At 60.7% G+C, this 57,671-nt stretch carries 47 protein-coding genes, 10 pseudogenes and 1 other annotated feature (2 of these 58 only partly in view); of the genes and pseudogenes, 40 read left to right on the forward strand and 17 right to left on the reverse strand.

The window, feature by feature from the left end; translation table 11 throughout:
• Positions 1-430: pseudogene (locus KB879_RS40090) on the forward strand (IS3 family transposase) (its annotated part extends 280 nt beyond the left edge of the window); the annotation flags it as partial.
• Positions 1-114: a sequence feature (AL1L pseudoknot), on the forward strand (it extends 2 nt beyond the left edge of the window). Its footprint overlaps the pseudogene before it by 116 nt.
• Positions 431-516: 86 nt before the next feature.
• Here the strand turns inward: KB879_RS40090 and KB879_RS38630 are convergent.
• The gene (locus KB879_RS38630) at positions 517-840 is read right to left on the reverse strand and encodes a LysR family transcriptional regulator (RefSeq protein ID WP_211983151.1); all 324 of its coding nucleotides are present in this window, start codon (positions 838-840) and stop codon (positions 517-519) included.
• A 431-nt stretch (positions 841-1,271) separates the two neighbouring features.
• On the opposite strand from KB879_RS38630, the gene KB879_RS38635 reads away from it, so the two are divergent.
• The 4 genes and pseudogenes from KB879_RS38635 to KB879_RS40725 all read left to right on the forward strand — a co-directional run bounded on the left by KB879_RS38635 (position 1,272) and on the right by KB879_RS40725 (position 3,498).
• Positions 1,272-2,824, forward strand: a protein-coding gene (locus tag KB879_RS38635; RefSeq protein WP_249221202.1) for an IS3 family transposase whose coding sequence is annotated in 2 segments (ribosomal slippage) — positions 1,272-1,734 and positions 1,734-2,824 — 1,554 coding nt in all. Because the reading frame shifts where the segments join, the coding sequence is not laid out codon by codon here.
• 97 nt (positions 2,825-2,921) lie between these two features.
• Positions 2,922-3,047 carry a transposase DNA-binding-containing protein gene (locus tag KB879_RS40715; protein ID WP_211983153.1) on the forward strand — a complete coding sequence of 42 codons (126 nt, stop codon included), beginning with the start codon at positions 2,922-2,924 and terminating at the stop codon, positions 3,045-3,047.
• Positions 3,040-3,210 (forward strand): annotated as a pseudogene (locus KB879_RS40720) (MFS transporter); the annotation flags it as partial. The gene KB879_RS40715 and the pseudogene KB879_RS40720, both read left to right, overlap by 8 nt.
• Complete coding sequence (locus KB879_RS40725; RefSeq protein ID WP_211984619.1) at positions 3,193-3,498, forward strand: hypothetical protein; 306 nt, start codon at positions 3,193-3,195, stop codon at positions 3,496-3,498. The pseudogene KB879_RS40720 and the gene KB879_RS40725, both read left to right, overlap by 18 nt.
• A 47-nt stretch (positions 3,499-3,545) precedes the next feature.
• Here KB879_RS40725 and KB879_RS40730 read toward each other — a convergent pair whose 3' ends face one another.
• Complete coding sequence (locus tag KB879_RS40730; RefSeq protein ID WP_371827445.1) at positions 3,546-3,944, reverse strand: hypothetical protein; 399 nt, start codon at positions 3,942-3,944, stop codon at positions 3,546-3,548.
• A gap of 82 nt (positions 3,945-4,026) precedes the next feature.
• Between KB879_RS40730 and KB879_RS38660 the strand changes: the two are divergent.
• Positions 4,027-4,153: pseudogene (locus KB879_RS38660) on the forward strand (amino acid permease C-terminal domain-containing protein); the annotation flags it as partial.
• A 191-nt stretch (positions 4,154-4,344) separates the two neighbouring features.
• Here KB879_RS38660 and KB879_RS38665 read toward each other — a convergent pair.
• The 4 genes from KB879_RS38665 to KB879_RS38680 form a co-directional block, all read right to left on the reverse strand.
• Entirely contained in the window at positions 4,345-5,319 is a 975-nt protein-coding gene (locus KB879_RS38665; RefSeq protein ID WP_211983157.1) for an IS5 family transposase, read from the reverse strand.
• A gap of 211 nt (positions 5,320-5,530) precedes the next feature.
• Positions 5,531-6,151, reverse strand: a complete 621-nt coding sequence (locus KB879_RS38670; RefSeq protein WP_211983159.1) for a hemerythrin domain-containing protein — start codon at positions 6,149-6,151, stop codon at positions 5,531-5,533.
• A gap of 193 nt (positions 6,152-6,344) precedes the next feature.
• Positions 6,345-7,427, reverse strand: a complete 1,083-nt coding sequence (locus KB879_RS38675; protein WP_211983161.1) for a maleylacetate reductase — start codon at positions 7,425-7,427, stop codon at positions 6,345-6,347.
• A 12-nt stretch (positions 7,428-7,439) separates the two neighbouring features.
• The gene (locus KB879_RS38680) at positions 7,440-8,444 is read right to left on the reverse strand and encodes a tripartite tricarboxylate transporter substrate binding protein (protein ID WP_153956483.1); all 1,005 of its coding nucleotides are present in this window, start codon (positions 8,442-8,444) and stop codon (positions 7,440-7,442) included.
• A gap of 160 nt (positions 8,445-8,604) precedes the next feature.
• Between KB879_RS38680 and KB879_RS38685 the strand changes: the two genes are divergently transcribed.
• From KB879_RS38685 to KB879_RS38695, 4 genes are all read left to right on the forward strand, one after another.
• A complete protein-coding gene (locus KB879_RS38685) occupies positions 8,605-9,543 on the forward strand; it encodes a LysR family transcriptional regulator (protein WP_153956482.1) in 939 nt (312 codons plus the stop codon).
• A 1,092-nt stretch (positions 9,544-10,635) separates the two neighbouring features.
• Positions 10,636-11,001 carry a hypothetical protein gene (locus KB879_RS40100; protein WP_249221432.1) on the forward strand — a complete coding sequence of 122 codons (366 nt, stop codon included), beginning with the start codon at positions 10,636-10,638 and terminating at the stop codon, positions 10,999-11,001.
• Positions 10,928-11,347: a LysR substrate-binding domain-containing protein gene (locus KB879_RS40105; protein ID WP_228772821.1), complete on the forward strand. Its 420-nt coding sequence runs from the start codon at positions 10,928-10,930 to the stop codon at positions 11,345-11,347. The genes KB879_RS40100 and KB879_RS40105 overlap by 74 nt, the downstream gene beginning before the upstream one ends.
• Positions 11,348-11,534: 187 nt before the next feature.
• A complete protein-coding gene (locus KB879_RS38695; protein ID WP_211983163.1) occupies positions 11,535-14,948 on the forward strand; it encodes an adenylate/guanylate cyclase domain-containing protein in 3,414 nt (1,137 codons plus the stop codon).
• A 117-nt stretch (positions 14,949-15,065) separates the two neighbouring features.
• Here the strand turns inward: KB879_RS38695 and KB879_RS40735 are convergent.
• Positions 15,066-15,509: pseudogene (locus KB879_RS40735) on the reverse strand (hypothetical protein); the annotation flags it as partial.
• Positions 15,489-16,055 (reverse strand): annotated as a pseudogene (gene bluB, locus KB879_RS38700) (5,6-dimethylbenzimidazole synthase); the annotation flags it as partial. The pseudogenes KB879_RS40735 and bluB, both read right to left, overlap by 21 nt.
• A 92-nt stretch (positions 16,056-16,147) precedes the next feature.
• On the opposite strand from bluB, the gene KB879_RS38705 reads away from it, so the two are divergent.
• The 22 genes and pseudogenes from KB879_RS38705 to KB879_RS38800 all read left to right on the forward strand — a co-directional run bounded on the left by KB879_RS38705 (position 16,148) and on the right by KB879_RS38800 (position 39,900).
• On the forward strand, positions 16,148-16,393 hold the full coding sequence (locus tag KB879_RS38705; RefSeq protein ID WP_249221433.1) for a hypothetical protein: 246 nt from the start codon (positions 16,148-16,150) through the stop codon (positions 16,391-16,393).
• Positions 16,394-17,192: 799 nt separating this feature from the next.
• The gene (locus tag KB879_RS38710; protein WP_153957109.1) at positions 17,193-17,900 is read left to right on the forward strand and encodes an NUDIX hydrolase; all 708 of its coding nucleotides are present in this window, start codon (positions 17,193-17,195) and stop codon (positions 17,898-17,900) included.
• Between the two features lie 26 nt (positions 17,901-17,926).
• Positions 17,927-18,041, forward strand: a pseudogene (locus KB879_RS40115) (IS5/IS1182 family transposase); the annotation flags it as partial.
• Positions 18,015-18,263 (forward strand): hypothetical protein, encoded by a 249-nt coding sequence (locus KB879_RS40740; RefSeq protein ID WP_371827446.1) that lies wholly within the window; start codon positions 18,015-18,017, stop codon positions 18,261-18,263. The pseudogene KB879_RS40115 and the gene KB879_RS40740, both read left to right, overlap by 27 nt.
• A gap of 24 nt (positions 18,264-18,287) precedes the next feature.
• Positions 18,288-18,545 (forward strand): hypothetical protein, encoded by a 258-nt coding sequence (locus tag KB879_RS38715; protein WP_228772839.1) that lies wholly within the window; start codon positions 18,288-18,290, stop codon positions 18,543-18,545.
• 220 nt (positions 18,546-18,765) lie between these two features.
• A complete protein-coding gene (locus tag KB879_RS38720) occupies positions 18,766-19,920 on the forward strand; it encodes an IS110 family transposase (protein ID WP_013958800.1) in 1,155 nt (384 codons plus the stop codon).
• A gap of 684 nt (positions 19,921-20,604) precedes the next feature.
• Positions 20,605-21,252: a hypothetical protein gene (locus tag KB879_RS38725; RefSeq protein ID WP_211983165.1), complete on the forward strand. Its 648-nt coding sequence runs from the start codon at positions 20,605-20,607 to the stop codon at positions 21,250-21,252.
• Complete coding sequence (locus KB879_RS38730; RefSeq protein ID WP_211983168.1) at positions 21,233-23,218, forward strand: helix-turn-helix domain-containing protein; 1,986 nt, start codon at positions 21,233-21,235, stop codon at positions 23,216-23,218. The genes KB879_RS38725 and KB879_RS38730 overlap by 20 nt, the downstream gene beginning before the upstream one ends.
• Before the next feature lie 25 nt (positions 23,219-23,243).
• Positions 23,244-24,227: an ATP-binding protein gene (locus KB879_RS38735; RefSeq protein ID WP_211983170.1), complete on the forward strand. Its 984-nt coding sequence runs from the start codon at positions 23,244-23,246 to the stop codon at positions 24,225-24,227.
• Between the two features lie 929 nt (positions 24,228-25,156).
• A complete protein-coding gene (locus KB879_RS38740) occupies positions 25,157-25,399 on the forward strand; it encodes a hypothetical protein (protein WP_211983172.1) in 243 nt (80 codons plus the stop codon).
• Between the two features lie 161 nt (positions 25,400-25,560).
• Positions 25,561-26,448, forward strand: coding sequence for a 4-hydroxy-tetrahydrodipicolinate synthase (dapA, locus tag KB879_RS38745; RefSeq protein ID WP_211983175.1), 888 nt, complete (start codon positions 25,561-25,563; stop codon positions 26,446-26,448).
• A gap of 54 nt (positions 26,449-26,502) precedes the next feature.
• A complete protein-coding gene (locus KB879_RS38750; RefSeq protein WP_211983177.1) occupies positions 26,503-27,672 on the forward strand; it encodes an iron-containing alcohol dehydrogenase in 1,170 nt (389 codons plus the stop codon).
• Positions 27,669-29,996 carry a 4-hydroxythreonine-4-phosphate dehydrogenase PdxA gene (gene pdxA, locus KB879_RS38755; RefSeq protein ID WP_211983179.1) on the forward strand — a complete coding sequence of 776 codons (2,328 nt, stop codon included), beginning with the start codon at positions 27,669-27,671 and terminating at the stop codon, positions 29,994-29,996. Before KB879_RS38750 ends, pdxA begins: the two co-directional genes overlap by 4 nt.
• A gap of 134 nt (positions 29,997-30,130) precedes the next feature.
• On the forward strand, positions 30,131-31,336 hold the full coding sequence (locus KB879_RS38760; protein WP_211983181.1) for an exo-alpha-sialidase: 1,206 nt from the start codon (positions 30,131-30,133) through the stop codon (positions 31,334-31,336).
• A gap of 135 nt (positions 31,337-31,471) precedes the next feature.
• A complete protein-coding gene (locus KB879_RS38765; protein ID WP_211983183.1) occupies positions 31,472-32,254 on the forward strand; it encodes a DeoR/GlpR family DNA-binding transcription regulator in 783 nt (260 codons plus the stop codon).
• A gap of 33 nt (positions 32,255-32,287) precedes the next feature.
• A complete protein-coding gene (locus KB879_RS38770) occupies positions 32,288-32,968 on the forward strand; it encodes an SDR family NAD(P)-dependent oxidoreductase (protein WP_211983184.1) in 681 nt (226 codons plus the stop codon).
• A 495-nt stretch (positions 32,969-33,463) separates the two neighbouring features.
• Positions 33,464-34,888 (forward strand): sodium:solute symporter family protein, encoded by a 1,425-nt coding sequence (locus KB879_RS38775; protein WP_211983187.1) that lies wholly within the window; start codon positions 33,464-33,466, stop codon positions 34,886-34,888.
• Between the two features lie 67 nt (positions 34,889-34,955).
• Positions 34,956-35,939, forward strand: a complete 984-nt coding sequence (locus KB879_RS38780) for a D-isomer specific 2-hydroxyacid dehydrogenase family protein (RefSeq protein ID WP_211983189.1) — start codon at positions 34,956-34,958, stop codon at positions 35,937-35,939.
• Between the two features lie 36 nt (positions 35,940-35,975).
• Positions 35,976-36,971, forward strand: a complete 996-nt coding sequence (locus tag KB879_RS38785; protein WP_211983191.1) for a tripartite tricarboxylate transporter substrate binding protein — start codon at positions 35,976-35,978, stop codon at positions 36,969-36,971.
• A gap of 81 nt (positions 36,972-37,052) precedes the next feature.
• Positions 37,053-38,029, forward strand: a pseudogene (locus KB879_RS38790) (Bug family tripartite tricarboxylate transporter substrate binding protein).
• 114 nt (positions 38,030-38,143) lie between these two features.
• The gene (locus tag KB879_RS38795) at positions 38,144-38,599 is read left to right on the forward strand and encodes a nuclear transport factor 2 family protein (protein WP_211983193.1); all 456 of its coding nucleotides are present in this window, start codon (positions 38,144-38,146) and stop codon (positions 38,597-38,599) included.
• Positions 38,600-38,922: 323 nt separating this feature from the next.
• Positions 38,923-39,900 carry an IS30 family transposase gene (locus KB879_RS38800; RefSeq protein ID WP_211983194.1) on the forward strand — a complete coding sequence of 326 codons (978 nt, stop codon included), beginning with the start codon at positions 38,923-38,925 and terminating at the stop codon, positions 39,898-39,900.
• 144 nt (positions 39,901-40,044) lie between these two features.
• On the opposite strand, the pseudogene KB879_RS38805 reads toward KB879_RS38800, so the two are convergent.
• Together KB879_RS38805 and KB879_RS38810 are read right to left on the reverse strand one after the other, a co-directional pair.
• Positions 40,045-40,197 (reverse strand): annotated as a pseudogene (locus KB879_RS38805) (DUF3830 family protein); the annotation flags it as partial.
• A 27-nt stretch (positions 40,198-40,224) separates the two neighbouring features.
• Entirely contained in the window at positions 40,225-41,466 is a 1,242-nt protein-coding gene (locus tag KB879_RS38810) for an IS4 family transposase (RefSeq protein ID WP_211984594.1), read from the reverse strand.
• A gap of 1,151 nt (positions 41,467-42,617) precedes the next feature.
• Between KB879_RS38810 and KB879_RS38815 the strand changes: the two genes are divergently transcribed.
• From KB879_RS38815 to KB879_RS38825, 3 genes are all read left to right on the forward strand, one after another.
• Positions 42,618-44,630, forward strand: a complete 2,013-nt coding sequence (locus tag KB879_RS38815) for a diguanylate cyclase domain-containing protein (RefSeq protein ID WP_211983195.1) — start codon at positions 42,618-42,620, stop codon at positions 44,628-44,630.
• Between the two features lie 211 nt (positions 44,631-44,841).
• On the forward strand, positions 44,842-45,951 hold the full coding sequence (locus KB879_RS38820) for an IS110 family transposase (protein ID WP_211983196.1): 1,110 nt from the start codon (positions 44,842-44,844) through the stop codon (positions 45,949-45,951).
• A gap of 492 nt (positions 45,952-46,443) precedes the next feature.
• Positions 46,444-47,529: an IS630 family transposase gene (locus tag KB879_RS38825; RefSeq protein WP_211983197.1), complete on the forward strand. Its 1,086-nt coding sequence runs from the start codon at positions 46,444-46,446 to the stop codon at positions 47,527-47,529.
• 299 nt (positions 47,530-47,828) lie between these two features.
• Here KB879_RS38825 and KB879_RS38830 read toward each other — a convergent pair whose 3' ends face one another.
• The 4 genes and pseudogenes from KB879_RS38830 to KB879_RS40130 form a co-directional block, all read right to left on the reverse strand.
• Positions 47,829-48,395 carry a DUF6036 family nucleotidyltransferase gene (locus KB879_RS38830; protein WP_211983198.1) on the reverse strand — a complete coding sequence of 189 codons (567 nt, stop codon included), beginning with the start codon at positions 48,393-48,395 and terminating at the stop codon, positions 47,829-47,831.
• Positions 48,392-49,057 (reverse strand): helix-turn-helix transcriptional regulator, encoded by a 666-nt coding sequence (locus tag KB879_RS38835; protein ID WP_211983199.1) that lies wholly within the window; start codon positions 49,055-49,057, stop codon positions 48,392-48,394. Before KB879_RS38835 ends, KB879_RS38830 begins: the two co-directional genes overlap by 4 nt.
• A gap of 728 nt (positions 49,058-49,785) precedes the next feature.
• Positions 49,786-49,995, reverse strand: coding sequence for a hypothetical protein (locus KB879_RS40745; RefSeq protein ID WP_211983201.1), 210 nt, complete (start codon positions 49,993-49,995; stop codon positions 49,786-49,788).
• 525 nt (positions 49,996-50,520) lie between these two features.
• Positions 50,521-50,631 (reverse strand): annotated as a pseudogene (locus tag KB879_RS40130) (ferritin-like domain-containing protein); the annotation flags it as partial.
• A gap of 62 nt (positions 50,632-50,693) precedes the next feature.
• Between KB879_RS40130 and KB879_RS38845 the strand changes: the two are divergent.
• From KB879_RS38845 to KB879_RS38855, 3 genes are all read left to right on the forward strand, one after another.
• Positions 50,694-51,080, forward strand: coding sequence for a transposase (locus KB879_RS38845; RefSeq protein ID WP_249221436.1), 387 nt, complete (start codon positions 50,694-50,696; stop codon positions 51,078-51,080).
• Complete coding sequence (gene tnpB, locus KB879_RS38850) at positions 51,077-51,412, forward strand: IS66 family insertion sequence element accessory protein TnpB (RefSeq protein ID WP_211983203.1); 336 nt, start codon at positions 51,077-51,079, stop codon at positions 51,410-51,412. The genes KB879_RS38845 and tnpB overlap by 4 nt, the downstream gene beginning before the upstream one ends.
• Before the next feature lie 67 nt (positions 51,413-51,479).
• On the forward strand, positions 51,480-53,012 hold the full coding sequence (locus tag KB879_RS38855) for an IS66 family transposase (RefSeq protein ID WP_211983205.1): 1,533 nt from the start codon (positions 51,480-51,482) through the stop codon (positions 53,010-53,012).
• Between the two features lie 41 nt (positions 53,013-53,053).
• Here the strand turns inward: KB879_RS38855 and KB879_RS38860 are convergent.
• From KB879_RS38860 to KB879_RS38870, 3 genes and pseudogenes are all read right to left on the reverse strand, one after another.
• Positions 53,054-53,806: pseudogene (locus tag KB879_RS38860) on the reverse strand (ferritin-like domain-containing protein); the annotation flags it as partial.
• 104 nt (positions 53,807-53,910) lie between these two features.
• Positions 53,911-54,840 (reverse strand): NAD(P)-dependent oxidoreductase, encoded by a 930-nt coding sequence (locus KB879_RS38865; protein WP_211983207.1) that lies wholly within the window; start codon positions 54,838-54,840, stop codon positions 53,911-53,913.
• A 186-nt stretch (positions 54,841-55,026) separates the two neighbouring features.
• A complete protein-coding gene (locus tag KB879_RS38870) occupies positions 55,027-56,466 on the reverse strand; it encodes a PLP-dependent aminotransferase family protein (protein WP_371827447.1) in 1,440 nt (479 codons plus the stop codon).
• Between the two features lie 60 nt (positions 56,467-56,526).
• Here KB879_RS38870 and KB879_RS38875 point away from each other — a divergent pair, with 60 nt between their 5' ends.
• Positions 56,527-56,943, forward strand: a complete 417-nt coding sequence (locus KB879_RS38875) for a cupin domain-containing protein (RefSeq protein ID WP_211983209.1) — start codon at positions 56,527-56,529, stop codon at positions 56,941-56,943.
• Between the two features lie 9 nt (positions 56,944-56,952).
• Positions 56,953-57,408, forward strand: coding sequence for a carboxymuconolactone decarboxylase family protein (locus tag KB879_RS38880; protein ID WP_211983211.1), 456 nt, complete (start codon positions 56,953-56,955; stop codon positions 57,406-57,408).
• Positions 57,409-57,671: the final 263 nt, after the last annotated feature.

A 57,671-nucleotide genomic window follows, 5' to 3' on the forward strand; every position in this document is an offset into this window, starting at 1 on the left:
CGTTTTTCGCGCAGGCGGACCTCGACCGCCGATTGGAGCGATGTGGGCCTTCATCGACAAGTACCACGACAGCTTCGGGGGCGAGCCGATCTGCAGGTGCTGCGGATCGCGCCGTCGGGCTATTGGCCTTACGCGGCTCAGCGGCGCAATCCCGCCCTGCGCAGTGCCAGGACCAGGCGTGCCGATGTTCTGATCACGCACGTCGAGCACGTCTGGGCAAGCCAACATGCGGGTCTATGGCGCCGACAAGGTCTGGAGGCAATTGAACCGTGAGGGCATTCCGGTGGCCCGCTGCACCGTCGAGCGGCTCAAGCGCCTCCGAAGGCTGCGCGGTGTCGTCCGCGGCAAGGTGGTGCGCACGACCAGCAGCAATACGCGGGCGCCGTGTCCGCTTGATCGCGCCAATCGACAGTTCAACGCCGCCGATCCAATCGGCATTCGCTGGAGACGTTCCGCGGCATTGTCCACCGGGGCAATATCGTGGAGACCAGTGAGGCGGGCGAGGAATTACTAGGCCTACTCAGCCGAATCACCGAACACCTCGCCAGGCAGTAGGTCTGCGGACTGTCCCGTCGGTGTTGAATTCCCGCGCCGCGAGTCTTCAAGAATTGCGCCCCACATGGCCAGCGTGCGCACTGCCTTACCGTAGATCTCGCGCCCGAGGGGCGTAGGCAGGCATTTCCCCTGGTATTTCTTGATCAGCGGTGCACACAGGTTGTCTTCCAGCAAGCGGAGTTGGTACCGGATCCTGGAGGGCTGTAGGTTTGCAGCTTTGGCTGCTGAAATTATGTCGCCGTGCTCGACGAAGAGTACCAATGCGTGGAGGCTGATGATTTTCATTTCAAAAGCTGGCAGATAGGCCTAACGTGAACCCAGAGACGTTGTTGCCAACGGCATACCGCAGGCGCGTCACGAATACAAAGCGCATGAGCCAGCGTGATGATGCCTTCCCGAGTTTTAGTTGTTCCTTCGTAGGGTACAAGAAGTCTCTGAAGCGATCTTGCCATTTGATGCCAAGAATGATTTGGCTGGCTGTTTCAATCGTTGAGCACGCCAACACGAATGCCGACTTCGGTCGCTTGGGGGCCGACCTCGCGTGCCCACAGGCAATTGCCCGTGAGAGCCTTGAGCCCATTCCCTTATACACAAGTAGGACCGTCTCGGCAGCGGGACATGGAGCCTGAGGCTGCGGAAACCCCCCGGCGTCAGGATAGATGTCACGTCACCTGATTCTTAGAGACGAAGACCGGGGGCGGTAAAATCAGGGGTAAATGAAAGCCTACTCAGCAGAAAGAAAGGAAGCGCTGGTTCGTCGCATGATGCCGCCAGAAAACGCGCTGGTTTCAGCGTTGGCCAGGGAAACGGGGATTACCGAGCAGACGTTGTACACGTGGCGCCGACAGGCGAAAGGAAAGGGGCTGGTCGTGCCGGGCGATGGGAAGAATCCCGAAGGATGGTCTTCGGAAGACAAGTTTGCGGTGGTGCTGGAAACCGCCCCGTTCAATGCCGCGGAGCTGGCCGAGTACTGCCGGCGAAAGGGTCTTTATCCCGAACAGATCGCCGCCTGGCGGGCCGCATGTCTGACAGCCAATGCGAACGCTGCGGAGCAGGCGCGCGAGCAGCGGCATCAGTCGAAAGACGACAGGAAACGCATCCAGCAGCTCGAGAAGGAATTACAGCGCAAGGAGAAAGCGCTGGCGGAAGCGGCTGCGCTGCTGATTCTGAGAAAAAAAGCCCAGGCGATTTGGGGAAACAAAGAGGACGATTGATCAACGTCCCGGATCGCCTGTTATGTGTATCGTTGATTCGCGAGGCGGCGCAGTCCGGCTGTCGGTTGGAGAAGGCTTGCAAAGAGCTGGGCGTGAGCCTGCGCACGTTCCAGCGCTGGGTGGCTGACGGCGACGCAGTGCCGGCCGATCGCCGCACGACGACCGTGCGGCCGGCGCCGGGCAACAAACTGAGCGACACCGAACGGCAACAGATTCTTGAGGTTGCCAACAGTGAGGAGTTTGCCAGCCTGCCGCCCAGCCAGATCGTGCCGGGTCTGGCGGACCGCGGCGTGTACCTCGCGTCGGAGTCGAGCTTTTACCGTGTGCTGCGCAGCGTTTCGCAGCAGCACCACCGGGGTCGTGCGCGCCAACCCTCGGCTCGGGTGGTGACCAGTCATTGTGCGACGGCGCCGAACCAGGTCTGGTCGTGGGACATCACGTGGCTGCCGTCGGCGGTCAAGGGACGGTATTACTACTGGTACATGATGCTGGACGTGTTCAGCCGCAAGATTGTCGGTCACGAAGTGCATGAGGCGGAATCGGCGGAACTGGCCGCGCTGCTGATGCGGCGTGCCAGTCTGGCCGAGAGCCTGGCGGGACGTCCGCTGGTGCTGCACTCGGATAACGGCAGCCCGATGAAAGGCGCGACGATGCTCGCCACCCTGGAAAACCTGGGGGTGGTGGCGTCGTTCAGCCGGCCGCGCGTGAGCAACGACAACCCGTACGCCGAGTCGCTGTTCCGCACTTGCAAGTACCGGCCTGACTACCCACGCAGGCCCTTTGGCAGTGTCGATGAGGCCCGTGCCTGGACGAAGAAGTTCGTGCGTTGGTACAACCACGAGCACAAGCACAGCGGCCTGAAATTCGTCACGCCGGCGCAGCGTCATAACGGTGTAGCCGCTGCTGTGCTCGCGCAGCGCAAGGGCGTGTACGCAGAGGCCAAGGCGCGCAATCCGCAGCGTTGGTCTCGATCGACGCGCAATTGGGAGCTGGAGAACGAAGTCTGGCTCAATCCGGAGCGGATGCAGCCGCAAGAACTAAAGCAGTCCGCATGAAGTGACGCGTCAACTATCTTGACAACCGCCGAAACTTCGAGGTAAGGGGTTGTTAACTTCGCCAGACTCGCGTTTACTCTCGGATTTTCGAGCGGCAATGAGCAACGAGTCGGGGGCATGGGTGGACGAGGAATTTGAGAGTCTGGATCTTGGTGATCCGCGGCGGGATCGGCGCGCCAAGGAATTGCTCAAGCGGTTTGCGGCCCTGCCTACAGCGGCTTGAGCCGTCTTACCGGCCCCAGGCTGGGGACAACTTTGCATTGCCGGAAGCGGACAAGGCGGACAACGCGCCCATCTGACACCTGTTCCGGGATGGACGGAGTCTCAGTACGATCATGTTCTGGGTTGCGTTCTTCATGTGCCTGTTCATGATCTACGTCCTGAGTTTCCTCTTTCCGCAGGGCAAGGTACCGCTTGTCCAGGCACCCGTGCGCACGATGCCGTGCCCGTCGGCCCGGCGCGTGTTCGGATGCCTTGAAGGATGGAGGAAGCTCGCCGTCGAGGAGCTCAGGAGTGCGGACCACGAGCGCTTCCTGCAGACGCTGTGCAAGATCGAACCTGTGGTGGGCGAGCTCCGCAGCCTCGCGCGGGAGTTTCTTGGGCTCATGCACCGGCGAAGTCCGCGGCAGTTCGATCGATGGTTGAGGCGTCTGTCGCGCTGCGGAGATGCGTAGGTTCGCGCAAAGCCTACGCGCCAACTTACCGGCTGTGCGGGCGGCCTTCAAGTTGCCATGGCAGCAATGGCCAGACCGAGGGTCACGTCAACCGGCTCAAGTTCCTCAAGCGCCAGATGCATGGCCGCGCGGGCATCGAGCTTCTGCGGCTGCGGGCATTGAAGCCAAGCTGAACCGGACTGCCTTGCCTTGCTGGACACGATAGTCCGGTCGCCATTGCAGGCGGGTGAGCTCGTGCGGCCAGGACGAGGCTGGCGGGCTCGCCCACGTTTGTCAACAAGAAGAATGGTGGTGGTGGGCGGTGTTCCGTTGGCATGATGTCCAAACTGGAAAACGGCAAGGGCGTCAATCTTGAGCATGCCCTGCGCGTGATGGACGGACTGGGTTTGACGATGCTCGTCGTGCCGAGGGCGCATGCGGCCTTGCTCGAACAGGCGGCGGCTCATGCGGCCAAATGTGGCTAGCGAACAGAAAGTCCGGGTTGAAGAGTAGGCTGCAACAACATGCGGATTCGGGGCGCAGGCGGCTGCTCTCCTGATGGCGCACCTGCAAGCGCTGACCTGGATCGACTTCCTCACTTGGGTGGGGATCGGGCTGTCGATCTACTTCCTGTACGCGCGCCGCTAATGCGGTGCTGCACAGTGGCGTCAGGTAGCAGAGGGGCCTTGCGTGTCCGCCGCCTCTTTCCGCAGGGCAAGGTACCGCCTTTAAGGCAACGCTGAACAAGCCTCTGAATTGACGCTTGGCCGGTTGATGAAAGGGTATTTCGCTGTGGAAGCGACTGTTATTCGCGTCTTCCTGCCCTTGCGGGCTATAAAAGCGGGCGATTTGCCCGCTTTTGGCCCATTACGGGCGCACCTGTGCCATCAGCCGCGTTCGGCACAGGTACACATTAGCCAGCGCCAGCGCGACGAAGGCGCGATTGGCGTTCTTCGCCAGGCCGCGATAGCGCACCTTCGTGAAGCCCCACAACCGCTTCACAATACCGAATACGTGCTCAACCCGTGCCCGGATTTTCGACTTGTTGCGATTCTTCCTGCGCGCCACTTTGTCGACCTGGTCGGCACGACGCGTGCGCTTGTTGGTAAAGTCGCGAGCCTTTGGCGCCTTGCTGTAAATCAGCTCCTTCTGGCTCGCATAGGCGCTGTCGCCATAGACCCGTTGCTCCCGACCATGCAGCAGTTGTGGCAGCGGATGCTTGTCATGCACGTTGGCCGCTGTGACGACGGCGCTATGGGCCAGGCCGCTCTGACTATCTACGCCAATGTGAAGTTTCATGCCAAAATGCCACTGCTTACCTTTGCACGTCTGATGCATTTCCGGGTCACGCGCCTTCTGTTCATTCTTCGTCGAACTCGGCGCGGCAATCAGCGTAGCATCCACGATCGTGCCGCTGTTGAGCTTCACGCCCATGGTCTGCAGCACCCTGCCAACTTCGGCGAACAGCTTCTCTCCCAGCTTATGCTCTTCGAGCAGGTGCCGGAAATTGAGCATCGTCGTGGCATCAGGCACCGACTCGCACCCCAGGTCGATGCGCGCAAAGCGGCGCAGGCTCGGAATGTCATACAGCGCCTCTTCGCAGGCCTCGTCGGCCAGATTGAACCAGTGCTGGATGAAATGGATCCGCAGCATGCGCTCAAGGCCGATCGGCGGACGGCCGTTGCCGCGTTTCGGGTAGTACGGCTCGACCACCGCGCACAGATCGACCCAAGGCACGATCGTATTCATCGTTTCGAGAAAATCTTCACGCCTCGTGCGTTTGCGACGTGCCTCGAATCCCGCGCCCTGATCGGCCGCCACTGCCAGCGTCATCTGCTTCATCGCCTGGTTCTGCCTTTCCCGTCGAATGTCCCGTCTATAACGCTTAGCGTCCGTCAGCGGTGGACTTATTCAGCTTTGCCTTAAAGCGTCTGTCGCGCTGCGACGCTGCGGAAAACACCAATGCCATGAGCCCGCACAGTTGCGGAATCCGGATGCGGCAAAGGTTTGAGTCGGGCCGTTGGCCCGGCAGGCCAGCGTAGCGGTCGATGGTTCAGTGCATGGACGCGTTCGCTTCGCTGTCGATCTGTTTGCGCAAGGTCGCAAAGCGCTTCTGCACATTGGCGCCAAATAGCGGATCAGCACTGGCCGGATCGGTGGCGGCGACCTCCGCCCAGTCCGCTTCGGTCAGGAACCGGGCGGCACGCGGCATGACCTGTTTCTCCTCAGTGGAGAGATGGTTGCGGTAGTACACCAGGTACGTGGCGGCGGCCGCTTCCAGTGCCGCTCGCGAGGTGACCACCTCGCTCTGGGCTTCACGCAGGCGGTCGAGCAATTCCGCGCCGACCGTGGCGATCACGCGATGTTCCTGCAGTAACCGGCTGATGATGATCCGCGTGCCCGGATCTCGTTCCACCAGCAGGGCGTAGGCGACATCCTCGCGGGGGTGGTGCACGCAATCGCCATAGTTGCGCAGGTATTGGATGATCGTGGCCATCAGGCCGTAGTCGGGCTGCTCGCCTTGATGGAAGTTGCTGATCTGCTTTTCCAGCAGGTCGAGCAGTGAGGCGAAATGGATATGGTCGCTATGCCAGGCGGCAAGCGGTGTCGGGCTCGGGGTGGAAAGCGCGGCGGAAGCTGAGGTCGGAAGCGAGGTGACGAGCGGGGTGGCCATGGCGCCCTCCTGGGAAGCTGGGCAAGCAGACCGTTGAGTCCGATACGATATCGGGACTCGCGGGGCCCTCAGTGACGCAATAGTTTCCCTGCATGATTTGAGTCTGACGCAGATCAATGCAGCGCTAAGCGCTGATGCGGAAGTGCGCAAATGGCGGCTAGGGGGGCTGGAGTAGGGCGCGCAAGGGCGCATTTCAGCCCGGCCGCTGGCCGTGGAATGCATCATCCAATAGCTGCCGGATTTCCCTCTGGGCCAGCGGCCGCGGGTTCGGATACTGCGCCAGCAGCGCCAGTTCGCAGGCGCGGTCGAGATCCTGCTCGCGCATGCCAATATCGCGCAGCGCCACGGCAGCACCCAAAGAAGCAGCCAGGTCGAACACCGCCTGCGGGCCGGTGGCGTCAGGGCGGCCCAACGCGGCGGCAATTGCCGCCATCGCCTGGGGTGCCGCGGGCGCGTTGTAGGCCAGCGCGTGCGGCAGTACGATCGTGTGCGTCTCGGCATGGGGCAGGTTGTAGCTGCCGCCAAGCGTGTGGCACAGCTTATGATGCAGGCCAACAGTGGCGCTGCCCAACACGGCGCCGCAGAGCCAGGCGCCATACAGCGCATCGCTCCTGGCCGCGCGCAGTTGGGCGCTGTCCCGCTCGCCATCGGCTGTCGCGATCACCGGAAGCGCACGTCCCAACGCCGCGATACCTTCCCGGCACATCCAGTCGCTGACGGGCGTCCGATCGCCCGCGTACAGCCCTTCGGCGGCGTGGGCAATGGCGTTGATGCCGCTGGTCACGCTCATCGCCACCGGCAGGCCGAGGGTCAGGTCGGGGTCGTAGACTACCGTCCGCGGCAGCACGCGTGCATCGCGCCCGGTACGCTTCAGGCCGCCTTCGGTCAGGCCGTAGATCGGCGTCATCTCCGAGCCGGCGTAGGTCGTCGGGACGGCAAGGATGGGCAAGTCCGATTCGAGGGCAATGGCCTTGCCAAGCCCGATGGTCGAGCCGCCGCCGATCGCCACCACGGCATCGGCGCCGAGTTCCGCCGCGCAGGACCGCGCCAGCCGCGCCTGCTCTACCGGCACGTGCATGACAGCGCCATCGAAGATGCCGGCGCAGCGCGCGCCCAGCACCTCGGCGGCGCGCTCGGCCAGGTCGCGTTGTTGGGGGGTGCAGAGCACCAGCAGCTTGCGTGCGTGCAGGGTGTCGGCTTCGGCGCCGAGCGTCGCGAGCGCGCCGGCACGGAACACAATACGCTGCGGGTGGGTCTGGTAGATAAAGGGTTGCATGATGCCAGGCACCTATTCAATGACGATATGACGCGACTTGATAAGCCGGCCCCAGCGGACGGATTCTTCCCGTATCAGCTTGTTGGCCTGGGCGCTGTCGCCGGCGATGACATCGAAGCCGCCGTCGCTGAGTACCTTGCCGATGGCCGGATCGCGCAGCGTGGCGTTGACCTCGGCGGCGAGCCTGCCGAGGACGTTGAGCGGCGTGCGCGCCGGCGCGATCATCGCCACCCACGAATAGGCCTCGAAGCCCTTGTAGGACTCCGCCACTGCCGGCACGCCCGGCAGGCGCGCGTCGCGCTGGGCGGCTGTCACGGCCAGTGCGCGCAGCTTGCCGGCCTGCACGTAGGGCATCACCAGCGGCAGGCTGGCGATCATCGAATCGACATGGCCGCCCAGCAGGTCGTTGATGGCCGGGCCGCCGCCCTTGTACGGGGTATGCGTGCCGCTGGTCCCCGCGGCTTCATGGAACAGTTCGGCCACCAGCTGGTTGGAACTGCCGGCGCCGACCGACGCGTACGACACGGCATCTGGCTTCTTCGCCGCCGCGACATAGTCCTGCAGCGTCTTGTACGGCGAGCTGGCAGGAACGACCAGCACCATCGGCGAGCGGACCATGTACGAGACGCCGGTCAGGTCCTTCTGCGAGGCGTACGGCAGTTTCGGGTAGATATGCGACTCGGTGGCGAAGCCATCGAATACCATGCCGATGGTGTAGCCGTCCGCAGCGCTGCGCGCGATCTGTGCGGTGCCGATGGTGCCGCCCGCGCCGGCGCGGTTGTCGATCATCACCGGCTGCGCCAGGCGCTTGCGCAGGCCCTCCTGGATCTGCCGCGCCACCTTGTCCACGGTGCCGCCGGCGGCATAGGGCACGATCAGCGTGACCGGCTTGGCCGGCCAGGTTTCGGCGCGGGCACTGGCGGGGGACATCGACGCGGCCGTCACCGGGACCAGCGCCGCTGCCGCTAGCCGTGGCAGCGCGAAGCGCCGGATCGTCTTTGCTGCGGTAGTCTCCATTGGGGTCTGCTCCTCTCTGTGATCGGGATGCCCGGCATCCTCCACTTTTGCTTTATTTGCTAAAAGCCGACGTGCCGGGATCGGTCACTGGATGTTAGACTGGGCCGCATCGTGCGGGAAGCCGGTTCGCCTGCGCAACGCCTTTGCGGAGATTGCAAAAATGGAGTTCAGCCGATTCGCGGAAAACCTGTCTATCTTTGTCGAAGTCGCCCAGTCAGGCAGCTTCTCGGCGGTAGCCCGCCAGCGCGGCCTGGTCGCCTCTTCGGTGGCGCGGCAAATCGATACGCTGGAGCGCGAACTGGGGGTGCCGCTGTTCACGCGCTCGACCCGGGCGCTGGTCCGCACCGATGCCGGCGAACTGCTGTTCGCGCGCGCCACGCGCATCCTGCATGAGCTGAGCGATACGCGCGATGCCGTGACGGCGCTGGAGCAGGGCGTCAGCGGACTGATCCGGGTCGCGTGCCTGCCCGCGTTCGGCCGGCGCCACGTGGTGCCGCACCTCGGCGCGCTGTACGCCCAGTATCCGCGGCTGACGGTGGAGCTGGCGCTGACCGAGCGCATCGTCGATCCCGTGGTCGAACGGTTCGATGTCGTGATCCGCGTCGGCCAGCAGGCCGACAGCTCGCTGGTTGCCCGCTGCATCTCCAGCCAGCGTTACATCATCTGCGCGACGCCTGGCTATCTGGCCCTGCATGGCCGTCCGGCGCATGCCGACGAGATCGGCAGGCACCGCCTGATCGACCGTGGCCACAGCACCAGCATGCGCGGCTGGCGTGAGCTGCTGACGCCGGCGCACGCCGCCGAGGCAACGTTTGCGCTCGAGTGTGACGACTGCGATGCGCGGCGGCTGTCCGTGCTGCAGGGCCTCGGCATTGCGCTGATGCCCGACTGGTCGGTCGGGCCGGATATCGGCGCGGGCAGGCTGGTGGAGCTGGCGCTTGACGGCCTGCTGCCACAGGTGCCCGGCGGCATCTACCTGCTGCGCGCCACCCAGCATGCCAGCGCGAAAGTGAAGGCTTTCTGCACCCACCTGACCGCCAGCATGGGCAGCCCGCCGACCTGGCAACAGGCGATGGCAGGGGAAGCCGTGCTGGCGTAAGACGGCCGGGGGGCCGGCTTTCGCGATCTCCGCAAAAGACTGTTCGGAAGACCACGTCAATGAGGCACACGAGTGATGACGTCCCGGTGTGCCGCAGGGCATAGTAGCGGGCTATGGTAGAGCGAAGCGATTGTGCCACCGGCCCGCCCCCGATATCTCCGACCTGTTGGCAATGACGGTGGCATTCAAGTGCGCGAACGCCGGCTGCCCCCGTCGTACGTCTGCCGAGAACATCGACGGCATTAACGTTGGACGCGATTGCAGGCTCAGGCGTTGTTGAGGATCAGATATCGTGCGACCGGTGCTTACCATATGCGCGACCGCTCGCACGGCCCAAAGGCTCTGATTTCTATGCGAATTTCGTCGGAAAGTACGCTATTTGACAGTTGCTGAAAGGCAACGTCAAGGCCATGGATGCTCAGCATTCGTGAGACTACGTCGAACTGGCCAAAATCGCAGTTGCTTCGCAGAGCGTGCGCAACGCCCCACAGGAACGTTGTTTCGTATTGAAACGCTAAAGTCGCATGAATGATGAGCGTGAAAAGGCTACGTTCGCATGAACGATGAGCGCGGCTCGCACGAATGACGATCTTCAACAACACCACAGGTACGTTGTTTCGCAGTGAAATAAAAACGCAATTAACCACCAGAAAACGACCCACAACAAGTAAAGACGGCTTTCAAAGGGAGGGGCCATCGACGTGAGGTGTCACCTCTGTATAATTTCACTTTCGTGAAAGTTATTCCACATCTATGCCGAGGCCGCTTCCTGATCCAACTCCGCCATAACGCGTGACAATCCCGAAGCATTGACCAGCTTGGTGACCGGATACGAGCAACGCGGGCAGGGGAAGGGCATGCCCATTGATCAGGCTGGAAATCATTGCGGGTTTCCGTCGGCATGTTGTCCAAGCTGGAGAATGGCAAGGGCGTCAATCTGGAGCACGCGCTGCGCGTTGGACTGGGTTTGACGATACTCGTCGTGCCCAAGACACATGCATCGTTGCTCGAACAGGCGGCGCCCAGGCGGCCAAAGCGGGCACCAAGTCGGCAGCCTGTGCCATTAGTTATGCTTTGGGGCGCCTGCGCACATTGTTCGACGATCCGCTTTTCGTGCGCACCCCCGAGGGCATGCTGCCTACGCCCACCGCACAACAACTCGCGCAGCCGGTAGGGCGCGCCATCTCGTCGATCCGCGAGGCCCTGCGCCACACGGAACATTTCGACCCCGGCACCAGCGAACGGGTATTTCGCCTTTCCATGACCGACATCGGAGAACAGGTCTTCCTGCCCCCGTTATGCGAAAAGCTGCAGCGGGTCGCGCCGCAAACGCAACTGGAGGTCAGGCAGTTGCTGGTAGCTCAGGTGGAAGAAGCCTTGCGGCTTGGCCAGCTCTTTCGCCATCGGCAATCTGCCCGCTCTCAGGCCGGTAACACGATATGCGCTGCTGTTTCATGAGGACTACGTGTGCATGACACGCAAGCGCCCCGGGCTGCCGGCGCGCAGCCTGTCCGCGGAGCGTTTTCTCGAGCTCTCCCATATCGCGGTGGCGCCAAGTGAAAGTAGTCACCGCAATATCTACGACTCACTGCTGGCCGCCGGCCTGCAGCGGCGTATCGCGCTTCAGGTGCCGCATTTCACCGTGACGCCCCAGATCCTGCAGCGCACCGACTGGATGGTCACGCTACCGCGACGCGTGGCGCAAGCGTTCAACCAGCACGGGCAGTTCGCGGTTTATCCATTGCCGGTCAAGATTCCCGAAGTCGAAGTCACGGTGCACTGGCATGAAAGCTTCGACAAATGACGAGGGTAACCAGTGGCTGCGCGAACAGATCATCGAGACCTTGAGAGAGTAGGCAGGGCAGAGGAGCGCCCCAAGTGCGCCGCGCAATGCTCAGCCCGATCCAGGCGATCATGCAGAGACGAGTCGGTCTTGCGATGAAAGGCAATGGGGCGTTTAATTTACCCGGAGGAAGTCCGGGGAGGCTCCCATGGCGCGCTGCACAATTTGCGGGTTTGAGAATGCCATTGGCGCCAATTTTTGTGAGCAATGCGGCAACCGGCTGGCGCGCCTCTGCGCGCGCTGTGGCCACGAACTGAGCCCGGCGGCGCGCTTCTGCAACGCTTGCGGCGAGCCCGTCAGCGAAATACCGCAAGCCTCGTCCGCCGCCCCCGTTCATTACACTCCACCGCACCTGGCCGAGCGCATCCGGGCCGAGCAGGCGGCGCTGGAAGCCCGGGGAGAGACCGCCGGCGAACGCAAGACCATCACCGTGCTGTTTGCCGACATGGCGGGCTCGACCGCGCTGATCCACGACCGGGACCCGGAAGAGGCAAACCACCTGATTACCCCCGTCATCGAGCTGATGATGGAGGCCGTGCATTACTACGAGGGCTACGTGGCCAAGTCGTTGGGCGACGGCATCCTCGCGCTGTTCGGCGCGCCCATCGCCCATGAGGACCATACCCAGCGCGCGCTGTACGCGGCGCTGCGCATGCAGGAGGCAATGCACCGGCACAGCGACAAGCTGCGGCTGGAGCAGGGCATCTCGCTGCAGATCCGGGTGGGCGTCCACACGGGCGAGGTAGTCGTGCGCTCGATCCGCAAGGACGACCTGCACACCGACTATGACCCGGTGGGGCACACGATCCACATTGCTGCGCGGATGGAGACGATGGCCGCGCCCTCGTCCATTCTCGTGAGCGAATCCGCCCACAAGCTCGCGCAGGGGTACTTCGAGTTCAAGGCGCTGGGAGAGGCCCAGGTCAAAGGCATCCCCGAGCCGCTCGCGGTCTATGAAGTGCTTGGTCTGGGGGCATTGCGCACGCGCTTGCAAGTGGCAGCGCACCGCGGCCTGGCCCGCTTCGTTGGCCGCGCAGCCGAACTGGAGGCGCTGCACCTGGCGCTGGACCAGTCCACCGCCGGACACGGGCAGATCGTCGCGGTGGTGGGGGAGGCCGGGGTCGGCAAGTCGCGGCTGTTCCACGAGTTCAAGGCGCGCTCGCAGAGCGACTGCCTGGTGCTGGAGACCTTCTCGGTGTCGCACGGCAAAGCCTTTGCTTATTTGCCGCTCATCGAACTCCTGAGGAATTATTTCCAGCTCACCGCTCAGGACGACAAGCGGCGCTGCCACGAGAAGGTCGCGGGCAAGATCGTCACGCTGGAGCGCAGTCTTGAAGACGTCATGCCTTACCTGCTGTATCTGCTGGGCATCAGCGAGCTCGGCTCGGCGCTGGCGGACATGGGTGCCAGCCTCCGGCGCGAGCGCACGTTCGAGGCCATCACGCGTCTTCTGGTGCGAGAGAGCCTTAATCAGCCCGTCGAGTTGCTGTTCGAGGACCTTCAGTGGCTGGACAGCGAGACCGAAGCCTTCCTCGCTTACTTCATCGAGCGAATGGCGCAGGCCCGGATGCTGCTGCTTGTGAACTACCGCCCCGAGTATCAGTGCGCGTGGGGGCACAAGGACAATGGCACTGCATTGCGGCTCGCCCCCCTCGGTCCAGCCGAGGCGCAAGGCTTGCTCGGCGACTTGCTGGGCAATGACCCCAGCCTCGCGCCGCTCAGGCAGCTTATCCTCGAAAAAACCGAGGGCAATCCCTTTTTCTTGGAGGAGGTCGTCCAGACTCTGGCCGAGGAAAAGGCGCTGCTCGGTGAACCCGGCCATTACCGTATTGAAAAGACCCCGGCCGCGCTGCATATTCCGACCACGGTACAGGGCGTGCTCGCGGCGCGCATGGACCGGCTGCCACTCGCGCAGAAGGAACTGCTGCAGACCCTGGCCGTGATCGGCAAGGAATTCCCCTTGAGCCTGATCCGGCAGGTCACCGGGCAGTCCGAGGAGCGCCTCTATCCACTGCTGGCCGGCCTGCAGGCGGGAGAGTTTATCTACGGGCGGCCGGCATTCCCGGAAGTCGAGTATGCGTTCAAGCACGCCCTCACCCAGGAAGTCGCAGGCCACTCTCTGCTCTCGGAACAGCGCGGCGCGTTACATGAGCGCACAGGCCGGGCCATCGAGATCCTCTTCCGGCATCACTTGAGAGACCACTGCAGCGAACTGGCACATCACTACAGTCTCAGCGGCAATATCCCCAAGGCGGTGGAGTACCTGCATTGCGCCGGGCGTCAGGCCGTTGAGCGTTCGGCGCATCTTGACGCCATCCGTCACCTGAGTACGGCGCTGGAGTTGCTCAAGCGCCTGCCCGACGCGCCCGAACGCGCGCGCCAGGATCTTGCCTTGCGCGTCACCCTTGGCCCAGCCTTGATTGCTGCGAGAGGTTATGCCTCGTCGGAGGTGGAGGCCAACTATGCCCGAGCCCTGACCTTGTGCGAACACGGTGGTGAAACCCCGCAGCTGTTCCAGGTGAAGTTGGGATTGCGCACTTTCTTTTCACTTCGTGCGCAGCATCACACGGCGTATGAATTAGGGGAGGCGCTGCTCGAGTTGGCTGAGAACGCGCAAGACCCGGTGCTGCTCGAGCACGCTCATATCGCGCTGGGAGGATCGTCGCTCTTTCTGGGCAAGTTCCACCAGGCCCGGGCGCACCTGGAGCGGGGGCTTGCCCACTATGACCCTGAACGGCGTCAGGCCCATGACGCACTCTATGAGATGGACCATGGGGTCCGTGGCCTCTGCCTTCTGGGATGGGTCTTATGGCTGCAGGGCTTTCCGGCTCAGGCCAGCAAGGCTGCCCAAGAGGCGCTGGCGCTGGCCCGCAGGCTTTCTCATCCTTTCAGCCTCGCTCTCGGCCTGGCCTTTGCCGCCGAATTGCATCAGCTGCGGCATGAGACACAACTGGCCCGGGAGTGCGCCGACGCCACCATCACGCTCTCGACCGAGCAAGGATTTCCGTTCTGGCTCGCATGGGGAACCATCTTGCGGGGCTGGGCGCTGGCCGAGCAGGGGAGCAGTGAGGAGGGCATTGCCCAGATACGCGAGGGCCTGGCCGCCTACCAGGCCACGGGCGCCGAGCTGGGGCGGCCTTATTTTCTGGCCCTGCTGGCCCAAACCTACCAGAACGCCGGCCAGGCGCAGGCGGGACTGGACGTGCTGGCTGACGCGCTGGCCACGGTCGGCAACACGGGGGAACGTTTCTTTGAAGCGGAGTTGCATCGGCTCCAGGCGGAACTGCTTCTCCATCGCCCGGACGGGGCTGCTGACCCCGAAGCGGCGGCAGCGTGCTTTCATCGGTCCATCGCCATCGGCCGCCAGCAAGGCGCGAAGTCGCTCGAGCTGCGCGCGGCGCTGGGTCTGGCTCGGCTATGGCAAGACCAGGACAATGCGGAAGTTGCGCGGCAGATGCTGGCCGGCCTGCATGAGTCCTTCACGGAAGGGTTCGACACCGCTGAGTGGCAGCAGGCCAGGGCACTGCTGGATGCTGCGCGACCATCCGGCCAGCGCGACTGAGAAGCGCTGGCTCACCTCGTCAAGGGAGGTATGTGCCCTTGTCGAAATTGCCCGCCGCAGGTTGCCGAATCCTGTGGGGCGATCTGCCAGGCCCAGCGTGCGCAAGCAGTGCCAAAGCAGGGCCTGGTTGCTGGTGATGACGGGTTTGCCAGCACGCTCGATCTCTTCGATGACGTCGCTCACCTGTATGCCGGCGCAGCTGATCAATACTGCATCGGCGTTGTCGGTATCGAATTGTCGCGCCAGGTCAGCCCAATGCGAGGCAGGAAACGAGTCCTGCTGAATCGGCGTGGAACATGGGTCTGCGATTTCGCAGACGACCTCGACACCGTGTCGGGCGAGGAACGCGATTTCCATCTCGACCACCTGGCGCGGATAGGGTGTCATCAGTGCGACACTGCCCGCGCAAACCGCATGCGAGGCGGAGAGACTTGATTGGGGTGCGGAAACGCTGAGCGTCAACTTATGGCCATCGTGATTTTCTAAAAGAACAATTGCCGGTTCAATAATCAGCCCGGGCGATTGGGGGCTGGGCTTGGCCCAGCCATTCTCGAACACCATCTCGTCCAGGGATTGCCGTCTGGCCCAGCCTTCCTGTTCCAGCATCGGCTTCTCATAGAAGATGTCGACCTGGCCGAGGCACAGCACAGCCACTGGCCGGGCACCGGGCGGCAGCCGCAGCAGCCGGCCAAGCTGTTCAGGGTCGAACAAGGAAACCCAGCCCACGCCGATTCCTTCCGCGCGCGCAGCAAGCCAGAGGTTCTGGATGGCGCAGGCCACCGAAGCGAGATCCATGTCCGGCATGGTGCGCCGACCGAAGATGTGCCGCTCGCGTCCATCCATCAGCGCTGCCACCAGGACTTCCCCGCAGTCCAGGATGCCCTCCACCTTGAGTCGCATGAACTCGTCCTGGCGTTCGCCCAGGGCGAGCGCGATGCGCTGGCGTTCGGCATCGACCAGCGCGTGAACCTGCGTTCTCAGGTTCCTGTCAGTGATGCGGATGAAGCGCCAGGGTTGCATGAAGCCGACGCTGGGGGCGAGATGCGCAGCGTGCAACAAGCGTTCCAGCAATGCAGGATCGAGCGGGTCCGGCCGAAAGTGGCGCATGTCGCGACGAACGCCGCATGATTGGGCAGGAGATATCGCGACGGTGATCGAGCATGCCGGCCAAGCGCCCGTGGTGATCGTCGGGCACGCGCATGCAACTGGACGCCCGCACCGTGGCGAGCGATCGGCCCTACCCGGTGCGCGCGCTGGTGTTGCTGGCGGGCCCGGCGGGAAAGGTGCCGAAGGGTGTCGACGCCGTGCCAATCCCTGCTGAAGTGCGGGCCCAGATCAAGCGTTGCGAGGATACCAGCTTACCGGATGCTTGCGCCTACACGCGGTGTTCTTCGCGCCCGGCAACGACCCTGAGCCTTGGCTGCTGGGCTGGAACACTGAACTGATGTGGTCGCTTCCGGCACCGTGTCGATCGCCAGGGCAATGCCCGCAAACGCGCGCGCATCGCCATGCTGTCATCAGCGCATCTTCCAGCGCCACGTGGCTAAGATCAAGCCATTCCTGCACGAAGTGAATTCGCAGCATCAATGCAAGAACGGCCGTCCTACCAAAATTGCTAGCTTATATTTGTTCGATTTGGTGCGTACTATCACTTCAACAGACAGTCATCATATTGACGCTGGCCGAGCAGGATAATTTTCGAGCAAGGACTAGAAGTATTTACACGTTATTTTCGCTTTGCAAACTGCAGATATAAATTTAATTAAATCAGACATAACTTAACGACCTATCGATTTTCGACTCAGCGAGGAAAAAAATCTGCTCATTGGTGAGCGTCACCAAAATTGCAGCGTAGCTAGGAAGGGAACGGGGATGGAAATTTGGGCGAAATCAGGAAACAAGTATCGTCAATCCACGGTTATAGGGCAAGGTTCAAAGAATGCGGCGCTCCCCCTAATCATCGCCTCGATCTTCACTGCTCGCAGATCCGTGTTGAGGAACGTTCCCAGCGAGCTAGAAGACGTTCGGGCTGTCATACGCTCTCCTGAGTGGCTTGGCGTTACGGGTTACGGTGGAGCGAACGAACAACGCGTTAAGCATTGGCGCCTCGACGCTCGGGGCGGCCGGGATGTGCGAGTGATATTTGTGCGCTAATTGCATTCATGCAACGCGAGATCAGGCAGCACTTCGATGTGGAGCAGAATATTCTGTAGACCGGTTAAATTACTTTGCTGAGGAAATTGAATGGAAGTTTATCAAAAGCACTCACATGTTTCGGCGAAGATTGATGCAGGAATTCGTTGGGACTTTGAAACTTCGCATTCGTCCGATATTTCCAGAATCTGGACTTTCCTGACCGAACGTCAGCCGAAGATATTCAACGGCCCGGTCTTGATGTCCCACGATATGTCAGGTGACGATCTTTCGCTGGAGGTACATTTGCTCCGGACGTCCTACGCAGCGTTCATGGCGTGGCGCGAACTCAATCATCCCATCAAGAGCGCGAAACTGTGTTTTCCGATTGCGGCAGTCAAGACATCGGATGATTTCTTCCTGTTGGGCACGATGGCGTCGCATACTTCGAATGCAGGGCTGAGCTATTTCCCCTCCGGAACGTTGAATGACGATGATGTACTGCAGGACGGCACGGTGGCATTGGAGCATTCTCTGGTTCGAGAGGTCAAGGAAGAAACCGGCCTGACCCATGAAGACTTCGAGCTAGCCAATGGCTGGACCCGGGTGGAGAACGATGTGCGTTGTGCTTTTTTCAAGGAAGCCAGGCTGAAATTGTCTCGCGCGGAAGTGTCCGAAAGGATTGGGACATTTCTAAAGGATCAGGTCGATCCAGAACTGTCGAGAGTCCTGTTCGTGAAATATCCTTCGGACCTGGCCGGACTCAAGCTGCCGGCTGTTCAACGCGAGTATTTTGAAAGAGTCTTGCCTGATCGTTGAAATTACTTGTGCTAAATTTTTTGTAACGGGTCAAAACCCGCATCCGCGTCACGCTGGAGCATCCGTTTCGCATCTTCAAGCAGTTCGGCTATCTCAAGGTCCGCTACCGGGGCGATGAAGAACACGCCGCAACCGCATACTGGGCGCATCCTCGAGTTGCGTCAGACCCAGGCTGTGGTCCAGGACATCGCCAGTGGTCGACACTGGGGCTTGCCCTACGCCGCCGTGCTCGCCGAGCCCACTACCGCTGCGCAGCAACCGCCGCACGCTTCACCGCCACCACCGCCCCAGGCGAAGCGCCGGGATCAGCTCAACAAGGCGCTGGCCGAACCGAGCCTCTATGACGACGTGCTCTCTATCTGAATCGCAACGGCTTTTGGGGTGCCGGTGGCAGTACTTGATCGCGATTTCAGCGTGCCCTACGAGCCAAGCAAAGCCGTCGAAAAGGTCTGGCGCGACATCTACGCCGATCAGAACGGCAACCTCGAACTTCAGGAGCTCAGAGAGACGTTGGCCGATATCGCCGAGGGCTCCTCGACCTGGAAGTACCTGCACCTGATGGCGACGCGTCGGACCTTTGGCGGCAGGCCAGCCTACTTCGGCACCGAGGGCGTCGCCTGGCTGGTCCAGTCAGCAAGTGACTGATTAGGTTGGGGTTTTAGACAGGCATCAGCCAGAAAACCGTATGGATGCTAGGGGTGGCTACCCCGGTAAATTGCGCGGAAATCAAGGGGCCCCATTGATACGCCACGTTATCAGAATTAGTGGTCGCCAGTCGCAGAAATAGATCCTATGTAGGGGAAGAATCGCCAAGACGGCTAGCAGTAGGATTGATGGGGCACGAGCTCGCTCAATGGAGGGCATCATGAACGCCGATCACGCTACCGAACTACATGCTGAAGACGCCATCCTGGCGGTATCTCTCGAACTGTCGGCCGCACAATGGAAGGTTGCACTTCACGACGGATTCAGGGAGCAACCCGCGGTTCACTCGGTCGGTGCTCTACAAGCCGCTTCTCGACTGCAGGCCGTGCTTGATCTGATCGAGCAGCAAAAGCGCAAGTGGTCGCTGCCTTCGCATGTGCGTGTGGTCGTGAGCTACGAAGCTGGACAGGACGGATTCTGGATCCTTCGGTCGCTGCGCTCGCGCGGCATCGACTGTTATATGGTCGATGCCGCGAGCATCCCGGTGGAGCGCCACAAGCGGCGTGCGAAGACGGACCGCCTCGATGCAATCAAGCTCGTCACCAATCTACGTGCATGGCTACATGGCGAGCGAGACCGTATGCGGGTGGTGCGTGCGCCCTCTCTGCAGGATGAAGCGTCGCGTCATCTGATTCGCGATCGCGGACAACTGCAGAAGGAAGTCATGCAGCACCGCGACCGCATGCGCAAACTGCTTGTTACCGTTGGCTGTTGGGACGAGGTTGACCACCGTGCATTCGCCAAGCGGCTCGCTCGCGGCGAACTGACCTGCCACGACGGCTCGCCGTTGCCAGACGAACTGCGCGAACGGTTGCTGCGTGAATCGCATCGCCTGGAACTCGCCGAGCAGCAACTCAAGGATCTCCAGCGTACTCTTCATGACCGCCTACCCGAGCCGGTACGTGAGCGAATCACCTGGCTCAAGCGCTTGAGGGGAGTGGGTGACATTGGTGCATCGCGTCTTATGCTCGAACTGTTCTGGCGGCAGTTCCGCAACCGCCGACAGCTCGGCGCGTGCGTAGGACTCGTGCCCCAGCCCTACGACAGCGGCCAGAGCCGGGTCGATCAGGGTATTAGCAAGCAAGGCAATCGACGGGTACGGGTTCAGCTTATCGAGATGGCTTGGGGCTGGCTCCGATACCAGCCTGGCAGTGCGCTTACACGATGGTTCAACGAGCGCACCCAAGGTACCGGGCCCAACCGTCGTGCCCGCCGCATTGCCATCGTCGCGCTCGCCAGGCGCCTCGTGATTGCACTATGGCGTTACCTAACGGAAGGCATCATTCCCGACGGGGCCCAGTTCAAACTGGCATGACATCAGTTGCGATGTCGCAAAACAATCGAGGGTGAGATGAGTTGTGCCCGCGCAGATCGCTGGCCTGCTGAGCGCGGCCGATAATTAGATGGGGCACATCTCCCGGATTGCACTATCCGGCGCCACGCGCATAAAGGATGAGGCCGGTACTACCGGCGGATAGAAGTTGGTGAGACGTCGATGTCTCACGTGCGCACCAGCCGTCTCCCCCTTACGTTAGTCGAGCCCACGCAGCCCGACCTCGAGGACTCTTTATGATCTGAATCTTTGTAGAAAGCTTGCCGCCACTTGACAAACTATTCCCCATAGAAGCGATCTGCAACAGCGGCCACGGCGGGATGCGGATACCTGAAGATTCTGGCCAGCCAGGTCGCCGTACGAGGTACCACGTGGCGTCGAAAATGACGTGCCATGGCCCGGTAGACCATCAAAGCCGGCGCATCGGGGCCAGTAGAATGACGCTTGTCCCGTCAAATCCAGGTCCGGTGGGGCAATCGTAGAACGAAGCAATTCTGTCACTCCGGAATCGCCCTGGAAGCCGCGCCGTATATAGAAGTCGGGCCGGCGAATTGACAATATTGCTTACACTCACCGCGAAGCAAAGTCGTCAATTCGCATTAGTCCGGATTAATTTTGTCAATTGGCCTCCTAGACTTCGAAGCCCGCTCGTAAGGCATTGATCTTATGAAAGATTCTCTGCACATAGCGGAGCCGGTTGCGCTCGTCCGCCCCCGCGGCGCGCACCGCTTCGAAGCCTTCAGTCCGAAGCTGAAGCGGCGGCTCACTTTCTACCGACGCTGTGCGTTCGACCAGTGGGTCTTGATCGAATCCGATCCGGCAATCGCCCACTTTTGTGAGCGTCCCGGATTCGTTCAGTTTCGCGGACGGCGGTACCTTGCAGACTTCCTGGTCTCATACTCCGACCGGCAGGAGTTGGTACTCCTGCCGAATCCAGTTATTGATGAAGAAGCGAAGAAGGGCCTTGAGTTCAGCGCTGATGTGCTCAATGTCCGGCTGGTCGACGCGGCCGAACAGGCAGCATCCCGCATCTGGATCGACAACTGGCAGCGCATGCTGCCAAGTATCGTAGCCACGCGAGGTTTCGTGTCGGTGCCGCTGCTCGACGCGGTCGAGCGCTTTGTCGCCAGCCCGAAGCCGCTTCTAGCCATCGAGCGCGAGTTCTCGAAGGGTGATCCCGTGCTTGTGCGCGCCGCCATCTTCAGTCTACTGCATACCGGTCGCGTGCATGCTGAGGAATTGCGAACCGACCCATTGTCGTGGATGACGAAGTTTGCAGTCGGGGAGGCCTGTCATGATTCGCCGCAAGCCTGAGTTTCAATCAATCGATTTGAGCGCGTGGCCAAGCATAGCGTGGACCGAGCTTGACGTCGAAGCGCGCGAGGTCACGAAGCTAAGAATAGAGGCCGTCGAGCGCTACGCGCGCGGCGAACGTGTAAAGGACATTGAGAAGGTAACCGGCGTCAACCGTCGACAGATCTATCGGTGGCTCGAGCGAGGCTTGGCGCCGCATCCTGACGGACGCATCTTTGGATTCCGTGCCCTGTTGGCGCACGTGCGCGTCAATGAGTACGTCCGGGTAAGTCCAGTCAATGGCCGGCCCAGCGAAGGCGGAAGTGGTAAAGCGGGCGCGCTCGCGCTTTTCCTAGAGCGCTTTCCGACGCTCGCGGGATGGTTGCTCCTAAAAGTAAAACAGCGCCGCGTGTCGCTCGAACAGGTTCATACCGACGGAAGACTGCAGACACGTCTGGTTGGCTTGCATGCACTGCACGCGGAGTTTCTGTGGCAGTGCCGATCCCTCGGTCTGACGGCGGTGGACTACCCCTTCAATACGGATGGCCGTGCCATTCGGTCGCTATCCGCGCGGCTTAAAGTCGAGTTGCTTCGCAATTTCCGCACGGCGGCACGGGCGGCAGGCGCCAAGCATTTGAAGGGTCTGCCGCACTACGATAAGTCGGACAGTCGGCCGGCCGTGCGCCCTTACCATGTCGTGGAGTTCGACGGCCACCGACTCGATATCCGGCTGAAGGTGGTAGTACGCGATGCATTGGGCTTTGAACATGAGTTCGAGATCGAACGCGTTTGGTTGCTCGCGATCATCGACGTATGCACGCGTGCGGTGCTGGGCTTTCACCTTTCGCTGGGTCGCGAGTATAGCCGTTACGATGTCATCAAGACCATCGAGTCGGCCCTGGAGCCGCATCGACCACGCGACTTCACGATTCCTGGGTTGGTCTATGGTCCACACGACGGCTTTCCCTCAGAGCGCCTGCCAGAGCTCGCGTACACAACTTGGGAATGGATGAAGCTTGACAATGCGAAGGCGAATCTCGCCAAAGAGACACTGGATGCCTTGTGCGAATTCGTTGGCTGTTGTGCAGACGCAGGGCCGAAGTACAGCCCCGATGATCGACCCTACATCGAACGCTTCTTTGGGACCATTGCGAGCAAGCTGTCTTCCAGATTGCCTGGCTATACGGGTTCGCATCCCCGTGATCTGCGGCGCGCACTGGCCGATCCGAAGGGAAAGCTACGCTTGTTTGTGTCGTTTGACGAGTTGGAGGATTTAGTCGAATACGCTATCGCGAGGTACAACGGTACACCGCATGCCAGCCTGAACAATGTCACGCCACTTGAGGCGATGGAGTATTTCATTCGGGGCAAGGAGCAACTGGTGACATGGTTGCCCGAACATCGGCGCCGCACGCTGTGCCTGATGCAGTCAGCCAGGCGTTGCACAGTGCGCGCATACCTCGACCGGGGCGTTCGACCGCACATCAACTTGTATGGCGTGCGCTACACAAGCAGCGTCCTCGCCTGCAGCACGGATCTGATCGGCAAGAGCCTGCTTATCTATCTGAATGCCGATGATCTTCGCTGTGTCCGTGCGTTCCAACCTGACGGCGTTGAGCTAGGGATCTTGGAGGCCCAGGGAGCTTGGGGCGTGATGCGGCACAACCTGAAGCTACGCCAGCAAATCGATAAGGAGAACAAGAACAAGAAACGGTCACGCGTGGCAGTCGAGGCGGATCCCATCGCAGACTACGTCGACGGAAAGCTGGCGCAGGCAAAGAAGACACGGAAGGCGGCATCCGAACTGGCGGAGGCAAAGCGGATTCTGTCGTCCGCGCCGACGGCGCGAACCGCGATGGGGCGGGGAGTATCCGCCGAGCAGACCACAACGAACCTCAAGTCAGCGCCGACCGTAGACAAGGCTTCCGAGCAGAAAACCCCGACTCGCCCGAAGAAACTGAATATTGGCACCGGCCAGGTCTATTAACCGTGTCACTCGCGTGGGAGTCATCATGTCCCTTCAAATACCGCGTCCCATCGATCCATCGCTGCACCCCCTGGTCACCGGCAACTATCGCATCGCCACGCCGGCAATCGAAGAACTCTACGAACTGGTCACTCGATGTCTGCGCTACAGGATCATGGGCGCGTTGATCTACGGCCCGTCGCGCATCGGTAAGACACGGGCGATCGAGTACGTGCGATTGCTGCTGGCACGAAATCACCCACGGATGACCAGCTACCACGCACGATGCGAACACAAGCCGAGGCATGCCGAAGGACCGTTCTTCGCAAACCTGCTTGAAGCGGTTGGCGACCAAGATCCTAACGCTGGCGCCAACCCGGCCAAACGTATGCGCCTCGCCCTGAGGATTCGTGAGGCCGCCGCTCGGGCGGGCAGTGGCACGGTGCTGCTCTTCTGTGATGAGGCACAGCGTTACAACGACAATGAATACGAATGGCTGCGCGATGTTCACGATGCGCTAGACCGACAGCAGATCAAGCTCTTCACCTTCCTCGTCGGCCAGCAGGAATTGCTCGCTCAGAAAACGGCCATGCAGGTGGCAGGCAAGACGCAGATCGTCGCGCGGCTGATGGTCGAGGAATTGCCCTTTTATGGCATCCGAAACGCGAAGGACGTGGCGACGTGTCTGAGCGGCTATGATCAGACGGCGTATCCAGAGGGCACCCAATGGAGCTTTACCCGATTCTACGTGCCCCAGGCTTTTGATGCTGGATATCGGCTGGTCAGCGATGCCGACGCGCTGTGGGACGCGTTCGAGGCGGCGCACCACAAGGCCAGTTTGCCGGGGCCCTTGGAGCTCCCCATGGAGTCGTTCGCTCGTGCCGTCGAGATCCTGCTGAAAGACAGCGAGATCAGGGATTGCCCGGGCTACTGTCCCGAGCCAGCGTTGTGGGCTCATGCGGTACGGCATTGCGGTTATGTCCAGTCACGCCATGCAACCGGACGTGTGCTCGTCGCCGCCGCCTTGTGAGGCGGGAGCGCCGCGCTTTCCTATCCTCACGCTTGACGAGGCAAAGCTCACACCGGCGCTGGGTTACGTATTCGACAAGAAGTGGATCGAGCCATGGGAGTCACTCGTCTCGATCTTGTGGAAGTTCAAAATGGCGAATGCGTTGTCTGGTACCGCTATGATGCGGTTGCTGAGGCCGGACCTGGATCCGTACGAGAATATCCCACCGCAGCAGGGATTGGTGAATACTGTCCGGCTGAATGAGGCCTTGGGCTTGCCCAAAAAGACGCTGCAGATGGCGCTCATCGAGAACGCCGAGCAGCGACGCTATTGCGAAGTGCTCCGCTACTGTCGTTCTTGTATGTCACGCGGCTACCACTGCCTCTTGCATCAAATGGCGAGCGCGACTCGATGTCCTGCTCACCGTTACCCCATGGAATCTGCCTGTCTTCGGTGCGGTCACGAAACGCCGTTCTGCTTGAACGTGCAACTTCTCGAGGCACCATATCGTTGCGCGCATTGCCGAGCACGCTATGGTGGGCAAGTGTGGCGACCCGGCAGTGTTCGACCCATGAGGCCGGAGTACCGCAAGGCGTTGATGCGGTCATACTTTGAGTATGGCTTGGGATGCAAAAGCCTGGGCTAGACGCCCCGCGGGCACCGACTATATCTGCATTCCGCGATCACAAGACAGCCCGTGCAAGACGTTGGCCAGGTTTGTCGTTTCCTGTTGTAGCCTCCGAGCGCGGTCGCCAGATGGGCGGCGGCACGGAGTTTTTAGGGCCGTGTAGGCGCGTCGCACGCGCTGAATTGACACTTCGCGATCCTGCCGCGGTGACAGCTTTTCTTCGCTGTGCTTAAGCCATTGATTTCATTGATGTTTCGTGCGATTTCTCTGCCGTTGTCACGCGAATTGACGACATTCCTTCGGGATCGTTGACGACTTTCCTTTGTTCTACGTAAGCGGCAGGCGGGTCGGACGCACCGCCGCCTCCATGCATGGCCAAACAGCGACTTCTACGGCGGCGATGCATTGGCTGAAATTTCATCATTGTGAAATTAATGTGGTTTTCTGCGTGGTTGGCGCCAAATGCCGCATTGTGCATATTTATCTTGCCAAAAATGCGCATTCCGCTCGAATTGCGGGTTTACACCCACCGATTCTGCGCGATTTGCTGACTTATAATGATTGAATCGATCATATAACGCGGCAAATAGAGCCGACGAGCCGATTGGAACGGCTGTTAAGTGACCGAATCGAGCAAAATGCGAGGCAAGGAGGGAGGCGGTGCTGGATTGGGCGCCGACTGGCCCCGCCGTGCTACCGACGCCAGCGCCCCCCAGGAGATCTTTCATGTCAGTTACCTTCAAGGGAATCGTCCCCGCTCTCATCACACCGATGACTGCCGATCAAGACGTCGACGAGGCCGGTTTGCGCACACTCGTGGACCGCCTGATTGACGCGGGTGTGCATGGTCTTTTTGTACTGGGTACCAATGGCGAGTTCATTGCACTGTCGGAAGACGAGAAGCTGCGTATCGCCCGCATCACCGTCGACCAGGCGCGCGGTCGAGTTCCGGTGATTGCTGGAACGGGGGCTTACGCGACGCGCGACGTCGTCGCTCTCAACCACAAGATGAAGGACATCGGCGTCGATGCGGTGTCCGTCATTACGCCTTACTTCAACGGCGCGACACAACGTGAACTGTTCACGCACTACGAGCAAATCGCGCGCAGCACAACATTGCCGGTGATGCTCTACACGATTCCTGCCAAGGCGGGCATTACGTTGAATGTGGACACGGTGCGACGTCTCTCCGAGATCCCGAACATTCGGGGCATCAAGGACAGTGGTGGCGATTTCGACCGGTTGCTGCAACTAATCAAGTTGCGCCGTGAAGATTTCGCCGTGTTCACGGGTACGGACTCAATGATCTTGTGGACCCTGATTGCCGGTGGCGACGGCGCGGTTGCAGCGACTACCAATGCCGTGCCGAGCGTCGTGATGTCGATCTGGAACCATTTTCATGCTGGCGAAATCGAGGCCGCTCGCAATGCCCAGGAATCCTTGCGTGCCCTGCGCGATGCGTTCGCATTGGGGACGATGCCCGTCGTCCTGAAGACGGCCGCCGCCATGCTGGGGATGCCCGCCGGACCGGCGCGCGCCCCTGCGCTGCCCCTGGACGCCGCTGCACGCGATCGCGTTGCCCAGGCGATCGCAAACTATCCGCGTGTGCATTGACCGCGCCGCATTGCGCCGGACCCTCTGATCGACAGAAGACTGAGACTCTCTGACATGAACCCCGTCTATCACTTCCAAGGCGTCAAGCACATCGTGCATGGAGCAGACAGCCTCGACCAGCTGCCCGAAAAGCTCTCCTTGCTCGATCGCCCGATCCGTCGCATTGCGTTGATCACCCAGCCATTTATGGAAGGCAATGGCGTGGCAGACCGTGTGGTCGCCGCGCTGAAGGCGAAAGATATCCATGCGCTCATCGTGCGCGGCGTGCAGCCTGAGCCGACCATTGAAAACATCGAATCCGTCTACCGCGAGCAGATCGAGCCGTTCGGGCCAGACGCCGTGCTGTCGATTGGCGGCGGCAGCGTGCTCGATGCAGCCAAGCTTTTCGCGGTGCGCCTCACGAACCAGCAACCTCTGCGCGAGTGGCTTGGCATCGATCTGATCCGGACACCGGGAGTTCCACTGATTCTCGTCCCCACGACTTCCGGTACGGGCTCCGAGGTCACGCCGAATGCAATCGTCACACTCCCGGACGAAGCACTGAAGGTCGGGATCGTCAGTCGTCATCTGCTGCCGCAACTGGTGATCCTCGACGCAACGCTGACACTGCATCTGCCCAAGCCCATTACTGCGGCCACTGGCATGGACGCTTTCATCCATGCGCTGGAGTCCTACATCTCGACCAAGTCGAATCCGATCAGCGACATGTTCGCGATGGAATCGATGCGGCTCATTGGCGCGAACCTCATTGAAGCCTACGAGAACGGCCAGTCGCTCGAGGCGCGCGAGGCAATGCTCCTGGGCTCGATGTATGGAGGGCTGGCATTGACGGCGGCGGGCACTGCAGCCGTGCATGCGCTGGCCTATCCGCTCGGCGGCATGTTCAATATCACGCACGGTGTCGCCAACTCGATGCTGTTGCCCCATGTGATGGAGTTCAATCTCGACGCGAGCGTCGGACGCCTTGCCAAGGTCGCGTATGCCCTGCAGATCGCGCAGTACCATGACGACGAGGAAACCGCGGCACAAAAGCTCGTCGTCCGTCTTCGCGAGTGGACTTCTGCATTGGACATTCCTCAGGATCTGCGCAAGTTCGGCGTGCTGGAAGCCCACATTGACGCACTCGCCGTTGCCGCTTCCAAGGTGACGCGCCTGCTTGGCAACAATCCGAAGCCGCTGGACCTTGACGACATCAAGGCCATTTATCGCCGACTGCTGCCATGATCATCCCACCTGGCAGCCACACGCGGTTGCTTATCCTTGGCGACGACCTGTCAGGCACCGCCGACTGCGCGGTAACCGGTACGCACTGCGGGCTTGGGAGCATCGTCAGCCTTGAGATTGAGCAACCCGTGGCGAGCCCAGTCGCCGTGCTGGCGGTCGATACCGACACGCGTCGCCACTTGCCCGATGAAGCTGCGCGCGTGAACGTACTGGCCTTGCGTACCCATGGCGATGGACGTCGGCTCTACAAGAAGATCGACTCGACGCTGCGTGGAAACGTCGCAGCGGAAGTCGCGGCACTCGCGGATTCGGCTGGAATGGCCATCGTCGCGCCCGCGTATCCAAAGGCCGGTCGCACGACGCGGAAGGGCCAACAGCTTATCTTTGGCGCGCCTCTTGAAGAGTCAGAGGTCTGGAAAAACGAGCACATCGCAGGAAAGGGCGACTTGCGCTCGATGCTTTCTGATGCCGGTCTGCGGGTCGCTCAAATCCCGCTTGAGACCGTGCGCGAAGGTGTTGCACCCGTGCGGGCAAGGCTCGAAGCCTGTCAGCAAGACCACTGTCAGGCCGTGGTCTGCGACAGCGAAAGCGATGAAGACCTGGCAACGATCGCGACCGCGTCAGCGGTGCTGGACAGAGTGTTTTGGGTCGGCTCCGCCGGCCTCGCAAGACCGCTCTTTGAAATGCTGGCCGTGCCTGAGAAGGTGTCGTTCGATGCTGCAGGGCGGGGACCTGAAGCATTGGCTGTAACAGCCCACTCACGCGGTGTCCTGGTCGTCGTGGGTAGCATGTCGAGCGTCTCGCAGCAGCAAGTTGCTGCTCTGCAGGTCAATGCCAAAAGCTCTATTGACTTGTTTGAGGTTGATGCAGATGGCCTGCTCGATCCTGTCAATCCGGCGACGCTCGCGCTGACTACTCAGGTGATGTACGCGCTGATGCGCGGGCGGCATGTTGTGGTGAGTCTCAGCCAGTCGCACCGCATTGCGACCACCGATGGCTTGCTGCTTGCGCACCGCCTTGCGGACCGGCTCGCCTCCGCGGCCGTGCATGCTGCTGCACTGATCGCCACCGGCGGAGAGACGGCGCGCGCGTTGCTGTCGGCGATGGGCATCGCACAACTCGAAGTCATCGAGGAAGTCGAGGATGGCGTACCGTTGTTGCTCGCAGACATGCACGGCCGCAGCGCGTTGCCCGTCATCACCAAGGCGGGCGGATTTGGCCGACCCGATACCCTGTATAACGCGTGGCAGCGACTCGTTGCCATGCAGAAAGCGGATGCGCAAGCGCCGCGCCAATCCAGTAAGAAGGAAGCCATGACATATCGTCCTGTAATCGGCATCACGATGGGCGATGCCGCCGGCGTAGGCCCGGAAATCATCATGAAGAGCCTTGCGCACGCGTCGGTGTACGAAGGCTGCCGCCCACTCGTGATTGGCGATGCGAAGCGCCTTGCGGATGCCGGACGTCGCGCTGGTGTCGCGCTGGGCATTCATTCGATTGCGACGCCTGCAGAGGCGCGCTTTCGACACGGTGAAGTCGATTGCATCGATCTCGGTCTCATCCCCGATGAACTGCCATATGGCAAGCTTTCCGCCATTGCCGGCGACGCTGCGTATCAGTACCTCGCCCGTACGGTTGAACTGACCTCGGCCGGCGAACTCGATGCCATCTGCACCGCGCCCCTGAACAAGGAAGCGCTGCATGCGGGCGGTCACATCTTCCCGGGACATACGGAAATGCTCGCCCACCTCACCGGCGTTCCCGAGGTGTCGATGATGCTGGTGGCTCCGAAGCTGCGGGTCATTCACGTGACTACGCACATCGGTCTGCTTGACGCCATCCGTCGCATTGAGCCCGGGCTCGTGCAACGCACGATCGAGCGGGCGCACGAGACGCTGCTGCGCGCGGGGATTGCGTCTCCACGCATCGGCGTTTGCGGCATCAATCCGCACGCTGGCGAGAATGGGCTCTTCGGCTATGGGGAGGAGGAAGAAAAGATCGTTCCCGCGGTTGAGGCGCTGCGCGAGCGTGGCTGGGATGTCGAAGGTCCTTTGCCTGCCGATACGCTGTTCTTCCGCGCGGGACGCGGTGATTTCGATGTCGTTGTCGCCATGTATCACGACCAGGGGCACGGTCCGGTGAAGGTGATGGGGCTTGAGGCTGGCGTCAATGTCACGGTGGGATTGCCGGTCATCCGCACCTCCGTCGACCACGGTACGGCTTTCGACATTGCCGGCAAGGGCATCGCGGATGAGCGCAGCATGCTCGAAGCACTGAAGCAAGCGCAAGACCTTGCAACGCGGCGCGTGGAGCAGGCCGCGTAGGTGCTGTGATCGGGCATGGGCAGTACCCATGCCGTGTGCAGTTCGAAGGTGCGGCGCGAGAGGGCGCCGCAGATTCAAATTCCTGGTTGCCGCGTGTTTCGGCAACCATTACGTCAACGATTCAGGATCTCGCTATGACCACTCAGTCCGCCATGCCAGCTCAGGCGACTACGATGCCCGGCAAGCTGCACCATGCCGAGGGCGATGACGCGCGCATCGACGCCTATCTCCCCGCCGCAACCGTTCAGAACCATGCCTCGAATCTGATCGCCCTCGACAACGGGGACGTGCTTTGTGCCTGGTTTGGCGGCACGCAGGAAGGTGTGCCCGACATCTCGATTTACCTCTCGCGGCTGGACAAGGGCAGTTCGACCTGGACCGAGCCGGTCCGACTCTCCGACGACTCCACGCGCTCCGAGCAGAACCCGGTGCTCTTTGCAGCGCCAGATGGAAAACTCTGGCTCATCTATACCGCCCAGCTGTCGGGCCATCAGAACACGTCCATCGTGCGCCGACGCATCTCCGCAGACAATGGTCATACATGGGGGCCGATCGAGACACTGTTCGACAAGCCGGGTACGTTTGTGCGGCAGCCCATCGTTGTCGCGGCGGATGGTGCATGGCTTTGCCCTGTCTTCATGTGCCGCGTCGCTCCGGGTGAACGTTGGTCTGGCAATGACGATGTCAGTGTCGTCATGCGCTCCACGGACAACGGGACGACATGGACCGAGCACGAAGTCCCCGGCAGTATTGGCTGTGTGCACATGAACATCCAGCGCCTTGATGACGGCTCGCTCGTTGCCATGTACCGTAGCCGGTGGGCAGACAACATCTATCAGAGTCGTTCCAGCGATGGCATCACCTGGTCGGAACCTCAGCCGATCGAGTTGCCGAACAACAACTCCTCGATTCAGTTCGTCACGCTGGCGAACGGTCATCTGGCCATGGTGTTCAATAACAGCAGCGCGGCGCAGAGTACCGAAAGGCGTGCCTCGCTCTACGACGATATCGAGGATTCCGAAGACAGCGGCACCCTCATCACTCAGGCGGCGTCGACGCGGGGTACGGCATTCTGGGGAGCGCCCCGTGCACCGATGACACTCGCGATCTCGACGGATGGCGGGCGTACCTGGCCCATTTCGCGCAACCTGGAGGTTGGTGACGGCTATTGCATGACGAACAATTCGACCGACAAGCTGAACCGCGAATTCTCTTATCCCTCGATCACACAGTCTGCAGACGGTAAACTCCATATCGCATACACATATTTCCGCCAGCGCATCAAGTACGTGAGCGTGACAGAAAACTGGGCTGCCGAGGGCGCGGGTAAGCGAGCATAAGCGCGCACAAGGTATCGGACAGAGCGTGGGCAGACTGCCGGTTCGGGAATGGGTAAACTCTCGTCGTGCCGGCTTTCCCGCGCTTCCGCCCAGTCTCCATGCTGGCGGCGTTCAACCCCCGTTACCGACTACAACATGAAAGTTGCCCGGCGCCGTGAGGCGATGCTCAAAGCCGTCCTCTCCGGAATGACCGAAGTGGTTGACCTGTGCGATCACTTTGGCATGTCGGAAGCCACCGTGCGCCGTGACCTGCGAGCGCTTGCCGACGACGGCCTGATTGTCCGCACGTATGGCGGCGCTGCCCTGCTCGGCACACACGCCCCGGAAGAGTCGCTTGAAGAGCGCAGGCAGAGTTTCCAGGCAGAAAAGGAAGCCATTGGCGAAGCGGCGGCAGCGCACATTGCTTCGGGCGACACGATTTTCCTCGACAGCGGGACGACGACGGCGGCGTTGGCTCGCGCCCTTGCCGGCCGGGACGATATCCATGTGGTCACGAACAATCTGCTGGTTGCGCAGATCCTTGCCCCGACCCGGGTTGACCTCACGCTGATCGGTGGGGAAGTCCGCGGGACGAGCATGAGCACGCTTGGCCCGATCGCCCAGCTTGCCTTGACCCGCATTACCGTTGACAAGGCATTCCTTGGCGCAGACGGGGTGGTGCCCGGACGCGGTTTGTGCGAGGCAACGGCAGACCAGGCCTACCTGAAGGAATGCCTGATGCGGCAGGCCGCGAGCATTTTCGTGCTGGTCACCGCTGACAAGCTCAACCGGGATAGTCAGCAGCACTGGGCGCCCATCGAGAAGCCATGGACGCTGATTACCGATGCCGACGCTCAGTACGCAGGCTTGCATGCCTTCGAGAGAGTCGCCGGGGTCACCATCGAAACCGTGGTGACGTCCCGCGCGGTGCCACATTGATGTCGATTTAGCAGGGAAAGCTGGAAGGTTGCCATGACCCGACGAATGATAGTGACAGGGGCCAGTTCAGGCATTGGCCGTGCCATCGCCACCCGGCTGCTTGGTGACGGCTTTGAAGTGATCGGCCTGAGCCGAAGCGACCCGGGTCTCGCCGAACCAGGCTTTCAGTATGTCTGCGCGGACCTGAACGACAACGCCAGCATCGGAAAGCTTGCTGAACAGATCGGCGTCGTCGACGGGTTCGTGCATGCGGCCGGGTTCATGAAGGCGACGAGACTGGGGGATCTCGACCTCGCCAGCGGCGAAGCCATGTGGCGGCTGCACGTCGGTGCTGCTGCCGCACTTGCCAACGCCTTCGCACCCACCATGCGTGCGGGCGGCCGGATCGTGTTGATCGGTAGCCGGGTATCAGGCGGCGCGGCAGGGCGCAGCCAGTATGCCGCGGCAAAGGCCGCAATGGTTGGCATGGCACGCTCGTGGGCCATGGAACTGGCTCCGCGCGGCATCACGGTCAATGTCGTCTCACCCGCTGCCACGGAAACGCCGATGCTGCGCGACCCCCAGCGCGAGTCCAGCGCACCGATTGTTCCTCCGATCGGTCGATACGTACAGGCCGAAGAAGTGGCTTCGCTGGTCGCCTATCTGCTCGGCGACGCCGCAGGTGCCATCACAGGTCAGCAGATCATGGTGTGCGGGGGAAGCTCCCTCAGTTGAGCATCGCTGCGTTTCCACAGAGTTTGGCCTGACGCATCCACCGTCGAGCCCCGTCCACGCGGGCTCCGGATTTTCTCGTTTGCATCCATTTTCGATGGCCCGGCCTTGAGCCGGTCGCATGCCATCGCCATCGCCATCGCGCGCCGCAGCCACCATGCGGCGGCCAAATTCGCGCAATCAGAAGTGTCTCGTTAGTATCCGCGAATTGATTGATTCGATCAATTCGCGGATTGGCTACGTTTCTTCACCGTGATTTATGCCCGAGTCGATCAATAAATAGGGTTTACTCTCGCTGAAAATGCGTGATTCGCTGAACTACAATGATTGCATCGATCATAACTGATGGTTCTGCTGAGTGATCTCCGCAAACTCATAACAGTGAATGATCGAATCGATCGAAGGCAGAGGTCAGGGACTTTCAGTATGTGACGCCCTGCATGCTCCATGAGGCATGACGCACAAAGCATGTGCGAGTAACAGAGTTCGGAGACAGCAATGACACAGTTTTCGGGGACGGACACCGCGATCATCATTGGAATGGTCGTCGTATATATCGCCATCACCGCCTGGATCAGCATCCGGCTTCGCAGCAAGACCACAAAGGAGTTCATGGTGGCGGGCCGGTCCACGCCGGCCGTCGTGATCGCGATTCTCCTCATGTCGGAGTACATCGGTGCGAAGTCGACCATCGGCACCTCTCAGGAGGCGTTCAACGTTGGCGTTGCCGCGTCCTGGTCGGTGATCTCGGCGTCGATCGGCTTTGTGTTCTTTGGTCTCTTCATGGCCAAGCGGCTCTACAAGTCCGGTGAATTCACCATCTCTGGCTTCATCGCCCAGAAATATGGCAAGCACGCGAAGCTTGTAGTCTCGGCCATCATGATTTATGCGCTGTTCATCGTGAACGTCGGCAACTACGTGAGCGGTGCGGCTGCGATTTCCACGGTGATGCACATCAACCTCCCCACGGCTGCGCTGATTACGGCCGTTGTGAGCACGATCTACTTCGCATGGGGCGGCCTGAAGAGCGTTGCCTATGTCACGATCCTGCATAGCGCCGTCAAGCTGCTTGGCATCGGCATCCTGGTCTGGGTGGCAATGTCCCTGACAGGCGGCATCGCTCCGATGATGAAGGCAATGCCGGAGCAATACTTCACGTGGAACGGCATGCTGAGCGGCAGCACGATCGGCGCGTGGATCATCGGTACGGCAGGTGCGATTTTCTCGACGCAGTTCATCATCCAGGCGATTTCCGGCGCGAAGTCCGCGGAGGAAGCGCGCAAGGCGACGCTGATGGCTGGCGTGCTGTGCGTGCCCATCGCTATCGCACTTGGCGTGATCGGCGTGGCAGCAAAATTCCTGTTCCCGGACATCACGAGTCTCTACGCGCTTCCGGTCTTTCTGCAACACATGAATCCGCTGCTCTCGGGCGTCGTGACGGTTTCACTCGTGGCTTCGATCTTTGTGAGCGTGAGCACGGTTGCACTGGCCATTGCATCGCTGATCGTCAAGGATTTCTACGTGCCGCGCTATAACCCGTCTCCGGAGCGTGAACTGCGTGCTACGCGACTGATTTCCTTTGTGGTCGGATTCCTGCCGCTGATCTTCGTTCTGTTTGTACCGCAGATCCTTGCGCTGTCTTTCTTCACCCGTGCACTCCGTCTCACGGTTACCGTGGTCGCGCTGATCGGTATCTACCTGCCATTCTTCAGCAGCAACCGCGGTGCGGTCTGGGCACTGATCGTCGCAACGATCGCCACCACGATCTGGTATCTGCTGGGTAATCCGTTCGGCATCGACAATATGTACATCGCGCTGGGCACCCCCGCCATCGTGATGTTGCTCGAGAAGATGCTGCTGCGTTCGAACAGCCTCGCGAACTTGCCATCGGATCATGGGCGTGTCGCACACCGCGACGCCTGATAGCCCAGCCCAATACCTCGCAACCCAGACGAAGCGCAAACGGCTCCACTTTTAAGTTGAAACCCTGATGGCCACCGCCCCCTTTACCGTACTTGTGACCGCGCAGCACCTGGTGCCCGAAGCACAGAAAATTCTCCATGATGCCGGCGGACGCATCGAGTTCATGGCCGATCCAATCGATGAGGAGACCCTCGTGCGGCGCCTTGCAGCCGGCACCGTGGACGCCGTCCTGATGCGTGGTTCCAAGCCGTTCACCGCGGGCGTGCTTGCCGCTGCTCCCGGGCTCAGGATCATCGCCAAGAATGGCGCTGGGATTGATAGCGTCGACCTGGAAGAGGCTGGGCGCCGCGATATTGCGGTGACCGTGTCGGCCGGAGCCAATGCCGACGCGGTGGCGGAGCACGCAATCTCCATGATGCTTGCACTCGTACGGGACCTTGCCAGACTCGACCGGACCATACGCGCCGGTGGCTGGGAGGGAACGGCCTGGCAAGGTCGCGATTTCCGAGGCTCCGTCGTTGGCATTCTGGGCTATGGCAGCATCGGGCGGAGCACCGCGCATCTGGCGACGGCCCTGGGTGCGGAGGTCATCGTGATGGACGCGACGCGCAAGGAAGCAGACGGCTTCAGGATGGCGACGGATTTCGATGAATTCCTCAGAGGCATCGATATTCTGAGTCTCCATTGCCCGCTGACGGAGCAGACGCGCGGTCTCATTGGAAAGCGTGAGCTTGCGCTGTTGAAGCCGGGATCCATCATTGTGAATACCGCTCGTGGGCCAGTCATCCAGGAGGCGGCACTAGTCGACGCGCTAACGAGCGGTCATCTCGGTGGGGCGGGCCTCGATACGTTCGAGATCGAGCCATTGGAAGCTGGCAGCCCTCTTCGGGACATTCCTAACGTCATACTGACGCCTCACGTAGCGGGCGTCACCCGTCAGGCTGCTTTGCGCGTTGCAACCATTACCGCACGAAACATTGTCGACTTCCTTGACGGGCGCGCGCTGCCGCCCGGAAACCTGGTTGCCGGCCCCTCTACGCGGAAAGCCTGACATCCGTCGCGACATACCTATAAGGAGACATCGGACATGGCAATCTTCACCTCATCGTTGCGCAGGGTGTTCGCATCCACGCTTGGCGTGCTCGCTGTCGGTCTCGCGCCATGGTCCGGCGCCCAAGCGCAGGCATCCTACCCAAACAAGCCGATCACGCTCGTTGTGCCCTATCCCGCCGGCGGGGCCAACGATATGTTCGGGCGGCTGCTGGGTCAGAAGATGGGCGAGTCACTGGGTGCGTCCGTGATTGTGGAGAACAGGCCCGGGGCGGGGGCGCTGATCGGTGCCAGCTACGTCGCGCGCGCACCGGCCGACGGCTACACGCTCTTGCTTGGGGGCCTGGCCACGCATGCGGCAAGCCCGAACCTGCTCAAGGCCGACTATGACCCGCTCAAGGCGTTCGAGCCGATCGGGATGATCGGCCGGGCGCCCATCATCGCCATCACGTCGAATGATTCGCCCTACAAGACATTGAAGGACGTGGTCGAAGCCGCCAGAAAGAACCCGCAGGGCGTCATGTACGGCTCCTCTGGCAATGGTTCTCCGCTGCACCTGGCAGGCGAGCAGTTTTTGGCCATTGCGAAGGTCCAGATGACTCACGTCCCGTATAAGGGGGGCAACGCACACATTCTGGATCTGCTTGGCGGCCGGATTCCCGTGATCTTCGACACGGCGACCAACGCCATGCCCCTGATCAAGGGCGGCAAGGTGCGTGCCCTGGCGGTGGGAACACCCGCACGTTTGCCGGACCTTCCCAAGGTACCGACCTTCGCAGAGGAGGGTTATCCGCAGTTCCAGTTCTCTGCCTGGTACGCGCTGTTTGCGCCTGCCAAGACACCGAAAGACGTGACTGCCAGGCTCACTGACGCGCTTGGCAAGGCGCTCAAGGATCCAGTTGTGGTCAGGAAGCTTGGAGACCTGGGGGTGACGGTAGCGAATCCCGATCCGGTGGAACTGGCCAAATTTCTGCCTGGCGAGTACGAGCGCATCGGGAACCTGATCAAGACGGCAAAGATCAAGGCCGACTGAAAGGGGACAGCGATGTCTCATATCGGTCCCAGTACCTTTCCGTCACACTGAGCACAACAGACTCGGACAGGGAGACAAGCCATGTCATTCAAGCGAATATTCCAATTCAGCGTCCGATCCGTTGCGGGCGCCCTGCTTATATGCGCTTGCACAGCGGCGTGGGCGCAAACCTATCCATCTAAAGCGGTGCGGATCATCATTCCGTTTCCGCCAGGAGGGCCGACGGATACAGTGGGGCGTATGCTCGCGCAGAAGCTGACGGAACAAACCGGGCAAAGCTTCATTGTCGAAAACCGTCCTGGCGGGCAAGCGGTGATCGGTGGGGATGCCGTTGCAAAAAGTGCTGCCGATGGCTATACGCTCCTGTTTAGCGCATCCTCCTTTACTACGACACCGATGGCTTTGAAATCGGCGCCGTATGATGTGGTGAAGGATTTCACACCGATAGCCTTGGTCGGGAAGGGCCCGCTCGCTGTGTCCGTGAACAAGCAGCTTCCGATCCGAAATATCAAGGAACTGATTTCCTACGCTCACGCGCACCCAGGAAAGATGAGCTTTGCGATCGGATCGCAGGCATCCGCCGGGCACCTGTCTACGGAATTGCTCAAGCGTGCGGGAAAGATCGACTACCTTGTCGTCCCCTATAAGGGCTCCGCCCCCGCCTACCAGGACCTGATCGGTGGTGCGATCGATGGCTTCATCGATCCGGTGCTCGGTGTGCTGTCGTATTACAAGAGTGGCATGGTTCGGGTGCTCGCCGTGACATCAAAAGACCGCTCCCCTCTATGCCTGATGTGCCGACCGTTGGAGAGACCGTGCCCGGCTACGAGTTCTACAGCTGGTATGGCCTGTGGGGTCCATCAAGTATGCCCACTGAAGTGGTCAAGCGACTGAACGCTGAAGTCAATAAGGCGCTGAATTCTGACTTGCGCACGCGACTGGTTGAGCAGGGCTACCTGCTGTCGCCCGGCACTCCGGAGGATTTTGCGCATTTCCAGAAGGAAGATATGGCGCGCTCCGCCAAGATCGTCTCGGACGCCAAGATTCGCGTCGAGTAGCAATACTCGCCAACGACCGGTTCTACTCCTTGGGACGGCCTGCCGGCAACCAGCGTGCAAGCGCTCGTTTAGGACGCTGGAAGGAATTCGAATAGCGGAAGTACGGACAGGAGCATGAATATGGTTGGGAAGGAACTCAACAACGACGGGATCGATTTAGTCACGGACCTGGCATCCGAGGCACGAATACGAGATGGCGCAAGCGAACTTGCCGCATTGGAGGACGCCGTTGAGGCATTGCGCCGGGCCCTGGTCGATGGGGATGGCGAAGCCCTAAACCGGATGTTGCACGAGCGGTTGACCTATTCGCACTCCAACGGTCGGGTGTGGACCAAGGAGGAACTCCTACAGAACCTTAGCGGAAAAAAGCGCTACCTGTCGGTCTCCCTATCCGAACAGACAGTTGAGGTAGTCGGATCGGTAGGGGTCGTTCGGCATACCTATGATGTTGTGAACAACCTTGGCGAAGGAAGGACGAACTCGAGCCATATCGGTGTTCTCCTTTGCTGGATCAAGGCGGGGGAGAACTGGGAATTGCTGGCGCGAAGCAGTACGACGTTGCCAGAGTGAATGCTGAGCGAAAAAATGCAACGGTTGCAGAAATGTTGAGCGCCGCGATCTTCAACATCACCGCAACACGTGTTGACGCCCATAGCCGGCATTGGTCAGGTGGTGACTTCCAGGTCCGTGAAGAGTAGTAAAAGATGGTTTTTCCGCAATTTGTGTGACGACGGCGAATTCGCGTCGAGGACCCTTGCCGTAGAACAAAGTAATTCTGTCACTCCGGAATCCGGCTGGACCCGCGCGAAATATAGAAGCCCGGCCGGTGAGTTGACAATATTGCTTGCACTCTCCGCGAAACGAAGTACCAACAACTACAACCCGAAGAGCGCATGCGCATCGAGATTTGGAAGGCCGAGAACATCAGCCTGCGGGCCATGGCCCGCAGGCTAGGCCGCGCGCCTTCGACCTTGATGCGTGAGCTTCGCCGTAACGCCGCCGCGCATGGCGGCTATGGCGCGATGACCGCGCAAGCCTGCCGTGCGCTACGCCGCCAAGCCAGTCGTCCAGCCCCCGAGCTTGCTCCCGACAGTGTGCTGTGGGGCGTGGTGCGCCACTTCCTCGACCAGAAGTGGTCGCCCGAGGAAATCTCCGCTACGCTCAAACGCGCCTTCCCTGACGACCGCGACCGCCACGTGTCCCACGAAACCATCTACAACGCCATTTACGCCTATCCGCGAGGTGAACTGCGCCGCCAGCTTATCTCCTGCCTGCGCCAGGGCCGCGCCAAGCGCCTGCCGCGCTCGCGTGGCACTGACCGGCGCGGCCAGATTCCCGACATGGTCAGCATCCATGTGCGCCCGCCCGAAGTCAACGACCGGCTCATGCCCGGGCACTGGGAGGGCGACCTCATCAAGGGCGCGGGCAACCAATCGGCCGTGGGCGTGCTGGTCGAGCGCATGAGCCGCGCCGTACTGCTGGTCAAGATGCCCAACGCTACTGCTGCTTTGGCCTTGGCGGGCTTCACCGCCAAGCTGCAATCCCTGGTCGCGCCGCTGCGCCAGACGCTGACCTACGACCAGGGCCGTGAGATGGCTCGGCACGCCGAACTCAGCGCTGCCACCGGCGTGCGCGTGTACTTCTGCGACCCGCACAGCCCCTGGCAGCGCGGCTCCTGCGAGAACACCAACGGTCTGCTGCGCCAGTACTTACCCAAGGGCACCGACCTATCCGTCCACTCTCAGGAGGACCTTGATGCCATCGCCGACAGTCTCAACACCCGGCCTCGCAAAACCCTTAACTGGCACAACCCATTGCAAGTCCTCGCCCAGGTCCTGGCTAATCCCTCGGACCGGCTTCCTGTTCAATAACCTGCGGGGTGTTGCACCTTCGCACTTGAAACCGCCGCGGATATGGTCTACCGCTTTGACCGCAGGTTCTGAATCGTTCGTCACCACGCCGAGTGTAATTTCATTATCTTGAAACAACCATAGCGAGCAGTCTCCGTGCTGCTGCTTTTCCTCCTCTAACGGAATCCAGCAGCCCTCTCCGCTCCAGCGCACGTGGACCAGCTTCTGCCGATAGGGCAGGAGCTTCAGAATTGCCGCCACGGTTTGCGGTGCGTCCGGATTGGTTTCGGCGATGAACGTGTAGCCGGCGCAATCCACCCAAGATAAGCACCGCCCAAATAGGCATCAAAAAGCCTTGTAAGTAGCATGTCGATGAGGTTTGTGGCGAGGCGGGCGTGGCTTAGCGAGATCCGGTCGCACGCGATGGGTACGTGTTGCGATCAAGGCCAAGGTCTCATTCAGAGCAGCCTTGGCCCAGCGCAAGCCGAGCAGCGCCGCTGACAGGACAGGTTTGAGAGCGGTGATGGCAAAGGTTCGGTTGATGCGATGGTCCGAGTCAATTTCATGTTCCTGCGCGGCGCTGAGGCAGCATAGGGCGTGCAGGTTGTCGCTGAGGATTTTGGCGCCGAAGTCCTGCCTGGCGGCCAACTGTGAGAGGCCGGACAGATGTTCGAGTGCCATGCGGTGCTTGAGGCGTTTGAACGCCTCCTCGAGGCGCCAGCGTTGATGGTAGAGATCGCGGAAGGTGGCCGCCGGATAGCGCTGCATGTCGAGCAGATTGGTGATGAGCACGCGCACCTTGCCGGCTGGCGAGATCTGCCGGATCAGCCGAACGGTCTGCGGGGTAGCCGCACACTCATAGTCGCGCGCGTCGATGCGGGCTGGAGCCGGGAGCCTGACGATGGCCTCGTCACGGCCAGAGCGCACAAAGCGCTGTACGGCAGCAAAGCCGCTGCCGTCTGCGCGCATGCAGAAAGGAATGCTTTGTTGGTTGAGCACGGCCACCAGCCAGCGAGCGGGGTAGCCGCGGTCGAGGAGAAGCAAGTCGTCGGATTGCAGGCGGTCCAGATGCTCGAACAGGATCTGGCGTTCGTTCTCGTGCACGCTGTGCAATGAGGCGGTGAGCATGATCTCGGCCTCGGGCAGGTACAGGCCGAAGGCGAGTTGATCGCGGGTGGCGGCTCGAGGGAGATGGCTGTGGCGGATGGCAAAACGCAAGTGTGAGGCGTCCGCGGCGACCAGCCGAAAGCCATGCCAGCGCGGCAAATGTTTGGACACTTGCTGAAGCAGCCAGTCGTTGAGGTGAGCAAAGACATCGCCGCTGAGTTTGCTGCGAGCCTGGGCGAACGCTTGTTCACTGACGCCTCGGCACAAGGTATTTTGGCGGGCGAGTGCGGCGAAGAATTGATCGAGTTCGGCTTGTACCCCCATGCGCAAGTTGCCAAGCATAAAGGTGATCAGTGTTGGCAGGGTGAGCTTACGCTGACGGGTGAATGCAGCCGGATATTCGGCATGACGGGCAAGATCGCGAAAGACCTGGGTGTGCAGATATTGGGTAAGCGTAGCGAACAGATCAGACAGGGGCATCAGAGCCAAGCGAGGATCGAGAAACGATCTTCTATTGGCCGCCGCCCTGCTTGCGCTAAACAGCCAGCGCAAGCAGGGCGGCGGCCCCTCGAACCTCGTCACCTGTCAAGCGTTCTTGGCGAAAATTGCGATTTTTCTTGGCGGCTTATCTTGGGTGGATTGGGGGGGGGGGCCTTCAAAGTTCAAGTCTCAGACGACGTTGGCGCGGCCGAGCAGATGTGGAGCTAACACCGTGGCGATCGGACGCAACGCGGACCACACCAATTGGAAGTAAGGGCCCGGAAGCCGATCTCGCCAGCTATTTAACGCGCGAGGCCGCTGAGCAGGCCTCGCCGAGGGCGATAGAAACACAAGCCCATGTCGCTGAACTCAACAAACTGGGCTGTGACCATGGCCAAGGGTACTTCTTCTCCAAGCCGCTGGCCGGAAAGCACGTTCACCGCTTTTACTGGAGCGAGCACCCTGAATAGACGCACTTGCGAACAGAGGAAATGGGGCTCTTGGTCACGGGAGCGACCGCGAATGCTGCGCGGCAGATGTGAAAAAAAGGCAGTTGAAACAACTAGTGAAAGCCGGCTAGCTGGCAACAACGAAAAATAACCCGCGTTGCACCGGGTCTGCAACGCGGGCACACGGGGCCTAACGAGGTCTAACGGGGTGCCACGTGCCCAATGTAGCAGCGAATTAAGTAACGTTTAAATCAGGGTTAACGATTGTGTTGCTTGCCAACATCCCGTCAGCGCCGCGTTGGTGCGTAGCTGTTTGCGGCAGGCAAGCAATGCGAAACCTCGAGTCAACAGCTCGATTGGGAAATGGCTTCTCGCAAAGCCCGAGTCATGCTGTTTATTTCATGCTGCCATCTGGGTAACTTTTTTGGAAGCACCGTGCAGGGCAAATTCATGCACTCACATGGATCTTCGCTTGATAGCTTATTTGCTCTGTTACCACCCAGCAGGAGACAAGTCTCTCCGTGGCTGGCGCCAATGGGGGAAAACACGCAAGTAACATTTGGAATTGCGCTAACATTGAGCTTTCAGTGCCCGTTCGAGTGAACAGCCAATGGAGGCCTCCTGCCTCAACGTTTCGGACAATACCGCCCGCCGCTAAGGCGGCGAACTAGACAGTGTGCGATTGGTCAGTGAGGCTGAAGGATGCGCTGGTCGTTAAAATCCCGGGTGGTCGCCTCAACAGTAGTTGCAGTTCTTCTTCTTGCGGTACTGCTGATTCTGGTTGCACGCCATTACGTCTTCGCGAACCTGAAAGATTCCTTGCAGGCCCAGCAGGATGCACAGGTCAAACTGGTTGCTGCGCAACTCGACGACAAACTCGAAGTACGTGCGGTCATCCTGCGTCGTCTTGCCGAGCAACTCGCCCCGCTGCTGGACCGTGGTCCGGTGGAACTGAAGCGCGTCACTGTGCAGGCCGCTCCTATTCCTGAGTTGTTCGATTGGGTATTTCTTACTTGGCCGGACGGTACGCGGGCATTCGATACCAGGCCGATAGACCAGAACCCCGATGTCTCGGACCGGCGGTACTTTCATGACATTCTGCGCGGCGCATCCCTCGTCATTTCCGAACCGGTGATAACCAAGGTAACTGGTGCGCCCGGCATCGCCATGGCCGTACCGGTGCGCTCGGCTGATGGACGAGTGCTGGCGGTTCTTGTGGGAAGCTTGTATCTCCAGCGCGAAAACTTCCTCATGGCGCTGTCTCGAAGTCATATCGGCATCACCGGAACCTATTGTCTTGTTTCTTCGGGGCAGTCCCCTCGCTACATTGTGCATGCTGACCCGGGAAAAATACTCCAGTCTGCAAACTCCGTAGGTGAGTCGTGCGGCACCGACAGGGCCAGCTCCATTTGGGAATTCGCTTGGCCAACGCGGCCCATTGTTGCTCGACACCGACTTGAAACGGCGGGGTGGGAACTGGTTGCGACACTCCCCGCAAGGGAGGCCTTCTCGCCAATCACCCGTGCACGGCTAAAGATTGTAGCTGCGGCTGGAGCAGCCTTGGCTATAGCCGGGTTGCTGATGTTGCAAGTGGCCAGACGCTTGCTGGCTCCGTTGGAGAACCTGGAACGGGCCGTGCAGGAAAGTGCGACGGACATGTCAGCATGCGCGGCGCTTCCCACAGGGAGGGCAGACGAAATCGGCGCCCTGGCCAGAACGTTCTCGAGCGTTATGGGCCAGCTTGCCGAACGCACGAGCGCTCTGTTGAAAGCGAGGGCACTAGCGGAGGAACGGGAAGCACGCATCCATGCCATTGCCAATCACATACCAGACCTCGTGGCCTATCTCGATGTGGACGAGCGCTATGTGTTCGTCAACCAAGCGTACGAACGGCGATTCGGAATGTCTCCAGATGACATTATCGGCCTGACGCCCAAGCAACTCTGGGGTGATGACGTTTATGCGAAAGCGATAAGGCCTCACCTCAGACTCGCTCTTTCAGGTAGGCTGGTCACATTTGAGGCTGAGCACCACTACGAGAACCGGCCTGTTTGTTTTGAGGTTACCTATCAACCCGCTTGGAGTGGGTCGGTTGCCAGGGTGGTTGGAGTGCATGTCTTCGCCAGAGATATTACTGCAGAGCGCCAGAAGATGCGGCACCTCGAGCAAACGACACTGTTAGATGACCTGACCGGTCTGCTCAATCGGAAAGGCTTTGACCGGCGCTTGGCATCGGCCATAGAACAGTCCGACGGAGGCGGCTGGCTAATGGCATTGCTTCTCGTCGACCTCGACAATTTCAAGGCCGTGAATGACACCTATGGCCATGTGGTCGGCGATAAGCTTCTGAGCATCATAGGGACGCGGCTGAGGTCATGCGCTAGCGAATCCGACTCCGTTGCGCGCGTGGGCGGCGACGAGTTTGCAGTAATACTGGAGGACATTTCGACGTCGCAAGCAGTGGAACGTGTCGCCGAAGCGATAGTTTCGGCGACCGCCGAGCCCTGTATCCTTGACGGTCACCTGATTACTTGCAGCACGAGTGTTGGCGGTATGCTCCGCAACTCCGGCGAGGACGGTAGTCGGAACGAGCTTTTCTTGAATGCGGACACTGCCCTTTACGCGGCTAAACATGCCGGCAAAGCCAGGTTCGTTATCTTCGGCAATTCCCAAGCGATTTCTTCAGATTTCGATGTCCGCCCAGACACAGATTGATATTGTCCCTGTCACTAGACGAGTGCTAACACACCACGGCCCTCGGGAGGGCGGGTACTCGCACCACTGGCGAGCACTCGGATACGGGAACATGTGGCGACTAACGCGAACAAGCTAGACATCATGTATGGACCTGCCGCGCCTCAAGGTACGCGGATTAAGCTTGAGGTGCGTTACACCGCAGCTCAGAGCCGCATTGAGGGGGCAGGTCATGAACAAGTTTAGCAAGTACGTGGGCCTGGATGTACATCAGGAAACGATTGCCGTAGCGGTCGCCGACATGGCCGGCGAGGTGAGGTATATGGGCGAGATCGTCAACACACCCGAAGCCATTGCGAAAGTGGTGGCGCGCCTCAAGCGCGGCACAGGCAGGCTGGCGTTCTGCTACGAAGCCGGGCCCTGCGGCTACACAATTTGCCGACAGCTGCGGGAGCTCAAGCAGGATTGCCAAGTCGTAGCGCCGTCGCTGATTCCCAGGAAACCAGGCCAACGGGTGAAGACCGACCGACGCGATGCCCTAAGTCTCGCGCGCCTGCATCGCGCCGGCGAATTGACCCCTGTATGGATTCCCGATGAGGCACAGGAGGCGCTGCGCGATCTGACTCGTGCGCGTGAGGACATGAAGCATCTGCAACGCCAAGCCAAGCAACGGCTGTTGTCGTTTCTGTCGCGCCATGGCCATCGCTACACGGGCCGCTCCAGATGGACGCAAGCACACTGGCGCTGGCTGGAAGGCATCAAGTTCGCCCGGCCGGAGCAACAGATCGTGCTGCAGGAATATATCGACACAGTGCAGGCCTGCGGCACGCGCGTGGCCAGCCTCGACCGCGAAGTCGAGACAGCGGCGCACGCCAGCCCAGTCTGGCCGGTGATCGAGGCGTTGATGGCGCTGCGCGGCATCAGTCTGCTCGCCGCTGTAACAGTAGTCGCGGAACTCGGTGATCTCACCCGATTTGCCGGCGCGCCCCAGCTGATGGCCCATCTGGGCCTGGTGCCCAGCGAACACTCCAGCGGCAAGCACGAACGCCGCGGTGGCATTACCAAGACCGGCAACAGCCATGTCCGGCGGGTACTCATCGAAGCAGCGTGGACCTATCGTCATGCCGCACGCAAGACCGCGATCCTACAGCGGCGCGCAGAGCGTACGTCCCCCGAAGTCCAGGAGATCGCCTGGTCGGCGCAAAAACGGCTGTGCCAGCGCTTTCGAAACTTGATGGCACGCGGCAAGCTCAAGAACCAGGTCTGTACCGCCATTGCTCGCGAGCTTGTCGGTTTTATCTGGGCCATCGGGAAACACGTCGTCCCCCTCAGCCGAGCTTAGCTGGCATGAGAAGATCGAGCAGATACCAGGATGCTTAGGCCAGGACCAGGCAACGGTGGGAGAACCCTCGCGCTTACACTAGGAGGCAACTGGAAACAGCACAACCCTCGACTCTAGATTGAGGCAGCTCCCCGACGTTTCGTTTGTCATGCGGTAACCAACCCGCGCATATCAGAATGATCAACCGTCGGATAACCGCCTCGTCCTGGCCCAAGCATCCTGTTCTTGACGACCGTCCAGGAAGCCAGTCTCGCATGGTCGTGAGCACGCAAGTGCCGCGCTCACGACCAATGCCTAGCATGGAAAACCGGCGTCGCGTCAAGGGTGCGCTACGCCGGGCTGATGCCCGCCCTTGACCCGTCAAACTTTGGGGAGCCCACACTTTGGTACTTGACACGGTCCATACATATCAGTGTCATGAGTCTGAAATTCATTGCATTATTTGGCTCGCGTTGTACTCTGCATTGAAGGCACGCACGGGGCGAGGTAGCGATGAGGGGAAGACCAAAGGCGGAACTAATCTTGAGTGAGGCTGAACGCGAGCAGCTCAAGGCGCTGACGATGCGGCGCAAGACGGCACAGGCGTTGGCTTTGCGCGCGCGCATCGTGCTGGCCAGTGCTGAAGGCCTGGACAACAAGACCGTTGCCGCAAAGCAGCGTGTCGACGTGCATACGGTTTCCAAGTGGCGCTCGCGATTCGTCGCGGATCGCCTGGATGGGCTGCTGGATGCTCCGCGCCCAGGGGCGCCGAGGATCATCGCTGACGCACAGGTCGATGCGATTATTGCCAAGACGCTCGAATCCGTGCCAGCCGGGGCTACTCACTGGAGCACGCGCAGCATGGCTCGCGCGGCAGATCTGTCGCAGTCGACCGTGACGCGTATCTGGCGCGCCTTTGGGCTGCAGCCGCATAGACAGGAGACCTTCAAGCTGTCCAGCGACCCATTGTTCGTGGAGAAGGTGCGAGATATCGTGGGGTTGTACCTCGACCCACCGCTCAAGGCCATGGTGTTGTGCGTTGACGAGAAGAGCCAGATTCAGGCGCTGGACCGCACGCAGCCGATTTTGCCGATGGCGCCAGGCATCCCCGAGCGACGCACGCATGACTACATGCGCCATGGCACGACAACGTTGTTCGCCGCGCTGGACATCGCCACAGGAAAAGTTATCGGTGAATTGCATCGCAGACATCGCAGCAGTGAGTTCCTGCAGTTTCTACGCACGATCGAAGCCAACGTGCCACCCAAGCTCGATGTGCATCTCGTCATGGACAACTACGGCACGCACAAGACGGCGTCGATCAAGGCTTGGTTCGCTCGCCATCCACGCTTCCATGTTCATTTCACACCGACCTCCGCCTCGTGGATCAATCAGGTGGAGCGCTGGTTTGCAACCATCACCGAACAATACATCCGCCGCGGCACGCATCGCTCAACCCGACAACTTGAGCAAGCTATCCGCCAATACCTTGACCTGAACAACGCCAACCCCACGCCTTTCGTGTGGACAAAGTCCGCCGATGACATCCTCGCCAGCATCAAGCGATTTTGTCTACGAATTTCTGACTCGGGACACTAGACGGGACGCGTATTTGATGCGATTCGCGGGACGTTTCTTCGCGACCTCGACCCGCAAGTGACGTTCGGCAACGCACCGCCGGCTGGCAATGGCGCGTACACGGTTTTCGAAAGAAGCGCTCAGTCCAGTGCGCCGGCTGGAGGAAGGCAGGGCGGGCAGCCGCCATTGCCGGCCGTACCCTCGGCAGCAAGAACGCGGTTCCGTTCGAGGAGTTTAAGGTCCGATAACACGCCCTTATCGCGTCGTCAGCGAAATGCTAGCGCGATGGCACTCCGATGGCTGCTGCGCTGAAAGCAGAGCTAGGCGTCATCAGCGGGAACCGCATGACCTTGGTCCCGCAAGGCCTTCGTCCAGCGCTTGATGCGTGCACGCAGTCGTCCCTGTGCAGCTCTGTCAATCGGCATGTCGTCGACGCGACTGATCGCTGTACGCGGTAAGACATAGCCGTGCTGTATCAGGGCCATACAGAAGACTCGGTCCTTGTCGCGATCCGCTGCCGCCTTCGCCATAAAGAGGTCAACAAGGTCAAGGCAATAGCCGACCCGCCCATTCGTGCCCGCCGTCTGGATGCGCTGCAAGCGGCTTTCCCACCCGGCGGGAAGACATGCTGTCTCTGGCCCGACGCCCTGCGCGTAGTAACCATACGTCTCGTGAAAGCGCGAGCCTTCACCAATCGCCGCGTCGATCGCATCCGCCTTGTGGGTGGCATTGAGCGGGTAGATGTCAGCCTCCGCGGACATCGTGAAAACCGCCGGGGGATTGGGGATCAGCCCCAGGATGGATTGGCTGCCAACGACAACGAACTCATATTCGTTCGTGATGTCGGCAGCAGCCCGAATGATGTGTTCCAGATCTTCCCGCTTCATTCCTGGTTCCCCAGGACAACGCCTTTTTTCAGCGCCTGAACCTGTGCTAGCACTTCCTGCCGAAGGGCATCTGGTAAAAGCGTGGGCAGCGGAGACGCTTGGCGCAGCTCTTGAGCACGACGAGTTCGGCCGAGCGCTTTGCGCCACGACTGGTTCGCAAGAATCGTTTCCCACTCGGACCAGAGTGAATCAGACCGTGAGTCTCCCTGCGCGCGCCATCGCCTGAGCACTTCTCGGGCCCGGTCCAGTAGCGTGGGGTCATCCTGAAGCAGGCGGATCGCTTCCTTGTGAAGCGCCATGCTCTGCAAGTCCTGAGCCTCATGGCGGCTTGGATCAGTCCTGACCCGAACTTGTACCTGCGGTACGGCACGCTTGGATGAGGCGGCCGCAGAGTTCGCCGGCGCGGGTTGAAACGTATCGCTGACTAACAGGGCAAGGTCGCCGGCAACCCCCAGCACGGACATGACACGCAGATATGTGCCCATGGTTGGCGCGGGGTCGCCTGCCTCAACGGCAGCGAGGGTCGTCCGGGAGATGCCGACGCGCTTGGCCATCTCAACCGTGCCAAAACCCTGAGCCTTCCGCAGGCGTTTGATGCGGTCGCCGAGTTGCAGGAGCAAGTGGCGCTCGAGGACTGAGGTGGTATCGGTAAAGGCTGGCATATGTCCAGTATTCTAGTCAAAAATCAAGTATTTGACTAGTTCACTGAACAGAATTGAGGGTTGATCTGTGTTGCGTTAGATCCACCTGTACAAATTCCTTTGGCAGCAGGGCTCCTCCGTCACGCGTCTGGTATCCTGGTTTCCAGCCGACGCGCGTACCCCGGGACCAGTAGGCAGTGAACCATGGGGCCAAGACTATGACTATATTTATGCAACCGACGGATGCCCCCCCAAAGAGGTGTCTTACTGCTGCAGCGACTGAACATAACGCCAGTAGAGCGAAATTTTGCTGGTTGCTGGGGCGTTATATTTGATTGAGAGGCTAGCCGGCTGCGGTCGCAGCCAGGCGCTCAGCCCGCCGTCGACGCGTGGGCGCTGAAAGCAGGAGCAAAGTCGAAATGGGCCGCTGCATACATGGCATTGCACGCCCAAACCTCTTCACTGTGCTTATAGAAGGCGACCCATTTTCCGTCGCTGACACAGTGGGACGCCAGGGAAGACTTCGGCATGGCCGTTCGGACCGTCCAGCGGAAAGGGCGCGTGCGGCGTGGCCCAGTAATGGCCGCGCGGTAGGGGCGCAATCGTCTTTGGCATCTCATCAGGCCCGGTGTGGTGTCACAGGCGGCGGCCGCGCCTCGCTATGGCGAAATGGAGGCGCTGTCAATCCTGCAACGGCGTAGCATCACGCCGCGACATCCTGGTGTAGTCTCGCCACCAAATTACTCCTGCTATCCGGCAATTCCTCCATGGCGCGAGATCTTCAATTCCTGGCCCGGGTCTTCTGCGTCGGCGCCATCATTGTGATCGTCGCCATTGTCTCCCGGCAAGTATATCTGCGCAGCGCCGCAGAGGCTGACGTAGCCGATGCGGATGAGGAACCCGCGACAATGATGTTGATTCGCTGCGAGACGATGCACGATCGTCTGCAGGATCAGCACAGTTTGGCTGTAGAGGCTGACTCGCGGCCGCGTGCTCGTTGTCGGGAATCCTGAGTTCGGCGAATCTCGATGCTGCCGGCCGTTCACTCTCTGCTGGTGTGGCGCCGGCGTATGCTTCCGGCGCCCGTCCAGACGCCACCACGTGCAGGTGGTTGGGCGAAGACCTAAAAACAAGCGAACAAAGAAAAGCCCGCTGCAAGGGCGGGCTGGAATCCCTTCGGTGAAAGGGAGGAGACGAGGGTGAGTATAAACCCTAATGAGAAATCTTGCAGAGCATGGCAGGAGTCGTTGGGTGGTGCCAATCCGCTACTTTCATGATGATGAAAGTATGGAAATGGCGATGCTAGCGAACGGTGCAATAAGGCAAGATCTCGCCCGTTGCTTACTCGTCGTCTCAATGCGACCCATCTGAGCCATCGACTATAGGGAGGCCGGACGGCAGTAGCTGCCGCAAAAGCAGCCGGTCCGCCCTTGAATGACTGAGTCCGACAAGCCGTCCAGTCGAATAGGCGGACTGCCACTTTGCTAGCCAGCCTGACTGCTTACTCTTAGCTCCTTGCGGTAGCGGTTCAGGTCCTGCACGCTGTCGAACCTGCGCTCGAACAGCAGCGACATGTTGGTAAGCGTCCGGGCAACCCGTCTTGAATTGAGGTGAAGGTCTTGGGAGCATCGTGTCCGCTTAACGAATAGGTGGACACGTGAACACTATCGAACAAGAGGCTCCGGCCGGACGACGTCGGCGCCGCCGCTACAGCCGCGAATTCAAGGCTCAGGTGGTTGCTGCATGCCAGGGACCAGGTGTTTCGATTGCAGCAATTGCGTTGCATCACAAGCTCAACGCTAACCTGCTCAGGCGCTGGGTTGACCAGGCCGAAGGGAATGTGCCGGCCCTGATCGTCGGCAGCGAAGTGGCAGTCCAACGGGCTGCGATGCCGGCATTCGTGCCGGTACCGCTCGAGTCGAGGAACGTGCGCTCAACCGAGATCCGTGTCGAAGTGCGTCGCGCAGACCAGTCGATCACGGTAAGCTGGCCGACATCCGAAGCAGCGCAATGCGTTGCCTGGCTGCGCGAGTGGCTGGCGTGATCCGCATTGACGAGGTTTGGCTGGCGGTCGATCCGCTGGACATGCGGGCCGGCTTCGACAAGGCGCTGGCCAGGGTGGTCACGGTGTTCGGGGCCGCGCATCCGCACCATGCCTACCTGTTTGCCAATCGCCGGGCCAACCGTATGAAGGTTCTGGTTCACGACGGCATCGGCATCTGGTTGGCAGCACGCCGGTTAAATCAAGGGCAGTTCGCGTGGCCGCGTTCCGGCGAACCAAACCAATACCCGCTGACGCACGAACAATTGGCCGGCCTTGTGCTTGGATTGCCATGGCAGCGCATCGGTCAGGATGGAGTGATCCGAGTCGTGTAACGTCCGCGATTGCAATCGGTGCGCGTGCCGATGTTTGTGGAATGCCGGGCACGGCACAATAGCCGGCATGATCGACACCGCACAACTCCAGGGCATGAACGCAGACCAACTGCGGGCGCTGGCCATGGATTTGATGTCAGAAGTGCGGGCGCGGGATAGTGAGTTGCGCCTCAAAGATACCCGCATCGCCCAGCTCACGCATGAGATGGCTGTGTTGAAACGGTGGAAGTTCGCCGCCCGTAGCGAGAAGCTTCCAACCGAGCAACAGAGCTTGCTTGACGAAGCCATCGACGCAGACCTGATCGCCATCGAGCACGAGCTCGAACAACTCGCCAGCAAACCGAAGAACGAGCCCCCGCCGAACAAACCGCGCCGTGCGCCGCTGCCGCCGAATCTGCCGCGTGTCGAAGTTCGCCATGAGCCGACGTCGACCACGTGTGGTTGCGGCTGTCAGCTCAAGCGCATTGGCGAAGACGTCAGCGAGAAGCTGGACTATACGCCCGGCGTGTTCACCGTCGAGCGTCATGTGCGCGGCAAATGGGTGTGTGCGCAGTGCGAAACGCTGACGCAGGCCCCGGTGCCGGCCCAGGTGATCGACAAGGGAATCCCTACCGCCGGATTGCTTGCGCAGGTGCTGGTAGCCAAATACAGCGATCACTTGCCTCTATATCGGCAGGAACGCATCTTCGAGCGCGCAGGCCTGGCCATTCCTCGGTCCACGCTCGCGCAATGGGTCGGCATGTGCGGCGTGCAACTACAGCCACTGGTGGACGCGCTCAAGGAGCAGATTCTGCAACATCGTGTGCTGCATGCCGACGAGACGCCGGTGGCCATGCTCAGTCCCGGTAAGGGCAAGACGCAGCGCGCCTACCTGTGGACGTATTGCCCCGGGGCCTTCGAGGGTCTGCGCGCAGTGGTGTACGACTTCGCCGACAGTCGCGCGGGCGAGCATGCGAGGAACTTCCTTGGCAACTGGAAAGGCCAGCTCGTCTGCGACGACTTCACCGGTTATAAGGCGCTGTTTGCCCAGGGCATTACCGAGTTAGGTTGCATGGCGCACGCGAGACGTAAGTTTTACGACCTCCACGCAGCGAGCAAAAGCCAGATCGCACAGGATGCTCTGCAGTACATAGGTGAGCTCTACGAGATCGAGCGGGAAGTGCAGCAGCTTGCTGCACAATTGCGGCTGGAAATCCGGCAACAACGCGCCCGGCCGATTGCCGATGCGCTCTACGCCTGGATGACCGGGCAACGCGCTCGCGTGAGCGAGGGATCCGCTATCGCCAAGGCGCTGGACTACAGTCTGCGGCGATGGACTGCCCTGACGCGGTACCTCAAGGATCCGCAAGTCCCGATCGATAACAACTGGTGCGAAAACCAGATCCGTCCGGTTGCTCTCGGCCGGAGCAATTGGCTCTTTGCGGGATCGCTTCGGGCAGGCCGTCGCGCTGCTGCGGCCATGAGCCTCCTTCAGTCGGCCAGGCTGAACGGTCACGATCCCTACGCCGATCTCAAAGACGTTCTCACACGACTGCCAACGCAGCCCGCAAGTCGCCTCGAGGAGCTTCTGCCTCATCACTGGCAACTCCCGCAGTCCTGACCGCGGCGCTGTCGTCAAGACGGGATCACCGCGCGCTTACACATGTTGTGCAGGATCCGCTCGATCACCTTCTTCTCCCAGCTCTCATCAAAGCGGATCTGCTCGTCGAGCCAGTGCTCGAGCCAGTCCGGATCCGGCAGGCGGGACTGCACCGTGTCGTGGGGGAACAACGCCTTGTTCACGTGCAGGTTGGTCGGGTGCAGCGGCTTTTCCGTGCGGCGGGCCGATGCCATCAGCACGCCGATCTTGGCAAAAGCGGCGCGTGCCGGATCGCCAAACTGGGCCAGGTACTTCTTCATGTAGCGCAGGTACGCGCCACCGTGGCGGGCTTCGTCCTGGGACAGCGTGCGGTAGATGTGCTTGAGCACCGGTTCCGAGTGCCATTCGGCGGCGCGGCGATACCAGTGGTTCAGGCGGATCTCGCCGCAGAAATGTAGCATCAGGGTTTCCAGCGGCGGGGCCGGGTCGAACTCGAAGCGCACGGCGTGCAGCTCTTCCTCGGTCGGCACCAGATCGGGGCGGAAGCGGCGCAGGTACTCCATCAGCACCAGCGAGTGCTTCTGTTCCTCGAAGAACCAGATGCTCATGAAAGCCGAAAAGTCGGAATCGTGGCGGTTGTCACGCAGGAACATCTCCGTGGCGGGCAGGGCCGACCATTCGGTGATGGCATTCATGCGGATGGTTTTCGCCTGATCGTCGGTCAACAGACTGGCGTCGAACGAACCCCAGGGGATGTCCTTGTCCATGTGCCAGCGGACGGCTTCGAGGGACTTGAATAGATCGTTGAAAAGCATAGGTACAGTGACCACTCGGGGTTGCGGATCTGGGATGGGACTCGCAAGAGTCCCAATTTTTTCAGGCTACTCGCCTGAGGACATCCCAAGCGGGCAAGTCACGCTCAAGCATCCTTCCATAGCAGCGGCCGCGGGGCGAACCCCAGCTTCGCCTTCGCCGCACCGTTCGAGGCGCCCGTCAGGCAGGTATGGTAGTAGACCGCTTCGTCACCTGCGGCCTTCCGGGCTTCCACGACGCTAACGCGGGCAGGCTCTGGCGCATCGACCCAGCGTGCGAATGCTGGCATCCATTTGGCGACAGGGAGCGGGTCATCATCGACCACGTTGTACACGCCGGGTTCGGCCATCAACGAAGCAACGGTCGCCGCGACCGCATCATCGATATGGACAAACGACCAGACGGCATTGCCGTCCCCAATGATCGACGTTTCGCCTCTCCGTGCCTGCTCCGCAATGGCTCCGTCAGGCCTGTACCACGTGCCAGGACCATAGAAGAATCCATAGCGCAGGACCACGCCTTCCACCGAGGCCGAGCCCGTGACGGAGTCCTCATACGCGCCGATGACCCGCGCGCTTTCGCCGATTTCGCCAGGGGCGTCACAGCGAAGCCCGGCCGTTTCGTCGGCAAGCTCCCCGGGCGGGGCATTCAGGTAAAAGCCACGCGATTGCACGATATAGCGTTTCACGCCCAGCGCCTCGGCCGCGGCCAGCAAATTGCTGCCCCCCTCCCGATGCAGGCGGGTATCGTTGGGCATCGATTTGATGATGTCGGCCGGATTCGCGGGAAGCCACGTAAGTTGGTCGATAACCACGTCGGGCGAAGCTGCTTCGATGGCGTTCCGAACAGACTGCGGGTCAAAGGCATCCGCAAAGGACACTGTGGCGCCGATCTCGCGCAGTCTGTCGGCGCCTGCGCCTGCGCCTGCGCCTGCGCCGGCGCGAGTCATTCCTGTGACTTCATGGTTCAGCGCGCGAAGTACGCGCACAAGCGGCAGTCCGATAGCGCCAGTGGCGCCTGCAACGAAAATCTTCATGAGCTTTCTCCTCGGAGCTGCGCAGCCTGGCAGCGCAGCGATAAGCCAACGACACAGCAGGGCGGAGTGACGCCCCGTTATGATTCGGTGAGAGCATTGTGTCCGTTTGTTGGGCCCTCAAAAAGCACCAAAAACCTGAAGAAATCGTGTACCACCCTTCCCATGTGTTGCCAGTGCCTTTGCACTCTAGGAGAACTTCCTGATCAGGTGTTGCAAGCGATCACAGGCAGTCGGCACCTGCTGTTCAATTGCTGTCGCAACACCGAGGAGTAATCCCGATCGCTGAGTAGACGCCGAGCAATACCACCCCGACAATGGGGCGGGCGCAAGTCCATAGGCATAGGCTTCTCGAGCGATCGTCTTGTCGTCGGCGCCATCGGGAAGCCTCATCACCACTGCAAGTCCGGCCGGATAGGCCTGGAATCCCTTGGATCTCAGCGCAGCCAGCAGTGCATTGCTTCGGCCTGCATAAATGCGCTTCATACGGCGCAAGTGTCGAATATAGTGACCATCCCGCATGAATTCAGCAGTCGCCATTTGCACTGCCGGTCCGGGCGCTGACGCAAGGCAGGCCACGGCTTCATCGAATCGGGCTACTAAGGTGGGCGGCACCACGACAAATCCAAGCCGCAGCGTCGGACTGATCGTCTTGCTGAAAGACCCAATATGAATCACCCGCCTCGCACGATCGAGTGACGCCAGTGCGGGAGCCGCGCGGCGTGTCAGTTGGAGTTCGCCCAGGTAATCGTCTTCGATGATCCAGGCATTCACGCGTGTCGCCCATTCGAGAATTCGCACTCGGCGCGCGAGCGACAATGTCGGACCCAGTGGCGCTTGTTGCCCGGCAGTGACCAAAGCCACCGCGGCATCTGGTGCGTGCATTTCGCCGTAGCTGACATCAATGCCTTCTTCGTCTACCGGGATGGGAACCGTTGCGAGCTGGGAAATTTCCAATGCCCTGCGGCTGGGAAAAAATCCCGGATTCTCGACCCATGCCTTTCGGCCTTCGGCCTGAATCACTCGCAGCACCACACCGAGCGCCCCTGAACATCCCGCCGTAATGAAAATCTGCGAGGGCTGGCATTCAATGCCGCGTGCCAAGGCCAGATGCGCTGCGATCTCTCGTCGGAGTTCATGTTCGCCTCTCGGGTCTGGATACGCTGCAGGCGCTTCGACTTCGTCGCGTGCCGCACGGGCTCGCAGCCGCGAGAACAATGCTGCCGGAAAGCAGTCCGATGCCGGCACGCCCATTTGAAAGACCGCAGGCCCGGGCAGGAAATGCTGGTACAGCGCTGATTGCAGATCGGACTCGATGGAACGCGCACGTTCCGTGATTGGGCTCGCGACGGCAGCATGCTCCGAGACTCTGGTCCCGCCAGCGCGTGATGAAACGACCAATTGTGCGTCGGTCAGCCGCTCATATGCAGTCTTGACGGTGCCTCGAGCAACACCAAGCTGTGCGGCAAGATCAACCCAGGATGGCAGTCTGGCACCGGGAACGAGTACCCCATTCTCAATGGCACCGGTAATGCCGAGCCGAATCTGCTCCGCCAGTGAAGTCTTGGACGCACGGTCAAGTTTCAGATCCAGGATTTGCATAGCGTCTGGTGCATCAAGAAACTGCATTCTTGGTTCTTTTTCATGAACCTCCGGGAGAGCATGATTCTAGCCTTTCAGGAGATAAACATGAAACTTCAACGCTTTCTTCTCTCTCTCGTGGCGGCTACGAGTATGGCCTTCACCGGGGCTGCCGCCGCTCACACCGTCGGCGATACGGTCAAGCCGAACTTCACCCGGGCGATTCCCAACATCCCGGGCAAGTCGCTCATCACAGTGGAGGTCCTTTATCCGCCCGGAGGCGCTTCGCATCCTCATACCCATGCCAAGTCATCATTCATCTACGCATACGTCGTCTCGGGCAGCGTCGCCAGCAAGGTGAACGACGAGCCGGAACGCGTGTACATGGCGGGTGAGAGCTTCTTCGAGGAGCCAGGCTCACGCCATCCGGTGAGCCGCAATGCGAGCAAGACCAGGCCGGCAAAACTGCTCGCGGTGTTTGTCGTCGATTCGGACGACAAGGAACTGACGACCAACGACAAGTAGGAGTTTGAGATGAGACTGGATTACACCAAGGCCGCGCCTGGCGGTGTGAAGGCATTTGGCGGCGTGTATGGCTATGTCATGCAGTCGGGCCTCGAAGACGTCCTCGTCGAGCTGGTCTATCTGCGCGTGAGCCAGATTAATGGGTGCGCCTATTGCCTGGACATGCACACCCGTGACCTGATCAAGAAAGGCGTGACGCCCGAGAAGCTTGCGCTCGTGCAAGCCTGGCATGAAGCGGGGCCGTTGTTCAGTGACCGCGAGAAGGCTGCGCTGGCATGGGCTGAGTCCGTGACACGCGTGGCGGACACCCACGTGCCAGACAATGATTTCAAGGTCGCTGCTGCGGCGTTCAGCGAGAAAGAGCTCGCTGACCTCACCATGGCGATCAGCCTGATGAATGCCTATAACCGGCTCGCCATCAGCTTCCGCCGCGCACCCGACTCCGCACTGGCTGCGAAAAACTGATGCGTGACGCCCCCCGGGTGCCGGGTGAAGTCAAATTGAGAAGCGCGCCTTTGGGCGCGTTTTTTTCTTGGGACACGACATAAGCCCTTGGCTGCGGTTCGCAGCTTCCACTCAGAGGTCCGCTTCTCCGAACGGGTCATCCGTCGTTCATGCACCGACTGACCGGTACCGTTTAGATTTGTTTGATGCCTGCCCTTGGCTGCAGGCTGCAGAACTCAAGGCGCATGAACAAACCTCAGGGGAGGAAACCGCGGAGTCCGGCG

It is taken from the genome of Cupriavidus sp. KK10 (assembly GCF_018223725.1).
Lineage (GTDB): Bacteria > Pseudomonadota > Gammaproteobacteria > Burkholderiales > Burkholderiaceae > Cupriavidus > Cupriavidus necator.

Bases quoted from the DNA above. Each gene is read 5' to 3' on its own strand.
- KB879_RS38630 (WP_211983151.1), bottom strand. From the start codon at position 840: ATGAAAATCATCAGCCTCCACGCATTGGTACTCTTCGTCGAGCACGGC.
- KB879_RS40715 (WP_211983153.1), top strand. From the start codon at position 2,922: ATGAGCAACGAGTCGGGGGCATGGGTGGACGAGGAATTTGAGAGTCTG.
- KB879_RS40725 (WP_211984619.1), top strand. From the start codon at position 3,193: ATGATCTACGTCCTGAGTTTCCTCTTTCCGCAGGGCAAGGTACCGCTT.
- KB879_RS40730 (WP_371827445.1), bottom strand. From the start codon at position 3,944: ATGAGCCGCCGCCTGTTCGAGCAAGGCCGCATGCGCCCTCGGCACGAC.
- KB879_RS38665 (WP_211983157.1), bottom strand. From the start codon at position 5,319: ATGAAGCAGATGACGCTGGCAGTGGCGGCCGATCAGGGCGCGGGATTC.
- KB879_RS38670 (WP_211983159.1), bottom strand. From the start codon at position 6,151: ATGGCCACCCCGCTCGTCACCTCGCTTCCGACCTCAGCTTCCGCCGCG.
- KB879_RS38675 (WP_211983161.1), bottom strand. From the start codon at position 7,427: ATGCAACCCTTTATCTACCAGACCCACCCGCAGCGTATTGTGTTCCGT.
- KB879_RS38680 (WP_153956483.1), bottom strand. From the start codon at position 8,444: ATGGAGACTACCGCAGCAAAGACGATCCGGCGCTTCGCGCTGCCACGG.
- KB879_RS38685 (WP_153956482.1), top strand. From the start codon at position 8,605: ATGGAGTTCAGCCGATTCGCGGAAAACCTGTCTATCTTTGTCGAAGTC.
- KB879_RS38695 (WP_211983163.1), top strand. From the start codon at position 11,535: ATGGCGCGCTGCACAATTTGCGGGTTTGAGAATGCCATTGGCGCCAAT.
- KB879_RS38705 (WP_249221433.1), top strand. From the start codon at position 16,148: ATGCAACTGGACGCCCGCACCGTGGCGAGCGATCGGCCCTACCCGGTG.
- KB879_RS38710 (WP_153957109.1), top strand. From the start codon at position 17,193: ATGGAAGTTTATCAAAAGCACTCACATGTTTCGGCGAAGATTGATGCA.
- KB879_RS40740 (WP_371827446.1), top strand. From the start codon at position 18,015: ATGAAGAACACGCCGCAACCGCATACTGGGCGCATCCTCGAGTTGCGT.
- KB879_RS38720 (WP_013958800.1), top strand. From the start codon at position 18,766: ATGAACGCCGATCACGCTACCGAACTACATGCTGAAGACGCCATCCTG.
- KB879_RS38725 (WP_211983165.1), top strand. From the start codon at position 20,605: ATGAAAGATTCTCTGCACATAGCGGAGCCGGTTGCGCTCGTCCGCCCC.
- KB879_RS38730 (WP_211983168.1), top strand. From the start codon at position 21,233: ATGATTCGCCGCAAGCCTGAGTTTCAATCAATCGATTTGAGCGCGTGG.
- KB879_RS38735 (WP_211983170.1), top strand. From the start codon at position 23,244: ATGTCCCTTCAAATACCGCGTCCCATCGATCCATCGCTGCACCCCCTG.
- dapA (WP_211983175.1), top strand. From the start codon at position 25,561: ATGTCAGTTACCTTCAAGGGAATCGTCCCCGCTCTCATCACACCGATG.
- KB879_RS38750 (WP_211983177.1), top strand. From the start codon at position 26,503: ATGAACCCCGTCTATCACTTCCAAGGCGTCAAGCACATCGTGCATGGA.
- pdxA (WP_211983179.1), top strand. From the start codon at position 27,669: ATGATCATCCCACCTGGCAGCCACACGCGGTTGCTTATCCTTGGCGAC.
- KB879_RS38760 (WP_211983181.1), top strand. From the start codon at position 30,131: ATGACCACTCAGTCCGCCATGCCAGCTCAGGCGACTACGATGCCCGGC.
- KB879_RS38765 (WP_211983183.1), top strand. From the start codon at position 31,472: ATGAAAGTTGCCCGGCGCCGTGAGGCGATGCTCAAAGCCGTCCTCTCC.
- KB879_RS38770 (WP_211983184.1), top strand. From the start codon at position 32,288: ATGACCCGACGAATGATAGTGACAGGGGCCAGTTCAGGCATTGGCCGT.
- KB879_RS38775 (WP_211983187.1), top strand. From the start codon at position 33,464: ATGACACAGTTTTCGGGGACGGACACCGCGATCATCATTGGAATGGTC.
- KB879_RS38780 (WP_211983189.1), top strand. From the start codon at position 34,956: ATGGCCACCGCCCCCTTTACCGTACTTGTGACCGCGCAGCACCTGGTG.
- KB879_RS38785 (WP_211983191.1), top strand. From the start codon at position 35,976: ATGGCAATCTTCACCTCATCGTTGCGCAGGGTGTTCGCATCCACGCTT.
- KB879_RS38795 (WP_211983193.1), top strand. From the start codon at position 38,144: ATGAATATGGTTGGGAAGGAACTCAACAACGACGGGATCGATTTAGTC.
- KB879_RS38800 (WP_211983194.1), top strand. From the start codon at position 38,923: ATGCGCATCGAGATTTGGAAGGCCGAGAACATCAGCCTGCGGGCCATG.
- KB879_RS38810 (WP_211984594.1), bottom strand. From the start codon at position 41,466: ATGCCCCTGTCTGATCTGTTCGCTACGCTTACCCAATATCTGCACACC.
- KB879_RS38815 (WP_211983195.1), top strand. From the start codon at position 42,618: ATGCGCTGGTCGTTAAAATCCCGGGTGGTCGCCTCAACAGTAGTTGCA.
- KB879_RS38820 (WP_211983196.1), top strand. From the start codon at position 44,842: ATGAACAAGTTTAGCAAGTACGTGGGCCTGGATGTACATCAGGAAACG.
- KB879_RS38825 (WP_211983197.1), top strand. From the start codon at position 46,444: ATGAGGGGAAGACCAAAGGCGGAACTAATCTTGAGTGAGGCTGAACGC.
- KB879_RS38830 (WP_211983198.1), bottom strand. From the start codon at position 48,395: ATGAAGCGGGAAGATCTGGAACACATCATTCGGGCTGCTGCCGACATC.
- KB879_RS38835 (WP_211983199.1), bottom strand. From the start codon at position 49,057: ATGCCAGCCTTTACCGATACCACCTCAGTCCTCGAGCGCCACTTGCTC.
- KB879_RS38855 (WP_211983205.1), top strand. From the start codon at position 51,480: ATGATCGACACCGCACAACTCCAGGGCATGAACGCAGACCAACTGCGG.
- KB879_RS38865 (WP_211983207.1), bottom strand. From the start codon at position 54,840: ATGAAGATTTTCGTTGCAGGCGCCACTGGCGCTATCGGACTGCCGCTT.
- KB879_RS38870 (WP_371827447.1), bottom strand. From the start codon at position 56,466: ATGCAGTTTCTTGATGCACCAGACGCTATGCAAATCCTGGATCTGAAA.
- KB879_RS38875 (WP_211983209.1), top strand. From the start codon at position 56,527: ATGAAACTTCAACGCTTTCTTCTCTCTCTCGTGGCGGCTACGAGTATG.
- KB879_RS38880 (WP_211983211.1), top strand. From the start codon at position 56,953: ATGAGACTGGATTACACCAAGGCCGCGCCTGGCGGTGTGAAGGCATTT.